Source organism: Sphingopyxis sp. LARHCG72 (assembly GCF_052871675.1).
This window is the reverse complement of record NZ_JBIXJU010000003.1, coordinates 272,496-330,166: the sequence shown is the minus strand read 5'-3', so window position 1 is coordinate 330,166 and position 57,671 is coordinate 272,496. Positions and strand designations below refer to the sequence as shown.

Below are 57,671 nucleotides of genomic sequence, written 5' to 3'. Positions count from 1 at the left end.
TTGGCCCGTCTGCCGATCGACGCCGTTCCCGACATCACCAATAATCAGGTCCAGATCACCGCACGCGCGCCCGCGCTGTCGCCCGAGCAGGTCGAACGGCAGGTCGCCTTCCCGATCGAAACCGCGCTGGCGGGGATTCCCGGGCTCGAAAGCACGCGCTCGCTCAGCCGCAACGGCTTTGGACAGGTCACCGCGGTCTTCACCGATGCGACCGATATCTATTTCGCGCGCGCGCAGGTCGCCGAGCGGCTGCGCGATGCCGAACGCGCGCTGCCCGAAGGCGTCGACCCCGAAATGGGGCCGATCGCGACAGGGCTGGGCGAGGTCTTCATGTGGACGGTCCACATGGAACACCGGAAGGACGACAAGCACAAGCCGGGCGAGCCCGGGATGCAGCCCGACGGGAGCTATATTACCCCCGAGGGTGACCGGCTGGTCACCGACGCCGAAAAGGCGACCTATTTGCGCACCGCGCAGGACTGGATCGTCACCCCGCTGCTGAAGCCGATCCCGGGCCTTGCCGGCGTCGACACGATCGGCGGCTATGTGAAGCAATATCAGGTCGTCCCCGACACGCAGCGGCTCGCCGCGCTCGGCCTCAGCCTTGGCGATCTGGCAACCGCGCTCGAGGCGAACAATCGCGCGATCGGTGCGGGGGTCGTCGACCGCAACGGCGAAGGGCTCGCGGTGCGCTCCGACGCGCGCATCGGCGGGGCCGAACAACTGGCGCAGACCGTGATCGCGACGCGCGGCGGGGTGCCGATCCGGCTCGACCAGGTCGCAAGCGTGCGCACGGGGCAGGCGATCCGTATGGGTTCGGCGTCCGAAAACGGCCGCGAGGTCGTCGTCGGCACCGCGATCATGCGGATCGGCGAGAACAGCCGGAACATCGCGGGGCTCGTCGCCGGGCGGCTCGACGAGATCAATGCGTCGCTGCCGACCGACATCGTCATCCAGCCGGTGCTCGACCGCACCGGACTCGTCAACGCGACGATCCAGACGGTGGCGAAGAATCTGACCGAGGGCGCGCTGCTCGTCATCGTCATCCTCTTCCTGCTGCTCGGCAATTTCCGCGCGGCGCTGATCGCGGCGCTCGTCATCCCGATCACGATGCTGCTGACCAGCTTCGGGATGCTGAAGGGCGGGGTGTCGGCGAATCTGATGAGCCTAGGCGCGCTCGATTTCGGGCTGATCGTCGATGGCGCCGTCATCATCGTCGAAAATGCGCTGCGGCGTATCGGCGAACGGCAGCATCAGCTCGGCCGCACCCTCGACCGCGACGAGCGTCTGGGTGTCGTCGCCGCGGCCGCACGCGAGATGATCCGGCCGTCGGTGTACGGGCAGGCGATCATCATCCTCGTCTATGTCCCGCTGCTGACGCTCACAGGCGTCGAAGGGAAGACCTTCACTCCGATGGCTATGACGGTGATCGTCGCGCTCGCCGCGGCGTTCGTGCTGTCGCTGACTTTCGTTCCCGCGATGCTGGCGATCTGGCTGTCGAAGCCGGTCGATGAAAAGGAAGGACGGATCATGCGCTGGCTTGGCGCGCGTTACGAGCCCGGGCTCGACCGCGCGATGGGCCGGCCGCGAAAGACGATGCTCGCGGCGGTCGCCGCGCTGTTCGTTGGCGCGGGTGCCTATGTCACGCTGGGGCAGGAATTCCTGCCGCAGCTCGACGAGGGCGACCTCACCGCGCAATTGCTCCGCGTTCCCGGCACCTCGGTCGACCAGAGTCAGGCGATGCAGCTTCGCGCCGAACGCGCGCTTGCCGCGCTGCCCGAGGTGAAGTTCGTCTTTTCGAAGACCGGCACCGCCGAACTCGCGTCGGACCCGATGCCGCCGAACATCTCCGACACCTTCATCATCATGAAAAGCCGCAAGGATTGGCCTGATCCGCGGCTGACGAAAGCCGAACTGACGGCGAAGGTCGAAAAGACGCTCGCCGGTCTGCCCGGCAATGCGTTCGAGATCAGCCAGCCGATCCAGATGCGCTTCAACGAACTGATCGCCGGGGTGCGCGGCGACGTCGCGGTCAAGGTTTTCGGCGACGACAGCGACGCGATGGCGGCGACCGCGAACCGCATCGCGGCGGTGCTGCGTCAGACCGAAGGCGCGACCGACGTTCGCGTCGAACAGACCGAAGGGCTGCCGATGCTCGATATAAGGCCGAAGCGCGACGCGATGGCGGGCCTCGGCATCACCGCGGCGGCGCTGCAGGAAACCGTCGCCGCGGCGGTCGGCGGACGCGATGCCGGGGTGATCTTCGAGGGCGACCGGCGCTTTGCCGTCACCATCCGGCTCTCCGATGCCGCGCGCGCCGATTTCGCGGCGCTGGGACAGGTGCCGGTGCCGACCCCGGCAGGCGGCTTCGTCCCGCTCGAAAGCGTTGCCGAACTCGCGGTCGTTGACGGGCCGAACCAGATCAGCCGCGAAAATGGCAAAAGGCGGATCGTCGTGCAGGCGAATGTCCGCGGCCGCGACATCGCAAGCGTGGTCGAGGATGCGCAGGGCGCGATCCGCGAACAGGTCCGCCTGCCCGCGGGGCAATATGTCGAATGGGGCGGGCAGTTCGAAAATCTCGCCTCGGCGCGCGACCGGCTCGCGCTCGTCGTCCCCGCGTGCTTCGCGCTGATCCTGCTGCTGCTTTACGGCGCGCTGGGTAGCGTACGCGATGCGGCGATCGTCTTCACCGGCGTGCCGCTCGCGCTCGTCGGCGGGACGCTCGCGCTGGCGCTGCGCGGCATGCCCTTCTCGATCTCGGCGGCGGTGGGCTTCATCGCGCTGTCGGGGATCGCGGTGCTCAACGGGCTGGTGATGGTGACATCGATCCAGCAATTGATCGCCGAGGGCAAGGCGCGTGCCGAAGCCGCGAAGGCGGGCGCGCTCGCAAGGCTGCGGCCGGTCGTGATGACCGCGCTCGTCGCCTCGCTCGGCTTCGTGCCGATGGCGCTCGCGACCGGCGCGGGGGCGGAGGTGCAGAAGCCGCTCGCAACGGTGGTGATCGGCGGGCTGATTTCGGCGACTTTGCTCACCCTGTTCGTGCTGCCGACGCTCTATGCTCGCTACGGGCGTCCGCGCGCCCGTAGCGCTGACATCGAAACCGCGCCGGCGGGCGGCGTGGCGGAAGGAGCCTGACGATGGGACAGGATCACAGCCACGACCATGTCGCGGGCGCCAATGCCCGGATGCTCGGCTGGGCGTTGGCCATAACGGCGACCTTCCTTGTCGTCGAAGTGGCGGGCGGGCTGTATTTCAACAGCCTCGCCCTCCTGTCCGACGCCGGTCACATGCTGACCGACGTTGCGGCGCTCGCCATCGCGTTGCTCGCGATCCGGCTTGGCGCGAAACCGCCCGACGAAAAGCGAAGCTTCGGCTATCGCCGGTCCGAGATACTGGCCGCAGCATTCAACGCGCTGATGCTGTTCGCCATCGCCATCTATATCTTCGTCGAGGCGATCGACCGGTTCCGCGATCCGCAGCCGGTCCAGTCGTGGGGAATGATGGCGGTCGCCGCCGTCGGCCTTGTCGTCAACCTCGTTGCCATGCGGATGCTCGTCGCGGGCAAGGAGGCGAGCTTCAACGTCAAGGGCGCCTATCTGGAGGTCTGGGCCGACATGATCGGGTCGGTCGGTGTGATCGTCGGTGCGGTCCTGATCCGCTTCACCGGCTGGACATGGATCGACCCCGTGGTCGCGGTGCTGATCGGGCTGTGGGTGCTGCCGCGGACATGGATATTGCTACGCGGGACGGTGAATATCCTGCTCGAAGGCGTTCCCGACGACGTCGATCTTCGCGAGGTCCGCGACACGGTGAAGCGCGTGCCCGGCGTGGTGAAGCTGCGGCAATTGCACGTCTGGTCGATCAGCAACGGCATGAACCGCGCGACGGTTCATGCCGTTGCGTCGCCGGAAAGCGACATCGGCGGATTGCAACGCGATATCGCCAAATTGCTCCACGACCAATTCGATATCGCGGACTCGACCATTCAGGTCGAACCGGCCGTCAGGGCATGAGCCGGCCTTCGTCGCGCCGCGGCATCGGCGCGACGAAGCGCAGGAGTATCGCCGTCAGGACAAGCCATCCGGTCGAGATGAAGAGCGCCGCCGGCAACGACGACAGGTCGGCGATCAGGCCGAGCGTGTAGGCGCCGAGCGCCATCGCGCCGAAGGTGACCGCCTGATAGATCGACAGGCAACGGCCAAGGATTTCCTCGGGCGAGCGGAGCTGCATCGCGACGTTGAGCGTCGTCAGCATCGACACCCACGCCCCGCCGGCGACAAAGGCGGCAACGACGGCCCATGCAAGGCTTGCCGTCAGCGCCACCGGCAGCATCGCGGCAGCAAAGATCAGCGACGCGGCGGTGACGACCCGGTCGCTGCCCCAGCGGTGGCGCGCCGAACTCACCAACAGTGCACCGAAGATCGACCCTGCGCCGAAAGCCGCGAGGCACAGGCCATAGGTGATTTCGGTCCCATGCAGCCGGTCGCGGACGAGCGAGGGCAGCAGCGCCTGGAACCCCGCCGCGCCGAAACCGAAGGCAAAGCCGCGAATGAGTACGCGGCGTACCGGGTCCGAATGCGCGCAGAAACGGATTCCGACTGCAATCGCGGTGAGCATCGACGTGCGGCGGCGGGGTGTGGTTTCGGGATGCCAGCGCAGCAGCACGACGATCAGCACGATATAGCTGATCGCGTTGAGGCCAAAGGCGGCCGCGGTGCCGACAATCGAGATCAGCAGTCCGCCAAGCGCCGGGCCGACGCTGCGCGCGAGATTATAGGCGATGGTGTTGAGCGCGATTGCTTGTGGCAGGTCGCGCGGCCCGACCTGCAGCCGCACGGACGCTTGCCAGGCGGGGCCGTTGAGCGCGGTGCCGCACCCGACGGCGAGGGTGAAGAAGAGCAGCGACAGCGGCGTGATCGCGTCGAGATAGGTCGTCAGCGTCAGCGCCGCCGAGACCAGCAGCATACCTGTCTGTGCGGCAAGCATCACACGCCGCCGGTCGAAATTGTCGGCGATCGCCCCCGCGAATATGCCGAGCAGCAGGATCGGGATCGTCGCGCCCGCCTGCACCAGCGCGATCAGCAGGTGCGATTGGGTGAGTTCGGTCATCAGCCACGCCGCGGCGACCGACTGGATCATCGACCCCATGTTCGACGCGAGGTTCGCGATCCAGATCGCGCGGAACGCCGGGTAGCGGAACGGCGCGAGCGCGGAGGGCGGGGCGGGCGTGTCGGGACTCACCTGTCTGCGCCTAACCCCGCCCGCCAGCCGCGGCAAGGCCGGCCTATTCGGTCAGCTCGAATGCGGCTTCGGGCCCCTCGGCCGACGACGGCCCGACCCATAGCTTGAACTGGCCGGGTTCGCTGCCCCAGCTCATGTCCTGCCGCGTGAACGCCAGGTCGGCGTCGGTCAGCGTGAAGCGGATTGTGCGTTTCTCGCCCTTTTTGAGCATCACCTTCTCGAAACCCTTGAGCTCTTTCACGGGGCGTGTCACCGACCCGACGAGGTCGCGGACATAGAGCTGTACGACTTCTTCGCCATCGCGCGCGCCGCTGTTGGTGACGGTGACGGTCGCGGTCAGTTTCTCGCCCGGACGGATCTTCGCCTTGTCGAGCGTCACCGGCGAATAGGCGAAGCTGGTATAGCTGAGCCCATAACCGAACGGATAAAGCGGGGTGTTCGGCGTATCGAGGTAGCGCGAGACATATTTGGCGCCCGGCGCGCCGAGTTCGATCGGGCGCCCGGTGTTCTTCATGTCGTAATGGATCGGCACCTGCCCGACATTGCGCGGGAAGGTGACGGGCAATTTGGCCGACGGATTGTAATCGCCGTACAATATGTCGGCGATCGCGTGGCCGCCCATCGTGCCCGGATACCAGGCCTCGAGGATCGCATCGGCATTGGCGTCGGCCCAGCCGATGCTGTTCGGACGCCCGCTCATCAGCACGACGATGATCGGCTTGCCGGTTTTCTTGAGTTCCTCGAGCAGCGCCTGCTGGTTGCCGGGCAGGTCGAGCGAGGTGCGGCTCGCCGCCTCGCCGGTCATATTCCAATGCTCGCCCACCGCGGCGATGATGACTTCCGATTTCTGTGCGAGCGCGATTGCTTCGGCGAAGCCGTCGGTCTTGCCCTCCGCGGCGAAATCATAGCTCGCGCCCTTGGCAAAGGCGACGCTTGTTCCCTTCGGCGCGCGCGCCTGCATGCCTTCGAGCAACGTAACGGGCCGCGTCTTGCGGTCGCCTGCTGCCGACCAGCTGCCGATCATGTCCTCCTTGCTGTTGCCGAGCGGGCCGATCACCGCGATCGACTTCGCCGAGGCGGCGAGGGGGAGGGCGTTGTCCTTGTTCTTGAGGAGCACGATCGACTTGCGCGCGACATCGCGCGCGGCCTCGAGGAACTCGGGTTTGTAGATCGTGGCCTTTTCGCGGGCCTCGTCGGCGTAGCGATAGGGATCCTCGAACAGGCCGAGGCGATATTTCATCTCGAGGATCGCCTTCACCGCAGCGTCGATGCGCTTGATGTCGACCTTGCCCTCGGTCACCGATTTCGCGAGATTCTCCATATAGACAGCGCCTTGCATGTCCATGTCGACCCCGGCGTTGATCGCCTGCTCGCCCGCCTGTTTCAGATCCTTCGAATAGCCGTGCGGGACCATTTCGTTGATCGACGTGTAATCGGTTACGACGAAACCCTTGAAGCCCCATTTGTCGCGCAGCACGTCGGTCAGCAGGTAGCGATTACCCGATGCGGGGACGCCGTCATATTCGTTGAACGACGTCATGAAGGTGGCGGCGCCTGCATCGGCGGCGGCCTTGAACGGCGGCAGGTAGACGTCGCGCAGCGTGCGCTCCGAAATGTCGACGGTATGATAGTCGCGCCCGGCCTGCGCCGCGCCATAGGCGGCGAAATGCTTGGCGGTCGCGAGGATCGTGTCGGGGCGCGACAGGTCGTCGCCCTGATATCCGCGCACGCGCGCCTTGGCGATCAGGCTGCCGAGATAGACATCCTCGCCCGAGCCTTCCGAAATGCGGCCCCAACGCGCGTCGCGCGCGATGTCGACCATGGGCGAGAAGGTCCAGTGGATGCCCTCGGCAGAGGCCTCGATTGCCGAAATTCGAGCAGCCTTTTCAATAGCTTGTAAATCCCAACTCGCGGCTTCGCCGAGCGAGATGGGAAAGATTGTGCGGTGGCCGTGGATCACATCATAGCCGAAGATCAGGGGGATTTTGAGCCGCGTCCCTTCGACTGCAAGCGCCTGTAACTCGCGCGTATATTTGGCGGTATAGGCGTTGAAGATCGCGCCGACGCGGCCCGCGCGGACGTCTTCCTTATAACTGTCGCGCATCGTCGGGCCGGTCGATTCCCAATTGCTGGTGAGCAGGTTCAGCTGGCCGACTTTCTCGTCGAGCGTCATCTTCGCCATCAGGTCGGCGATGAAACGATCCATCTTTGGATCGGGACGCATCCAGCCGGCCGAATCGACGGGCGCCTTCTGGCTCGCGCTGGCCGCGGGCTTCGCGAGCAGCGGGGCGGGGGAGAGGGTTGCCCCCACCATCAGGGTGGCCAGCGTCAGGCATGTGAGGTTGCGCGTCATCGGCGGCATGATTCGTCCTTCCCGGTCGGGTTTGCTTATACATTGTCACGAGGATTGGCCGAAATCGGCCGAAAACCGGCTGGCCCCCGATTGCATCCCTCTGTGTCGCTTCCCCCTATACAGTGATCGTGAAACCGGTTACAAACTAAAAAAACAACGACGCGATTTCCCGCGACTCGTTGCTGCACCGGAGGCAAGGCCGGCCAGCGAAGAAGCGACCGCGGGGAATGTCGGGGGCCAAAAAGGGAGGATGCCGTGAAGTTTCCACATGATTTTCAGACCGTTTCCGCGCGCCGGTCGCGCGCTCGCACGCTCGCTGCCGCGCTGGCATGGAGCAGCGCCGGTGCCGCGCTCGCCATTGGGGTGGCGACGCCGGTGCAGGCGCAGGTCGGCGGTGCCTCGCTGCGCGGTACGGTGAAGGCCGAAGGCGGTGTGTCGCAGGTCACCGCGATCAACGTGAATACCGGCCTTACGCGTACCGCCACGGTCGGCGCGAACGGCAGCTATAATATCGCGTCGCTCCCCGTCGGCACCTATCGCCTCGAACTCACCACGCCGGGTGGCGTGCGCCGCACCGACGAATTCACCCTTTCGGTCGGCCAGAGCGCCGTGCTCGATTTCGACTTTTCGCAGCCTGACATCGCCGAGGGCGCGGATGATGCGATCATTGTCACCGGTAGCCGCATCCGCTCGATGGAGGGCGGCGAAGTCGGCACGAACATCACCCAGCGATTGATCGAGCAACTGCCGCAGAACAATCGTAACTTCCTGGCCTTTGCCGACCTTGCTCCGGGCGTGCAGTTTGTCACCAACGGCACCGACCAGTCACGTCTTCAGGGCGGGGCGCAGGGAAGCAATTCGGTGAATATCTTCATCGATGGCATCGGGCAGAAGGATTATGTCCTGAAGAACGGCGTCACGGGCCAGGATTCGACGCAAGGCAATCCGTTCCCGCAGCTCGCTGTCGGTGAATATCGGGTCATTTCGTCGAACTATAAGGCCGAATTCGACCAGGTCAGCTCGGTCGCCGTCACCGCGGTGACCAAGTCGGGCACCAATGAATTCCATGGCGAAGCCTTTATAGACTTCACCAACCAGAGCCTGCGTGATCGCCGGCCGAGCGAGAATTTTCCGACCTACCTACCGAAGACGCGCACCAAGGATCTTCAGTTTGGCGGTGCGCTCGGCGGACCGATCATCAAGGACGTCTTGCACTTCTTCGTGACCTATGAAGGCAAGCGCCGCATCAATCCGCGCGACGTGACCCCGGGCCTCGAGCTGCCGATCAGCTATTTCCCCGAGAAATATCGCTCGGTGTTCGGGCCGCGGAACGAAACCTTCGACGAGAATCTCTATTTCGGGAAGATCAACTTTACCCCGACGAACAACGACCTGTTCGAATTCTCGGTCAAGTATCGCGACGAAAGCGGCGAACAGTTCAACAGCGGCTTTGCGGCATTTGAAACGCGGACGATCGCGAAGGTCGAGGAATGGCGCGGTCTCGCGCGCTGGGAGCATACCGCCGACACCTGGGTCAACGACTTCAAGGTCGCTTATGAAGACGTGACCTGGGGGCCGCGCCCGCTCAATTTCGGCAATGTATCGATCTTCAACGCCGTCGTGCCCAACGCGCCGCCGGCAACCGGAACGCGCCGCGGCGATATCCTGCGCGTCGGGGCGGGAAGCAACTTCCAGGACAAGGGCCAGAGCGGCTGGCAGGTCTCGAACGATTTCACCTACACCGGGCTTGAAGGTCACACCTTCAAGGTGGGCGTGAAGGCGAAATGGGTAAAGCTCAACACCAACACGCAGAACGGCGTGAATCCGGTCTTCACCTATAATGTGAACTACAATCCCGCTGGCGGGACGTTCAACGACACTATCCCCTATCGCATGACGTTCAGCGCGCCGGTGGCCGGGGGCGATCCGAACATCACGTCGAAGAATTTCCAGTTCGGCATTTATGCCCAGGACGATTGGGAAATCGACGACCGCCTGACGCTCAACCTCGGCTTGCGCTGGGATTATGAGCGGACACCGGCGTTCCTCAACTATGAACATGACCCCGCGATCGCCGAATTCGTCGCCGGCCGGGCGCCGTACACGGCGGCGAACGGCACCGTCACGCCGCCCTATCTGAACCTGCGCAACGCCAATTACGATATCAACGACTATATCTCGACGGGCAGCGAGCGAAAGGCGTTCAAGGGGGCCTGGCAGCCGCGCCTCGGCTTCACCTATGCGCTCGACGACGAGAAGCGCTTTGCGATCTTCGGCGGCTATGGCCGGTCCTATGACCGTACGCAGTTCGACTTCATCCAGCAGGAACTGGCACAGGGCCTGTTCGCGGGGCGGACGTTCAACTTCAACAACCCCGGCGAACTGCTTAATCCATGCACGCCGAGCGCAACCTGTATCGCGTGGAATCCCGCTTATCTGACCCCTGAAGGCCGCGACGCGCTGATTGCGGGTCTGCCGGTCGGTGCCGGACGCGAACTGCGCTTCATCAAGAATGATCTCAAGACGCCCTATTCCGACCAGTTCAGCCTGGGCGTTCGCGGACGGTTCAACCTGCTCGACCTCGAAGTCGGCTACAGCTATGTCGAGAGCAAGGACGGCTTTGCCTATGTCCTCGGCAACCGCCGGCCGGATGGCAGCTTCTTCCCGGCAACGGGGCGTCCCGATGCGCCGTTCAACCAGCCGCCGGCGCCGTTCGGCAGCATCATTCTCGGCACCAACGGGATCGAAACGCGCGCGAACACCGCCTATTTCAAGCTGACCAAGCGCTACACCGAATTCTCGCCGTGGAGCCTCGACGCGACCTACACCTTCATCGATGCCGAAGAAAACCGGCAGTTCGGCGAAACCTTCTCGCTCGATTTCCCGGGCATCGAAAACTATCCCTTCATCTCGGCTACGGGCGTGCGCAAGCATCGCTTCGTGATGGCGGGGACGGTCGATATCCCGCTCGGGATCACCCTGTCGGGCAAGTTCCAGATCGCCTCGCCGAAACGCCTCGCGGCGCTGCTCGACACGGCGGGTACGCCGCCGAGCCGTACGGTCACCTCGATCGAGACGAAGGGCAATGGCGATCGCTGGGGATACCGCCAGATGGACCTCTCGCTCACCAAATATGTTCCGCTCGGCTTCCTCAGCGACGAGGCCCGGCTGCGCTTCCGCCTCGACATCATCAACCTGTTCAACGACCGGAACTACGGCGGTTTCAGCGCGGTGACGGGGCTGCGCAATCCGAACGATCTCGGCCTTGATGGTCCGCCGCGAACGATTAAGCTATCAGCCGGCTTCCAATTCTGACCGGCTGACAAGGCGCCCGGCCCGCACCCCCCTCCCGCGGGCCGGGCGCCCAATTTTTGGAGTATCGAATGTCGTTCCGGATCGGGGCGCTCGCCCTGCCGCTTGTCGCGCTGACCGCCGCCTGCACTGCCAGCCCCGCACGGTCACCCGCCGCCCCGGCGGCGACGGTCCAGCCCCCCGAATCGCTGGCGCCGATGAGCGAGGCCGCCTTTTCGGAAGAGCTGACCGAGCGCACCTTCCGCTATTTCTGGGACACCACCGACACGCAGCGCTGCCTCGCGCCCGATCGCTGGCCGAGCAATCCCTTCTCGTCGATCGCCGCGACGGGTTTTGCGCTGACGGCGTACGGGATCGGCGCCGAGCGCGGTTATGTGACGCGCGCCGAAGCGGCGCTGCGCACGCGCGATTGCCTGCGTTTCTACTGGACCGCGCCACAGGGGCCGGAAGCCGCGGGCAAGACCGGTTACAAGGGCTTCTTCTATCATTTCCTGCGAAATGACGACGGTACCCGCTTCAAGACCAACGAACTGTCGACCGTCGACACCAGCCTGTTCCTCGGCGGCGCGCTGTTCGCGCAAAGCTATTACGACCGGGACGATCCGGTCGAGGCCGAGATCCGCGAGCTTGCGGAAAAGATCTACACGCGCGTCGACTGGACCTTCGTCCAGCGCACGAGGACGGGGACGCAGGCGGCGAACCTGGCGAATTCGCACGGGATCACGATGGGCTGGAAGCCCGAGAAGGGTTTCGAAACGCACGATTGGGTCGGCTATAACGAGGGGATGCTCGTCTATGTGCTGGCGCTCGGTTCGCCGACGCACCCCGTCGGCAAGGACGCGTGGGACAAGGGCTGGGCGGCCGACCTCGAAAAGGACTGGGGCAGCTATTACGGGCAGCAGCATCTGCAGTTCGAACCGATGTTCGGACACCAGTACAGCCATGTCTGGGTCGATTTTCGGGGCATTCGCGACGATTTCATGCGCGGCAAGGGCATCGACTACTTCGAGAACAGTCGCCGCGCGACGCTGGCGCAGCGGGCCTATGGCGCCGACAATCCGAACAAATGGACGGGCTACAGCGCGGACATCTGGGGCTGGACCGCGTCCGACGGGCCCGGATATTCGAAGGACAAATATCGTGTCGGCGAAACCCCGCGCTTCTTCAACGGCTATATGGCGCGCGGCGTCAGCGCGATCCGCGTCGTCGACGACGGCACGATCGTCCCGACCGCAGCGGGCGGCTCGGTGCCGTTCGCACCCGAAGTGACGATCCCGGCGCTGATGGCGATGCGCAAGCAATATGGCGCGCGGCTATACACGCGCTACGGCTTCAAGGACGCGTTCAACCCCAGCTTCACCTTCGCCGATCCGGATATGCGCAGCGGCACGGTCGATCCGGTGCATGGCTGGGTCGCGAACGACTATCTCGGCATCGACCAGGGGCCGATCCTCGCGATGATGGAAAATCATCGCAGCGGTTTCGTGTGGAAGGTGATGCGCAAAAACCCGCATATCGTGCGCGGGCTGAAGCGCATCGGGTTCGAAGGCGGCTGGCTCGATCAGGCAAAGGCCGAGTAACGTCGTGCTCCGGCTTTCGCCGGGGCACGCGGAATCAGCAGCCTCTGCCGATGCAAAGGTCCGCCAGCACCGGATAATGATCCGACGGCAGCTTGCCGCCCGTCTGCTGCGTCAGCGTCGCGTGGCGCAGCACGCTCACGCCCTCGCTGACGAAGATATGGTCGATCGGGCTCGCCTCATCCTGTTCGATTTTGAACGCGTTGAATGTACCGGCGGGGCCGAAATGCGGCGTCCGGCTGATCGTCAGCGTATCGCGCAACGCGCCGGCACCCGGCTCGGTGATCGCGGCATAGGCGGGGCTGGCCGTCGGGCTGTTGAAATCGCCCATCAGCACCACGGCCTCGCCCGGCTTGCGATGCGCGCCGATCCAGCGGCGGATCTGCCGCGCGCCTTCGAGCCGCGCGGTGGTCCCGACATGGTCCATATGCGTGTTGACGACGAGCAGGACATGCTTCGATGCCTTGTCGCTGAGCCGCGCCCACGTCGCGACGCGCGGATAGGCGGCGTCCCAGCCCTTGCCCGGCACGTCGGGTGTGGGCGAGAGCCAGAAGGTGCCCGAGGCCACGAGTGCGAAGCGGTCACGGCGATAGCCGAGCGGCGAAAATTCGCCCTTGTCCTTCCCGTCGTCGCGCGCGGCGCCGACAAAGATATAGGCGGGCAGGTCAGCCTCGAGATTCTGCTTCTGGCGCAGCAGCACCTCCTGCATCCCGACGATGTCGGGGGCGTAATAGGCGACGACGCCCGCGAGCGCCTTGCGCCGGTGCGGCCACGCATTGTCGCCGTCCGACGCAAGGTCGAGCCGGATATTATAGCTCATCGCCGCAACATGGTCGGCGCGCGCCTTCGCCGCGACGGGCTGCGCGAGCAGCGCCGCGGCGGCGAGGGCAAGCAGCCAGCGCCTCATCCGAGGTTCCCGCCGTTCGCCGCGATCACGCTGCTGTAGAAACGCGCGCTGCGCTTCGGCGTGCGGACCTGCGTCTCGTAATCGACATGGACGATGCCGAAGCGCTTGGAAAAGCCGAGCGACCATTCGAGATTGTCGAGCAGCGACCACGCCATATAGCCGCGCACATCGACGCCCTTCTTGATCGCGTCGCCTATCGCCGAGATATGCGTGCGAAGGTAATCGCAGCGCAGCGGGTCGTCGATGCCGTCGGGACCGGCCTTCGGCGGGTCATAGAAGGCGGCGCCATTTTCGGTGATATAGACGGGAATATCGCCATAGGTGTCGCGGAACCAGACGAGCATGTCGGTCAGCGCGGGCGGATAAACCTCCCAGTCGGTCGTCGTGTGCGTCGCATTCTGCCGCACCGGCGACGCGCCGACGGGCCACTGGGCCGGATCGGCCTTCACGACGTTGCGCGTGTAATAGTTGATCCCGATGAAATCGACCGGCTGGCAGATCGCCTTCAAATCCTCGGCGGACCATTCGGGCCACGCCTCGCCGAATATCTCGGCGAGTTCGGCGGGGTAGCTGCCCTTCAGTGCCGGATCGAGATATTGGCGGTTCATGTAGGCGTGGGCGCGCGCGGTCGCGGCGATATCCTCGGCGCTGTCGCTGGCGGGATATTTGGGCTCGATATTGACGACGAGGCCGATTTCGTGCGCGCCTTCGCTGCGATAGGCGGCAACCGCGGCGCCGTGCGCGCGCATCAGATTGTGGCTCGCGATCGGGGTCTCGAACAGGTTGCGATGTCCGGGTGCGAGCGCGCCGTGCAGGTAACCGCCGTCGGTGATCACCCATGGTTCGTTCAGCGTCACCCACTTCTTCACCCGCCCGTCGAGGCGGCGGTACATCACCGAGCCATAGTCGGCGAACCAGTCGGCGCTGTCGCGGTTCAGCCAGCCGCCCTTGTCGTCGAGCGCCGCGGGCAGGTCCCAGTGATGGAGCGTCAGCAGCGGCTCGATGTCGTTCTTCAGAAGTTCGTCGACGAGCCGCTCGTAGAAGTCGAGCCCCGGCTCGTTCACGCGCCCGATGCCTTCGGGCAGCACGCGGCCCCAGTTGACGCTGAATCGATAGGCCTTCAGCCCCAGCTCCTTCATCAGCGCGACGTCGGCGGGCATGCGGTTATAATGGTCGCATGCAACGTCGCCGGTATCGCCCTTCACCGCCATCAGGCGCGGGTCGTGGCTGAAGCGTTGCCAGATGCTCGCCCCCGCGCCGTCGGCAAGCGGCGATCCTTCGATCTGATAGGCGGCGGTCGCCGCGCCCCAAAGGAAGTCGTCGGGGAATACGGTCTGCGTCATTTCTTGTCCTTGGTTATGTTCTGTGAAGAGGGAAGTTTCTGTTCGAGCAGCCAGGCGTAGAGCGCCGGGTCGTCGTAGGCGGGATCCCAGGCGTTGTGGCCGAGGTCGGGATAGATGGTCAGGCGGACCTTGCGGCCGCCGCAGGCGCGGATCGCGCGCGCCATGTTGAAGCTGCCTTCGGGGACGACGACATCGTCGCGGTCGCCGTGGAAGGCCCAGACGGGCAGGTCCATCAACCGGCACGCTTCGCCGGGATTGCCGCGTCCGGCGACCGCGGCGACCGCGGCAAAACGCTTCGGTTCGGCGATTGCCCAGCGCCAGCTCGCATGCCCGCCGCGGCTGAGGCCGGTGAGATACACGCGCGCCGGATCGACGCGATATGTCTTCGCGATATGGTCGACCAGCCGGTCGAGCTTGTCGATGTCCCAATCCTGATCGGTGCCGAGCAGGGGCGAAACGGTGAGGAAGGGGAACGCCGGGTCGCGGTCGGCGATCTTCGGCGGGCCGTGGACTTTGACTTTCGCGACATCGTCGCCGCGCTCACCCGACCCGTGGAGGAAGATCAGCAGCGGATAGGGTGTCGCGCTGTCGGCCAGATAGCCTTTGGGCACGAACAATTGGTACGGGTAATTGCCCGCCTCGATCGGAGGTTGCGGGGCCTGCCCCTCGACAACGGTGGGCGCCTTCGTCCTGGCGGTGGCGGGCGAGGCTGCGAGCGCGAGGCCCAGCAGCGCCGCGGTCCAATATGTCATCATTCGATCCTTGTTTGCACGGGTCATCCCTTGACGCTCCCGGTCAACAGGCCGCTCAGGTAAAAACGCTGGAGCGCGAGGAAGAGGATGAGCACGGGGAGGGTGGTGACGACGGCGCCCGCCATCATCAGCTCGTTATCCTGCACATGTTCGCGGCTCATCGCGGCGAGCGCGACGGGGAGGGTATAGAGATCCTGGTCGGCGAGGACGATCAGCGGCCACATGAAGTCATTCCAGCTGCCGAGGAACACGAACAGCGCGAGCGTGACGATGATCGGCGTCAGGATCGGCAGCACGACGCGGCGCAATATCTGCCCCTCGCTCGCACCGTCGATCCGCGCCGCCTCGAGCATCTCGTCGGGGATCGACAGGCAATATTGGCGGACGAGGAAGATGCCGAAAATGCCCGCGAGCCAAGGGATCAGCGCGCCGGCGTAGCTGTTGACGAGCCCCATCGCCTTCAGTTCGAGAAACAAGGGCAGCATCCCGATCTGTCCCGGCACGACGAGCGCGGCGACGAGCAGGCGGAAGGTCGCATCGCGCCCCTTGAAGCGCAGCTTGGCAAAGGCGTAGCCTGCCGGGATGGTGAAGAGCAGCGCGAGGATGGTCGCGAGCGTCGAGACGAGCAAGCTGTTGGCGAGGAAGCGCCCGATGCCGAAGGTGCCGAACAAGGTGCGGTAATTTTCGAGGCTGGGCGTTTCGGGAAGCAGCGGCGGCGGGAATTGCGCCGCCTCGCCCGGCGCCATGAAGCTGACCGAGACCATCCACAGCAGGGGCGCGACGGTGAGCAGCGTGACGAACGCGGCGAGCAGGGTGACCGACCAGCGACGCACGCTCATATCGCACCCCCGCGTTTCGCGAGCTTGAGCTGCACCAGCGTCACCGCAAGAATGCAGAGGAAGAGCAGGAAGGCGACCGCTGCGCCCGACCCGAGGTTCCACCATTTGAACCCTTCCTCATACATGAAATAGAGGATGGTGACGGTCGACTGGGCGGGGCCGCCTTGTGTCATCACATAGGGTTCGGCGAAGAGCTGGAACATGCCCGCGACGGTGAGCACCGATACGAGCAGCACCGTCGGCGCGATCGCGGGCAGGGTGACGTGGCGCAGCCGCGTGAACCAGCCGGCGCCGTCGATCCGCGCCGCTTCGTCGAGTTCGCGCGGCACTGTCTGGAGCGCGGCGAGGAAGATGATCATGTTGTAGCCGAACGTCTTCCACCCGACGAAGATCAGGATCGCGGGCAGCGATGCGTTCGGGCTCCCCAGCCAGTCGATCGGCGCAATGCCGAACAGCGACAGCAGATAATTCACGAGGCCGTAGCGCGTGTGGAGCAGGTAGCGCCACACGACCGCGGTCGCGACGAGCGTCGTCACATAGGGCGCAAACAGCGCGACGCGCCACACCGGGCGCCATTTGAGCCAGCGCGAATTGACGAGCATCGCCGTGAACAGCGACAGGGTGACGATGAAGGGCACGCCGAGGACGACGAACCACAGCGTGTTGCCCATCGCTTTCCAGAACAGCGGGTTTTCGATCAGCCGTTCGTAATTCTGGAGCCCGACGAAGCGCAGATTGCCTGAATCGGCGAGGGCATAGATGTCGAAGTCGGTGAAGCTCAGGAACAGCGATGCGATCGCCGGAACGACGAAAAAGGCCGCGATCGCGGCGAGCGCGGGCGCGCTCATCGTCCAGCCGGCGCGCGCTTCGCGCCTGTGGCCGACCGCGCTCACAGCGCCTTCCCCTTTTCGAGCATCCAGCGCCGCTTTTCGAGCAACCGGTCGGCGCGGCGGTCGATTTCCTTCGCCGCCGCGTCGACGCTCAATTGCCCGCGCACCATACGTTCGGCGACGACCTGCATCTCGGTGACGATGCGTTCCCATTCGGGCACCTTGGGCAGCGCGGTTGCATGGTCGAGCTGGGTGGCAAAGGGCGCGACGGCTGCGTCGCTCGCCAGTCCTGCTTGGCGCCATACCGAGCGCCGCGCGGGCAGGCTGCCCGTCAATTCGTGGAAGTCGAGCTGCGCGGCGGGCGACAGCAGGCGCGTGAGTACCTCCCACGCGGCGCCCGGATTTTCGGTGCCCGCAAAAACGACGAGGCTCGATCCGCCGGGTGCCGCCGACCCGATGCCGTTCGGGCCGGGATTCGGCGCGGTGCCCCATTTGCCCCGCATCGTGGCGGGCAGGCGGCTCTTCATGTCGCCGATCGTCCACGGCCCCGACAGGAAGACGCTGAAATAGCCGCGCGCGAACTCGTTCCACACATTGGAAATCTGCGCCGACGACGCCAGCGGCGCGAGCCCTTCGTCGAACAGCGATTTGTAGAAGGCGAGCGCCGCCTTGAATTCGGGATCCGAAAAGGCCCCGCGCGCGCCATTGTCGCGCAGCATCCGCGCGCCCGCCGATAGCGCGAGCGTCGTGAGCTGCTCATATTCGTTGAGCGGGTAGAGCAGGGCATAATTGCCGTTGCCGGCAAGCTGCTTCACCCGGTGCAGTGCCGCCTTCCAGCTCGCCCAGTCGGCGGGCGGTGCGGCATGACCGGCGCGCGCGAACAGATCCTTGCGGTAAAATTGCAGCCGTGTGTCGACATACCAGGGAACCGCCCAGGTCCGGCCCGCGATACGGTTGGTGTCGACCACCGCGGCGAACTGGTCGGCGAGGATCGGTTCGGCCGACGCGGGGACCGGGGTAATCGCACCGATCGCCGCCATCTCGGCGATCCAGCTGTTGCCGACCTGTCCGATCGCGGGCAGCGATCCGCCGGCAAAGCCCGTGAGCAATTTCTCGTGCGCCGCGGTCCAGGGCAGCGGCTGCACCTCAATCGGCGGCATGGCAGCGGGCAAAGAGAGCGTCTTCAGCAATGCGGGCAGGTTCGCGCCCTCGTTGCCCATCGCCCAGATCGTCAGCGCCCCATCGCGCCGCGCGCCGCATGCACCGAGCATCGGGAACAGGGGCAGCGCGGCGAGCGCACCCGTCAACTGGCGCCGCGTCACCTGCATCGGGCGCCACGACAGGTCATGCGCGTGCGTCGGCCGCCGTCACCGGCTGCGCGGTCGCATTGTTCGCCGCGCCGCCGGTCGTCCCGCGCGCGATCAGTTCGGGGGTCAGGATCGTCGCGCTCGCCGCGCCCAGCGTCTCGCCGCGCAGGATACGCAGCAGCATCATCATCGCGGTCGATCCCAGCCGGTCGATATGGACCTGCATCGTCGAAAGCGAAGGGTTGAGGTGGCGCGCGAGCGGGATATCGTCGAATCCTGCCACCATGACGTCACCGGGCACCGACTTGCCCGCCTCGGCGAGCCCCGCGATCAGCCCGACCGCCATCTGGTCGTTCGCGGCAAAGACCGCGTCGGCGGGAAGCTGTCCCTGCACCAGCAGCCGCGCCGCCTGGGCGCCGCTTTCTTCGGAGAAATCGCCGGGCAGGATCGCCGGATTGCGCACGCCGCCGATCTTGGCCATCGCGTCGACGAAGCCGCGCTGCCGGTCGCGCGCGTCGCGATTGTGCTTGGGCCCCGCGATATGGACGATGTGCCGCGCGCCGCGCGCGAGCAGCGCCTCGGTCATCGCATAAGCGCCCCGGTAATTGTCGACCGCGACGAAGGGCAGGTCGAGCGGCCCCGCATCATAATTGAGCAGCACCGTCGGAAGCGCGGGGTCGAGATAGTCGGCGAGCAGCTCGGGCTTGAGGTCCGGCGGCATCACGAGCAGCCCGTCGACGCGCCCGCGCATCGCAGCGATCGCGGCGGCGGTTTCGTGGGTGCTGCCGTGCATGTTGCCGAGCAGCAGGTGCATTCCCGATTCATGCGCGACAAGGTCGATGCCGCGGATGATCTCGGAGAAGAATTCGCCGAACAGGTCGGGGAGGATCACGCCGACGGTGTCGGTCTTGCGCCGTGTCAGGCTGCGCGCGCCGCTGTGCGGCACGAAATTGAGCTTCTTGACCGCCGCCATTACCGCCGCGCGTGTCGGTGCGGTGACGTTGCCGAGGCCATTGATCGCGCGCGACGCCGTGGCGACAGAAACCCCCGCTTCGCGGGCGACGTCCCTCAATGTGGCCATGCCGCTTGTCCCCTTTCCCTCCATTGGCGCCGGGCCGCCGATGCGACTCCGTCCCTTGTCTTGTTGCCGGGCGCGGAAACGTTCACACCGTAACCGGTTACATGATGCGTAGGCAAGGTCATTCGCGCGCCTCCCCATGCAGCGCGGCGCCCTCGCTATCGAAGAGGTGCAGGCGACCCGCCGGCAGCAGGACCGGCACGACATCGCCTTCGCGCAGGCTGCCGTCGTCGCGAAGCTGGCACGCCAGCGGTTCGTCGCCCGCGGCGCCGTGCAGGTGGATCGTCGCGAGCCCGCCCAGCCGTTCGATGAAGCCGATCCGGTGGGAGAGCGCGCCCGAAGCGGCTCCGATTGCGATATCCTCGGGCCGGATGCCGACGGAGAGGCGCGTTCCGGCGGGCAGCGCCTTCGCGTGCGACGGCAGAGCGACGATGCGCCCGTCGGGGAATGTCGCTTCCCCGGGACCCGAGACCGTCACCGGCACAATGTTCATGCGCGGGGTGCCAAGGAACTGCGCGACGAAGATGTTCGCCGGGCGCTCGTAAAGTTCGCGCGGGGTACCGACCTGTTCGATCCGCCCGTCGCGCAGCACGATGATGCGGTCGGCAAGCGTCATCGCCTCGATCTGGTCGTGCGTGACATAAAGCGTCGTCGTGCCGAGCGTGCGGTGGAGCGCCGCAAACTCGTACCGCATCCGCACCCGAAGGTCGGCGTCGAGGTTCGACAGCGGTTCGTCGAACAGGAATATCTCCGGCTGGCGGACGATCGCGCGGCCGATCGCGACGCGCTGGCGCTGCCCGCCCGACAGGGCGGCGGGCTTGCGACCGAGCAGGCCCTCGATATTCAGGATTTCCGCCGCGCGCTGGACCTGCCGTGCGATTTCATCCTTGTCCGCTTTCGCGATGCGTAGCCCGAACGCCATATTTTCATAGACGGTGAGGTGCGGGTAGAGCGCGTAGGACTGGAACACCATCGCGATGCCGCGCGCCGACGGGGCAAGGTCGGTGACGTCGCGATCGCCGATGCGGATGCGCCCGCCGGTCAGTTCCTCGAGCCCCGCGACCGACCGCAGCAGCGTCGACTTGCCGCACCCCGACGGGCCGACGATGACGGTGAATTCGCCGTCGGCGACCTCGATCGACACGCCTTTCAGTACCTCGGTCTCGCCGAAGCTCTTGCGTGCACCCTCGATCGTCAGTCCGGCCATGGCTTCCCTATCCCCTTGTGTCTGCCGCGATCAGTGGACCGTCGCGCCCGCGGTGGCCTGACGCGCGGGCGCGCGCCCGGCGGCGACGGCGAAGATGCACAGCAGGACGTAGCAGGCGGCGGGCAACGCGAGCGCCGCCGCATAGCCGACCGCGTCGGACAAATGGCCCGCGAGATAGGGGATCGCCGCGCCGCCGACGATCGCAGTGCAGAGCAGTCCCGACGTCGCCTCGGCGCGCGCGGTCGAGCGTTCGAGCGTCAGCGTGAAGATCACCGGGAACATGATCGAGTTGAACAGGCCGATCGACAGCGCGACGAAGCCTCCGCTCACCCCGCCGACAAATACGACATAGAGGCAGAGCAGCGCGGCGATGGCGGTGAAGAGCGCGAGCAGCTTCGCCGCGGAGAAGCGCGCGAGGAGGACGGATCCGATCGCGCGGCCGACCATCGCGCCGCCCCAGTAAAGCGCAACCGCCTTGCCGGCTTCCTGAAGCGAGACGCCGGGAACGCCGTCGCTGCCCATGATCCAGCCGAACAGGCCGAACGGCGCATCCGATTGGCCCCATACGGCGTCGCTGTTGAGGAACAGCGCCATCTGCGTGCCGATCGCGACCTCTGCACCGACATAGAGGAAGATTGCGAGCCCGCCGAGCAAGGCCCAGCGCGACGAAAAGGCCTCGCGGATCAGTTCGCCCATTCCGGCGCGGCTGCCGATTGGGGCGGGGGGAACGGCTTCGTTGACGATGCGGCGGCTGACCCAGAAGAAGAGGAGCAGCGCGGCGATCAGGCCGCAGATCCAGAAATAGGCCGAATCGATCCCGGCGAGCGCCTGCGCACGCACGGCTTCGGTGACCACCGTGCCTTCCTTGACCTCGACTCCTTCGAGGAACAGGTGCGCGCCGATCAGCGGGCCGAGGAAGGTGCCGAAGCTGTTGAATGTCTGGCTGAAGGTCAGGCGGAAATGGCTGTGCTTCGGATCGCCGAGCGCCGCGGCGAGCGGGTTGGCCGCGACCTGCAGGATCGTGATGCCGCTCGCCAGAATGAACAGTCCGGCGAGCACGAGCGGATAGACCGCGAGGTTCGCCGCGGCGAGCATGACAAGGCAGCCGACGACCATCGTCGACAGCGCGGTCAGGATCGACGGCACCGAATGAAACCGCGCGATCAGCGCGGCGGCGGGGAAGGACATCAGGCCATAGGCGATGAAGAAGGCCGAGGCGGAGAGCTGCGCCTCGGCATCGCTCAGCGTGAAGATGCCCTTCACCGCGGCGACGAGCGGGTCGATCAGCGAGGTGATGAAGCCCCAGGCGAAGAAAAGCACGGTCACTGCGGCAAAAGCCGCGACGGCGTTCGACCGTCCGCCACTGTTGGCGGACGCCTGGCTGGGCATGTCCATGCAGATATCCTCTTCGCCGAAACTATGTTATGTCATCGGTCTAACGGGACGCCGGAGCCAATGCAACCGGTTACATTGCGCTGTGCGACATGCGTGAAATCCCGGCTCCGACCCATCGTCCGGACCTGCCGCGAAATATTCGTTCGCCCCACTGGCGCGCTTGGGCTCGACTGGTTACATGGGCCGCCACCAAACGAATCGCGTGCGCGGCTCCGGAAATGCGGGGCAGGCGCCGCCCGCACCAGAAAGTGGCACCCATGGAAATCATCACCGGCCTGACCTTCGACGATGTTCTGTTGGTGCCCGGCGCGTCGGATATCCTGCCGTCGGATGCCAATCTCTCGACGCAGCTGACCAGCGAAATCAACCTCAACATCCCGATCCTGTCGTCGGCGATGGACACGGTGACCGAGGCCGACATGGCGATCCTGATGGCGCAGATCGGCGGCATCGGCGTCCTCCACCGCAATCTGACGATCGAGGAACAGGCCGCGGCGGTGCGGCAGGTCAAGCGCTTCGAAAGCGGCATGATCGTCAACCCGATCACGATCACCCCCGACGCACCGCTCTCCTATGCGACCGCGCTGATGGACCAGCACCGGATTTCGGGCATCCCGGTGGTCGAAACGGGCGGCAAACTCGTCGGCATCCTCACCAACCGCGACGTCCGCTTCGCCGACAATCCGGGCCAGCCGGTGCGCGAGTTGATGACCGCCGACAATCTGGCGACCGTGCGCCCCGGCGTCGGGCAGGACGAGGCGCGCAAGCTGCTGCACCAGCGCCGCATCGAAAAATTGCTCGTCGTCGACGACGATTATCGCTGCATCGGCCTGATCACGGTCAAGGACATGGAAAAAGCGGTCAACTATCCCGAAGCGACCAAGGACGGCACCGGCCGGCTGCGCGTCGCGGCGGCGACCAACACCGGCGACAGCGGCATCGAGCGCGCGGAGGCGCTGCTCGACGCCGAATGCGACCTGATCGTCGTCGACACCGCGCACGGCCATAGCAAAGGCGTCGGTGCGACCGTCGAACGCATCAAGAAATTGTCGAACCGTGTGCAGGTGCTCGCGGGCAATGTCGCGACGGGCGATGCGACGAAGGCGCTGATCGACGCGGGCGCCGACGGGGTGAAGGTCGGTATCGGCCCCGGCTCGATCTGCACGACGCGCGTCGTCGCGGGTGTCGGCGTGCCGCAGCTCACCGCGATCCTCGACAGCGTCGAAGCGGCGTCGAAACTGGGCGTGCCCGTCATCGCCGACGGCGGCCTCCGCACCTCGGGCGACATTGCGAAGGCGCTGGCGGCGGGCGCATCGAGCGTGATGGTCGGCTCGCTGCTCGCGGGCACCGCCGAAGCGCCGGGCGAGACCTTCCTGTTCCAAGGCCGCACCTACAAAAGCTATCGCGGCATGGGCAGCGTCGGCGCGATGGCGCGCGGCTCGGCCGACCGCTATTTCCAGCAGGACATCAAGGACCAGATGAAGCTGGTTCCCGAAGGCATCGAAGGACAGGTGCCGTTCAAGGGCCCCGCGAAGGACGTGATCCACCAGCTCGTCGGCGGCGTGAAGGCGGCGATGGGCTATACCGGCAGCCGCACGCTCAAGGACTTGCGCGAGCGCGCAAAGTTCGTGCGCATCACCAATGCGGGTCTGCGCGAAAGCCATGTCCACGACGTCGCGATCACTCGCGAGGCGCCGAATTATCCGGTCGGCTGAGGCCGGTCGATGACGCCCGCAGCGCGAATTCAGGCGGCGATCGAAATCCTCGACGCCATCGCCGCCGCCGCGCGCGAGGGCGGTGCGCCCGCCGACGCGATCTTTGCCGAAGCGATGCGCGCGCGCCGTTATGCGGGGTCTAAGGACCGCCGCGCGATCCGCGCCCATGTCTATGACGCGATCCGTGTCGTGCGCTCGCCGCCCGCGTCGGGTCGCGCCGCGATGCTCGCGCTCGTCGATACGCAGCCCGAACTGGCGGAGCTGTTCGACGGTTCGTCATACGGGCCGGCCCCGATCGCCGCCGACGAACCGCGCGGCGAAGCCGGGCTCGCCGCGCAGGCGCTGATCGACCTGTTCGACCCGCTCGTCGGCGAAGACGAAGGCGCGGCGATGCTCGCCCGCGCGCCGCTCGACCTGCGCGCCAACCGCATCAGGGCGACCGTTGCCGATCTCGCGGCGCTTTTCCCCGAAGGCGAAGCGATCGAGGGGGCACCCGACGGCTGGCGCCTGCCGCCCGAAACCGCCGCGGTCCAGCATCCAGCCTATGCCGAAGGGCAATTCGAGGTCCAGGACGCCGCGAGCCAATATGCCTCCGCCGTGCTGGGCGCCGCGCCGGGGCACGCGATCGTCGACCTGTGTGCGGGCGGCGGCGGCAAGACGCTCGCAATCGCATCGCTCACCGGAAACGACGCCGACATCCTTGCCTGCGACACGAATCGTGCCCGGCTCCAGCAATTGCCGCCGCGCGCCGAACGCGCCGGGGCGACGCGCATCGAAACGCGGCTGCTCAACCCCGGACAGGAACCCGCGATGCTCGCCGACTGGCAGGGCAAGGCGACGCATGTCTTTGTCGACGCGCCCTGCTCGGGCAGCGGGACCTGGCGGCGTAGCCCCGAACTGCGCTGGCGCCTCACCCCCGCGCGGCTCGAACGCCACCTCGCCGATCAGGCCAAACTGATTGATATCGGCGCCGATCTTGTGGCGCCCGGCGGCAAACTCCTTTATGCTGTCTGCTCGATCATCACGCGCGAGGGGCGGGCACAGGTGGACGATTTTCTGAACCGGCATCCGGGCTGGACGGCCGACGCCGGCTATCTGCCGGACGGCATCGGCCGCACCGCGGGACATGGTTTCCTGTTCACGCCGGGGCGTGACGGTTGCGACGGATTTTTTCTCGCACGACTGACGGCACCATGTTAGCATCCCCTGTATTGAAGCGATGGGAGAATGCGATGCGTGTCGGTTTTCTGGCTCTTTCGGCGGGATTGATCCTCGCCAGCCTGCCCACAGCATCCGACGCGCAGCGCGCCGACAACGACATCTTCCCCCGCTCGATCGCGCTCCAGCAAGAAGGACATAAGGCGCAGGACGCGGGCGATCTCGACCTGGCGATCGACCTCTATGAATCGGCGCTCGCCGCCGATCCGCGCAACCGGTCGGCGATCATCGCGCTCGCGCAGGTCGCGCGTGCGCAGGGGCTGCCGGGCAAGGCGATCGGCCTCTACCGCGAAGCGCTGGTGCTCGAGCCCAATGACGTTGTCGCGCTGACCGGGCAGGGCGAAGCGCTCGCCGACAAGGGTGCGCTCGAACTCGCGCGCGAAAAGCTCGCCGAGGCACAGCGGATCTGCGACAGTAAATGCCCGCAGGTCGCGGCGCTGGAAAAGACGATCGCGTCGAGCGCGTCGAAGCGCGTCGTCGCCGCCGAAGTGCTTGTGCCCAAGCCGGTCGTCGCGACCGTCGGCACCCACAAGCAGAACTGATTTCGGTCAGGCGCCGAGCGCGCGCGCCAGTTCGACCCATTCGGCGACGCTGACCGTCTCCGCGCGCCGGGTCGGATCGATCCCCAGCGTTTCGGCGACCGCGACGGCCCCCTCGACACCCTTCAGGCTCTGCCGCAGCATCTTGCGTCGCTGGCCGAACCCCTTTTCGGTCAGCTTCGACAGCAATTTCGGCGCGACGCCTTCGGGCTGATCGGCTGGCGTGACATGGACGATCGCCGACATCACCTTGGGTGGCGGGGTGAAGGCCGAGCGATGCACTTTCATCGCGATCTTCGCGGTCGACCGCCACTGCGCAAGCACCGCGAGACGGCCATAGGCATCGGTACCGACCGGCGCGACGATGCGTTCGGCGACCTCGAGCTGGAACATCAGCGTCAGCGAAAGCCAGCGCGGCGGCCACGCCGCGGGCTCCAGCCAACGCGTGAACAGCGCGGTGCCGACATTATAGGGCAGGTTGGCGACGATATGATAAGGCGCGCCGCCCGTCAGCGCATCGACGTCGACCGCCATCGCGTCATCGGCGATCACCGTCAGTTGCCCCGGAAAGGCGTCACCCAGTTCGGCGAGCAAGGGGAGGCAGCGATCGTCGCGCTCGACCGCGATCACCTTCGCGCCCGCACGCAGCAGCGCGCGCGTCAGCCCGCCGGGGCCGGGCCCGACCTCGAACACCGTGACGCCGCCCAGATCGCCGGGCATCGCCGCGATGCGGTCGAGCAATTGTTCGTCAAAAAGGAAGTTCTGCCCCAGCGCCTTGCTTGCCGACAGGCCGTGCGCGCGCACCGTCTCGCGCAGCGGCGGCAGCGGGACCTGCGGCTCGACCTTCACTTCGCGGGTGCGCAGCTGCGCTCGCGGGCCAGCGCCATCCGGGCCGCCATCGCGATCGCGGCGATCGTGGGGCCGGGGTCGGCGGTGCCGGTGCCCGCGATATTGAACGCCGTGCCATGGTCGGGCGAGGTGCGGATGATCGGCAGCCCGAGCGTCAGGTTGACGCCGTCGTGGAAATGCAGCGCCTTGAACGGGGCCAGCGCCTGGTCGTGATAGGCGCACAGCAAGGCGTCGTACCGCTCGCGGATCGCGGGCGCGAACAGCCCGTCGGCGGCGAGCGGCCCATCGACGACAAGCCCTTCGTCGGCGAGCTGTGCGACCGCGGGCGCCATGATGCGTTCTTCCTCGCTGCCCAGCTGGCCGCTTTCACCGGCGTGCGGGTTGAGCCCGGCGAGCGCGATGCGCGGCGTCTCGATCCCGAAATCGCGTCGCAGCCCGCGCGCGACGATCCGTGCCTTGGCGACGATCAACTCGGTCGTCAGCCGTTCGGATACCTCGGCGAGCGGGATGTGCACGGTGAGCGGGACGACGCGCAGGCTCGGCCCCGCGAGCATCATCACCGCATTGGTCGCGGTAACGCCGCAGCGTTCGGCGATGAATTCGGTCTGACCCGGATGCGTGTAGCCGATGCCGTGCAGCGCATATTTGGACACCGACCCGGTGACGAGCGCCGAACTCGCCTGATTGCGCGTCAGCCCGATCCCGGTTTCGAGCGTGTGGAGCGCACAGGTCGCGCCCGCGGGCGTCGGCTGCCCGGGAGTCAGCGGGCCGCTGTCTTCGAGGTGCCAGACAGGCAGGGCGTCGCCGAATGCGCGCACGACCTCGTCCATGTCGGTCACGCGCGCGACGGGACCGTCCCATACGGCGGAGATTGCGGCGGCGTCGCCGATGGCGACGAAGGGCGGCAGGCTGTTCTCGCGGCGTGCGTCCCAGGCACGGGCTGTCACCTCGGGACCGACGCCGGCCGGGTCACCCATGGTGACCGCGATCGGACGTCGATTGTTGATATCCGTCATCAGCTATATTCGATCACGGCATCCCGGCGCAGGTCGCGCAGATAGCGCTGGGCCCGCTTGTTGACCTTGTCCTCGAGAATCTTTTCCTCGATCTGGCTGCGGTCCGGCGCGGCCGCCGTCTGCGGCATGTCGCGGCCGCACAGGACGAGGACGCTGACGCCTTCGTTCGCGGCGCCGAACGGCTGTGTCGTCTGGCCGACCTGAAGGTTGGCGAGGGTGGCCTGCAGCGGGGCGGGCAGCGCGCGCATTTCGATATTGTCACGCGACACGACTGTGGCGCCCAGTCCCTGCGCCACCGCGTCGGCGGCGCCGCAACCGGCGATACCGCGCGTCTTTTCGGCGAACTTGCCGGCGAGTTCGGACGCCTTTGCCTGCGTCGTGCCCGCCGGGAAATCGAGCGAAATCTGCTTCAGGCTGAGGATCGCGTCGCGCGGATCGGCGGTCAGGACCTGACGGCGGTCGATCATCAGCATGATCGAGATGCCGCCGGGCACCTCGACCGGGCCGATGAGCTGGCCGGGCTGCATCTGCGTCGCGGCCTCGCCCATCGAAGCGGGGAGCTGGCCGGCTTTCACCCAGCCCAGATCGCCGCCGACGACGGCGGTCGATGCTTCCGAAAACTGGCGCGCATAGGCGGCGAAGCTACCGCCCGCCTGCAACGCCTGGATGATCTTCTTGGCATTCTCGCTGACCGCCGCGGCCGTCTCGGGCGTCGCCGACAGATAGATTTCGCCGAGGTGGAATTCATCCTGCCCCTTGGAATCATTGAGCTGCTTGACGACGATCTCGACCTCTTCGGGCGAAACGTTGGTCGTCGACTGGATGTTGCGCGACAACAGGCGGTCCCAGGCGAATTCGCCGCGGATCTGCTGTTTCACCGCTGCAGCCGACGAGCCTTTGGACGCCAGATAGGTCGCAAACTGGTCGGGGGTCTGCTTGAAACGCGTCGCGAGCCGCGCGAACTGGTCGTTCACGACATTTTCGTCGATCGTGATCTCGGCCGCCTTGGCTTCCTGAATCTGCAATTTCTCGTCGATCAGGTTGCTGAACACCTGACTGCGCAAACGCTGCACCTCTTCGGGCGGCAGCTCGACATTGTTGTTCGCAATGCGGATCAGCGCCATGCGCTGTTCGATGTCGGTCGCCGTGATGATCTCGCCGTTCACCGAGGCGGACGGGCGATAGACGTTCGGCTTTGCATCGCCGAAAAGCTGCACATTGCCGGGAATGTTGAGGCTGGTCGTCGGCACTTCGCTGTCGGCAACGGTCTGGGCCAGCACGGGCGTTACGCCGACGGCGGCCAGAGCGATCAGGCCGGTCATGGTCGAAAATTTGGTCATCTTTACCCTATTCGAGAAAGTCCGGACGCTCCGTATCAGCGGAAACGCCCGATGGTCCAGCGCAATCCGCGATGTGGGACGGTTTGATGCCAGCAGATAGCGTGCGGACGCTGAACCTAGGCTGAGCGGAACCGGTCAGAACCCCAGGTTGCGGAATGCGATGCGGAACGAGAAGCTGTTGCCGCGTTTCGCGTCGCCGGTGTCGGCATAGTCGCGCCGCCAGGTCAGCGCGATCGACAGGCAATCGTCGTCATAAGCGACGCCCAGGCGGTGGCGTATCGGTTCGAACCCATCGGCGCCGCTCAGCGGATCGTCGCTGCGCTGCGTCAGGTCGACGATCGCGGAGCCGAACAGCGACCAGTGTTTTGCAAAGGCGACGCGGCCGCCGGCGCGAACTTCTTCGCGGTCCTGCAAATCTTCGCCGAGCAGCAATATATCGCGGTTGAGCCGCGAATAGCCGATCACCGCATAGGTCGAGCGGCTGCCGATCGTCGCGTCGAATTCGTTGCGGCGAACCGCCAGATTATCCTTGTCGAGCCGGAAACGGTGCGTCAGGCGCAGGAAATCGCGGTATGCAATCGTCGTGCGCCCGACGATGTCCGACGTGCGGTCGGTCAGCCCGGTGCCGTCGGGGAAGAGCGCTGGCTTGTCCGACAGGCGATAGCTCTGCCCGACCATGCTGTTGATATTGAAACCGGGGCGGCTGTAGTTCCACTCGACGCCATAAGTGATGCGCGCGCCATCCTCGAACCGGTCGTGGCCGTTGAAGCGGTTGATCGCGAAGAGATTGCTGTCCTCGAGGTCGAAGGCGCGCGAATCCTCGTTCGGGATGTCGAGATTCTTGATCGGCGGCGTCGCAACCAGCTGCACGCGCGGGGTCAGCGTCTGAGTGCCGCCCGCGAATTCGCCGATGAACGGCCAGCGCATGTCGGCGGCGACCGCGGCGATGCCGCGCGCCTGCCAGCCCGATTTGCCGCGATAGCCGGGGATGGCGGTCAGCAGATTTTCGTCGCTGTGATAAACATCGCCGCGCACGAGCGCGGTCAGCGTCACTTCCTGACCTAGTCCGGTCAGACCGCGCAAATTCCATTGCGCCCCCGCAAAGGCGCGCTGCGTGTCCTGTCCGGCGGTGCGCCCGATCGCGAGCGTGTTCAATTGCAGTTCGAGCTGCCCGCCGAACAGCGGATCGGCGATACGCTGGCGATAGTCGATGATCGGCAGCGCGATCGCCTGCTGCCCCTGGACGTCGTTCGCGCGCAGCGTCTGCGTCGCCCAGCCGGCGATCGAGAGGTAGGAGTTGCCGCCGATTCGTTCGAGCTCGAAGGTCGAGCGCAGCCGGTCGTCGCGGCTGATGTCGTAACGGCGCATGAAGGTGCGGTCGGTCGCGATCCGCCCCGAATAGGTCAGGCTCCAGCGCGGGTCGAACTGGAACTTGCCCGCGCTTTCGAGGTAGCCGCGGAACCGCTTCCGGCTGTCGGGATCGTCGCCCGTCAGCGGGACGAGCGACCCATAGGTTGCATAGCCGTTGATGCGGAACGACCCGATGTCGGTCAGCGCGCGGAACTCGCCCTCCATCATCGGGGCGGCGCTGGTGTAGATGTGCGGCGTGAGCGTGATGTCGCGGTCGGGCGCGATGCGCAGATAATAGGGGACCGCGATTTCGAACCCGTTGCTGCGGTCGAGCCGGATTTCGGGAACCAAAATGCCGCTGCTCGGCTCGTTGTTGATCGAATGGCTGAGGCCGGGCAGCGGGATCAGCGGCAGGCCGAAAATCTCGACGCGCGCGCCCTTGTACCGCACCTTGTTCTTCGCCCGGTCGTACATCACCTTGACCGCGCGAATCTGCCAGCTCGGATTCTTGGGGCAGCCCGCGTCATCTTCGACCGGGCAGGGGGTATAGGCGGCATTTTCGAGTTCGATATTCCCGTTGTCGAAGCGCGTTCCCTTGATCGCGGCGAGGCGCGATCCATTGTCGAGCACGACGAGCAAATTGTCGACGACACCGTCGCGCAAGGTATCGGTCAGCTCGATCTTGTCCCCATAGGCGATATCGCCTTCGGGGTTTTTGATCATCACATTGCCCTCGGCGAACACCTGTCCCGTCTGCCGGTTCCACGTCACCTTGTCTGCGCGCATCTCGACCGCTTCGCGGTTCATCTGGACATTGCCGTCGGCAACGACGACCTCGGTATCGCTGTCGTAATTGAGGTTATCTGCTGCAAAACCGATCTGGTCCTCGGACTGGACTGCCGGGGCATCGAGGGTCGTCGGAACGACGTCGGGCGTCTGGAGGTCGGGCTCGCCCGCCGCCGCTTCCGGCTGGGCCGGATTCGCCTCTGTCTGGGCCAGCACCGGGCTCGCGACCAATGCCAGGCCGCTCGCCGTCGCCAGCCAGAACGGCCGCGCAGGCGCCGCCCGATGGAACAAAGCCCAGCTCATTTAATCCCTTTGTCCCGAACCCTATATAGACATTCGCCGGCTTGGACCGGCAGCTTTGTTTTTGCAACTCGCAAGCGAAACCCCTATCGGTCCGCCACGTTCCAATCAATCATCGCATAAGAAAGTTAAGGCATGGACATTCAGTTTGTCGCGCAAATCGATGCGTCTGCCGACGTCGTCGCTTTTCCGGTCCGCAAGGGCGAAGCGGGCGCGCTCGGCGCGCTGCTGGGCGCCGCGGCGGCGCAGGCACGCTTCGACGGTGCGGCGGGCACCGTGGCAGAGACCGCGGCGATCGACGGCGACCAGGCGAAGCGGTTGCTGCTCGTCGGCATCGGCGAGGGTGGCGAGCTCGACCTCGAGCGTGGCGGCGCCGCGCTGACGGCGAAGCTGCAGACGAGCGGCGCGACCGCGGTCCATGTCGATTTCGCGAGCACGGGGCAGAGCGATGCCGACGACGTCCTCGCCTTTGCCATGGGCGCGCTCCTTCGCAACTGGCGCCTCGATACCTATCGCACGCGCCTCGCCGACAAGGCGAAGCCGAGCCTTAAGACGGTGATCATCGCCTCGCCGCACGGCGACCTGTCGGATCGTTGGGCCGAAAATGAAGCGATTGCCGATGGCGTCGCGCTCACCCAGACGCTCGTCGCCGAACCGCCGAACATCCTCTACCCCGAAAGCTTCGTCGAACGCTGCCAGCATCTGACCGAGCTCGGCGTCGAACTCGAGGTGCTCGACGAACGCCAGATGAAGGCGCTCGGCATGGGGGCGCTGCTCGGCGTCGCGCAGGGGTCGACGCGTCCGCCGCGGCTGCTCGCGATGCGCTGGAACGGCGGCAATCCGGGCGACGCGCCCGTGGTCTTTATCGGCAAGGGCGTTACCTTCGACACCGGCGGGATCAGCCTGAAACCCGGCGCCGGCATGGACATGATGAAATGGGATATGGGCGGCGCGGGCGCCGTCGCGGGCGCGATAAAGGCGATCGCCGGCCGCAAGGCGAAGGCGAATGTCGTGGGCGTCGTCGGCCTTGTCGAGAATATGCCCGACGGCAATGCGATGCGCCCCGGCGACGTCGTGACCACCATGTCGGGCCAGACGGTCGAGGTGCTCAACACCGACGCCGAAGGGCGCCTGGTCCTCTGCGATGCGATCAGCTGGGCGCAAAGCGCCTATGATCCCAAGGTGATCGTCGATCTCGCGACGCTGACCGGTGCGATGGTGATTTCGCTGGGTCACGAATATGCCGGTATCTTCGCTAACGATGACAAGCTCGCCGCCGACCTGCTCGCCGCGGGCGAGGTCAGCAACAACAAATTGTGGCGCTTCCCGCTGTCGCCCGCTTACGACAAGCTGATCGACAGCCCGATCGCCGACATGAAGAATATCGGCCCGCGCGAAGGCGGTTCGATCACCGCGGCGCAGTTCCTGAAGCGTTATGTCGGCGAGGGCGTCGCCTGGGCGCATCTCGACATCGCGGGCATGGCGTGGGCCGACAAGGACGGCCCGGTGTGGGCGAAGGGCGCGACCGGTTATGGCGTGCGCTTGCTCGACCGCTACATCGCCGCCAACCACGAAGGCTGAACGAAGCGGGGCAGGGGAGCATGGCGCGCGTCGACTTTTACCGGCTGACCCGCGACCCGGTCGAACGGGTGCTCCCCGCGCTCGCGACGCGCATCCTCGCGAACGGCGACCGCCTGCTGGTGGTCGCCGCGTCCGCGATGCAGCGGCAGGCGATCGACGAGGCGCTGTGGACGCTGACGCCGGCGAGCTTCCTGCCGCATGGGGCTGCGGGTTCGCCCGACGAAGAGATCGAACCGATCCTGATTTCGGGCACGCTCGCGGCCTCGCCGCCGAACCGCGCCAGCCACCTAGCGCTCGCCGATGGCGAATGGCGCGAGGAGGCGCTGGGCTTCGAGCGCACCTTCCTGCTCTTCGACAACAGCCGCATCGACGACGCGCGGGCGCTCTGGCGCACGCTCGCCGCGCGCGACGATGTCGATAACCGCTTCTGGAAACAGGACGAAAACGGCCGCTGGTCCGAAGGCCCCTGACAGGGCCGGTGTGACGGGGGTCACCGACGCGCCGTGGTGCCTGTCGCATAGGCCGGGCCGCGGTCCATGTGGCCGATCCATCTTTGCACAGGAGCCTGACGATGCGCCCGAATCCGTTTCTTTCCACCGCCCTTGCCGTTTCGCTGTCGCTGCTCGCGGCGGGGTGCGGTTCGAAATCGGAGGCCGAGGTCGCGAGCGGCACCTATACCGACCCCGAAACGGGCAAGACCGCCGACTATAGCATCAGCAGCAAAGACGGCGAAAACGGGAAGGTGACGATCAGGACCGAGGAAGGCGAAGTGCAGTTCGGCGGCGAGGCGAAACTGCCCGCGGGCATCACGCCCTATCCGAGATCGAAGATGACCGGCGGCTTCGCGGGGTCGGGCAAGGACGGGAAGGGCGGTCTTGCGAGTTTCGAGGTGAAGGGCAATGCGGCCGACGTCGTCGCGCACTACCGACGCCAGATCGAGGCCGCTGGCCTCAAGGTGAAGTCCGAAATGAACGCCGAGGACACGATCATCATCAGCGCCGAAAAGCCGGACGATGCGAAAACCTCGATCCAGATCACCGCGACCCAGAATGGCGACATGGTCGAAGGCGCGGTAACCTATGGTTCGGGCGGCTGATCGCCGCGCCGTGCTCGGTCCTTGCAGTGCAGCAAAAGCGCCGCTAGAGGCGCGCGCATCGCAGACAATAACAACACAGGAGCTTCCCCCATGGCGGTCACTCGCACTTTCTCGATCATCAAGCCCGACGCCACGCGCCGTAACATCACCGGCGCCGTCACCAAGATGCTCGAAGACGCCGGCCTGCGCGTCGTCGCGTCGAAGCGTATCCACATGAGCCGCGAACAGGCCGAAGGCTTCTACGCGGTCCACAAGGAACGCCCCTTCTTCGGCGAACTCGTCGACTTCATGATCAGCGGCCCCGTCGTCGTCCAGGTCCTCGAAGGCGAAAATGCCATGCAGGCGAACCGCGACATCATGGGCGCGACCAACCCCAAGGACGCCGCGCCCGGCACGATCCGCAAGGAGCTCGCCGAAAGCATCGAAGCGAACACGGTTCACGGTTCGGACAGCGACGAAAATGCCGCGATCGAAATCGCGTATTTCTTCAAGCCCGAAGAAATCGTCGGCTAAGCCGATCGGCATTTTCCGAAACGAAGAGGCCGCCGGAGCGATCCGGCGGCCTTTTTCGTCGATGCGCCAAGAGGGGCGGCGGTTGCGGTTCCGCCCTGCTTGGCATCCGGTTTGTCGAGTTTCTAAAGCCTGTACTTCCCGCCGTTCTTGCGGGCCTTCTCCTTGAGCTGCTCCTGTTCTTTGGTGACATGCGCTTTGCGCCGGCGTTCTTCCTCCGCCGCAGCTTCGGCCCCCCTTGCGCGATCTACCGCCTCGGCCTTCTGTTTTTCTTCTTCGGCATTCGCGGCGGCTCGGGCGGCCTCGTCTTCGATCCGCTGCAATCCCCGCACGGCGCTTCGGATCATGCTTCCGCCCGAATAGACGGAATAAAGCCCGCAAATTCCCATTATGACAGTTGGATCTCCGGCGAGCTTTCCGATGTCGGCCACGATCTTGATCGTGCCGTGGACCCCTTTCAGGACCAGATCCAGCTTCCTCCGTCCAGGCGTCGGCCCCGACCGACAGACAAATGCCCGCAGCGCGTCGATATCTGCACAAATCTGCGCCAGCGCGCGGTCGGTCAGTTCGACGCGCCTCGTCGTTGCGAGTTTTCTGCGTAACTCTTCGAGCAGCTTGCCCGTCCAGCGACTTCCGATATTCAGTTCGGCCAGCGCCTCGCGCTCTACCGCCAATATTCTTTCGTGGAGCGACCGCCGCTCATCTTCGTCGAACTGGCGCAGATCGGCCCTGACCAACCGCGACCAACGCCCGAAGCGCTTCAGCAGGCCCTCCTTTTCCTGTTCGGCATCGCCGGTCAGAATGGCATGGATATCGGTTAGTTGGCCGCACAGGCGGTCGAGGTGTGCGCGTATCTCGATCGCGTCGCCTGCGTGTCCTTGCCGGGCTTCCAGCGCTTCGGCATCCTGTGCCGCAGCCTTGGCGATCTCTTTTATGCGATCGATTGCTTCGCCAAAGTCCGAATCCATCAAAGCGCCCCTCTTTGCCTAGAAGTCTTCCGCAACTCCCATCAGCCCTGCCAGCTTCTTCGGCGCGATCGCGAGCCAGCTCTTGCGCAGCCATTCGCCGATTGCATCCCAGTCGGTGTCGCCAAGGTCGAGGCGGATGCCGACCCAGCCGTCGCCGAAATAGGCGGGGCGGTAATAGCGGTCTTCGTCGAGTTCGATCAGCATCGCCTGCTCCTCGGCGCCGCTGATCTTCACCAGCAGCGCGATCTTGCCGTCGCCGTGATGATCCTCGGTGAAATAGGCGAATTTCTTGCCCTTCACGATCCCGAAGCAGGGCATGCCGTGCGAGGTGACCTCGTCGGCCTCGGGCAGCGCCATCGCGAGTTCGCGCACGCGGGCGCGCAGATAGTCGGGCGAGCGCTCGCGCGTCACGAACGCGGCGAGGGTGGCGGGATAGAGCTGGTGCTCGGCGAATTGCACCCGCCGCGCGAGCGTTTCGACGGTATCGCCGGGCAGGATCGCGACCGGCGTCTGCGCGAGCACCGGGCCTTCGTCGACGCCCGGCGTCACGACGTGCACGCTGCATCCGCCGAATTTGTCGCCCGCCTCGATCGCCTGCTGGTGCGTGTTCAACCCCTTGTAGAGCGGCAGCAGGCTTGGGTGGATGTTGATCATCCGGCCCGCCCAGCGCGCCACGAACGCGTCGGACAGGATGCGCATATAGCCCGCGAGCGCGACGAACTCGGCGCCGACGCCGCGCAATTGTTCGTCGACCAGTGCGTCGAACGCGTCGCGGTTCATGCCCTTGTGCGACAGGCCCCATGTCGCGATGTCTTCGGCCTCGGCGATCGCCAGCCCCGGGGCATCGGGATCGTTGCTGCCGACAAGCACCAGCTCATAAGGGCAGCTTTCGGCCTTCGCCGCGTAAAGCAGCGCCGCCATATTGGTGCCGGCGCCCGAAATCAGGACGGCGACACGCGCCTTAGCCATTATGCGTCGCGCTCCACGGCGCGCGTGCGCTCCACGTTTCGGCGCCGCCCGTCACGGTGCAGCCCTTTTCGCCCTCGGCGATGTGGCCGACGCGGAACACTGTCTCGCCCGCGGCTTCGAGCGCAGCGGTAACAGTGTCAACATCGCTCGCGGCGACGACGACCGCCATGCCGATGCCGCAGTTGAAGGTACGCGCCATTTCCTCGGGCTCGATATTTCCCTGCGCCTGCAGGAACGCCATCAGCCGCGGCTGCGCCCACGCATCGGCGTCGATGTGCGCGTGCAGCGTCTTGGGCAGGATGCGCGGGATATTCTCGAGCAGGCCGCCGCCGGTGATATGCGCGAGTGCGTGGATCTGGCCGGTCTTCACGAGTGGCAGCAGGCTCTTCACATAGATGCGCGTCGGCGCCATCAGCGCGTCGATCAGCAGGATGGTCTGGTCGAACAGGGCCGGGCGATCGAGTTTCCACCCCTTGTCGGCCGCAAGTCGGCGCACGAGCGAGAAGCCGTTCGAATGCACCCCCGACGAGGCGAGGCCGAGGATCACGTCGCCGGCCGCGACCTTGTCGGCGGTCAGCACCTGGTCGCGCTCGACCGCGCCGACGCAGAAGCCCGCGAGGTCGTAATCGCCGTCTGAATACATGCCCGGCATCTCGGCGGTTTCGCCGCCGATCAGCGCGCATCCCGCCTGCTTGCACCCTTCGGCGATGCTCGCGACGACTTCGGTCGCGACATCATTGTCGAGCTTGCCCGTGGCGTAATAATCGAGGAAAAACAGCGGCTCGGCGCCCTGAACGATCAAATCGTTCGCGCACATCGCGACGAGGTCGATGCCGACGCCGTCATGCTTGCCCGATTCGATCGCGAGCTTGAGCTTGGTGCCGACGCCGTCGTTCGCCGCGACGAGCAAAGGATCGTTGAACCCCGCCGCCTTCAGGTCGAAAAAGCCGCCGAAGCCGCCAAGGTCGGCGTCGGCGCCGGGGCGGCGCGTCGCACGGGCGAGCGGGGCGATGGCACGGACCAGCGCGTTGCCGGTTTCGATCGAGACGCCGGCCTGCGCATAAGTGTAGGAGGCGGGTGGGTTGTGCTTGGAATCCATGGCCAGCGCGACTAACGACTCTGGCCACGAAATGCCATGATTTCCTTGTCCGGGGCCACGCTTTTGGGCAAAGCATAGAGAAGATATGATTTCGGCCGCTTTCCCCCGCTTCGCACCTCGCTTTTCCTTCGACGCGGTTCGCCCGCGCGATTGGCGATGGGCCGCGCTTTTCGGCTTGTTCGCTGCGATTCTTCTCGCCGGAATCGTTGATGGGCAGATCACCCGCGGCGACCGCGGCATCACCCCGATCAACAGCAGCGGCGATTTCCTCGCGAGCGGCATCCTCGTCGATGTGACCGGCGATAACGCCGACGACGCGCGCTCGAAGGGCTGGCGCGAGGCGCAGCGCAAGGGCTGGGCGCAGCTTTATCGCAAGCTGAACGGCAGCGACGGTCCCGCACTCGGCGATTCGGTGCTCGACGGCATCGTCACCGCGGTTGTCGTCGAGGAGGAGCAGATCGGACCGCGCCGTTATGTCGCGCGGCTCGGCGTCCAGTTCGACCGCGTCCGCGCCGGTCAGATTCTCGGCGTCAGCGGGCGGACGCTGCGCTCGCCGCCGCTGCTCGTGATTCCCGTCTATTCGATCGACGGCATTCCGCAGGTGTTCGAACAGCGTAGCGCATGGCAGCGCGCGTGGGCCGAATATAATACGGGGCAAAGCGCGATCGACTATGTCCGCACCGCGGGCACCGGCGCCGACACGCTGCTGATCAACGCGGGGCAGACCGGCCGTCGTGGCCGCGTCTGGTGGCGCGTGATCCTCGACCAATATGGCGCCGCCGACGTGCTGACGCCGATCGCACGCGTCGAATATTCCTATCCCGGCGGACCGATCAAAGGCTATTTTACTGCCCGCTTCGGTCCCGACAGCAAGCTGATTTCCAGCTTCACGATGACCGGACCCAGCCCCGCCGCACTGCCCGACATGATGGAAAAGGCGGTCGCGCGGATGGACCGCATCTATATCGACGCACTGGCCGCTGGCGTGCTGCGCACCGACACCTATCTCGTCCTCGAAAAGCCGGTCGAAAAGGCCGACCTGCCCGAAGAGGTCGCGACCGATGAAGAGGCGCTGCCTACCGAAACCGATGCAAGCGTGCCGACCACGGCCGCCGTCGGGGTGCAGAGCTTCACCGTGCAATATAGCTCGCCCGACGTCGATTCGGTCACCGCGACCGAACGCGCGGTGGGCGGCATAGCGGGCGTCCAGTCCGCCTCGACCACCAGCCTCGCACTTGGCGGCACCTCGGTCATGCGCGTGACCTTCCGCGGCGATATCGCGGCGCTGAAGACCGCGCTCACGGCGCGCGGCTACAAGGTGCAGGAGGGCGGCAGCACGCTGCGGATCAGCCGCTGATGGCGCGCGCCGCTCCCGGCCAGATCGCCTTGCCGCTCGACTGGAGCGCCGGCGGTAGCAACGATGGTCCGCTGATCGTCGGCACCAGTAACGCCGATGCCGTGCGCTATCTGCGCCACGTCGCGACCTGGCCCGTCCGCACCGCGGTGCTCACCGGGCCGCGCGGGTCGGGCCGCAGCCTGATCGGCCGCCTCTTTGCCAGCGACACCGGCGGCCGCGTCATCGACGGTCATGACAGCGTTTCGGAAGAAGAGATTTTCCACGCGTGGAACGCCGCGCAGGCGAGCGATGCGCCGCTGCTGGTCATCGCCGATACGCCGCCTTCGGAATGGAATGTCGCGCTGCCCGACCTGCGCTCGCGCCTCGCCGCGGTGCCGGTGCTGACGATCGGCGATCCCGACGACTGCCTCGCGCGCGACCTGATCGAGGCGCTGTTCGCGCAGCGCGGCATGGCGCTCGCACCCGGCGTCGCCTCCTATATCGTCCCGCGAATGGAGCGCAGCTACGCCGCGATCCACCGCATCGTCGCGGCGCTCGACGCGGCCTCGCTTGAAAAAGGGCGGGGCGTTAGCGTTCGTCTTACTCGTGAAACATTACTGTCACAGGGGCTCATCGATCCCGATTTGCTCGAAAGACAGGATGAAGCGACATGTCGATAGCCGGCGGCCCCCTACGCGCAGACAATGATGCCGCCACCGCGGCGACACCGCCCACTTTCGGCCCCGAACGCTTCTTCAACCGCGAACTCAGCTGGCTGGCCTTCAACCGGCGGGTGATGGAAGAGGCGCGCAATCCCGCGCATCCCTTGCTCGAACGCCTGCGCTTCCTGTCGATTTCGGGCAGCAACCTCGACGAATTCTTCATGGTCCGCGTCGCGGGGCTTAAGGGGCAGCAGCTCCAGGGGATCGATGATCCGTCGGCCGACGGCCGTTCGCCGGGACAGCAGCTGGCCGAAATCGAGGCCGAGGTGAACCGGCTCGTCGACCAGCAGCAGAGCGAATGGCAATTGCTCCACAAGCTGCTCGGCGAACAGGGCATCGTCGTCCACGGCACGGGATCGGACAAGGACGTGCTGCGCGCGGCGCTCCGCCAATATTTCATCGACCAGATTTTCCCGATCCTCACCCCGCAGGTGCTCGATCCGGCGCATCCCTTTCCCTTCATCCCCAACCGCGGCCTCGGCGTCATCTTCGATCTTCAGCGCAAGGCGACCGGCGAGACGATCCGCGAACTGGTGATGATTCCCGCCTCGCTGGCGCGTTTCGTGCCCGTGCCGGGGCAGCCGGGGGCGTTCGTCCCGATCGAATATCTGATCGAGATTTTCGGCGACCTGCTGTTCCCCGGTTTCACGATCCGGTCGCTCGGCGTGTTCCGCATCATTCGCGACAGCGATATCGAGCTCGAGGAAGAGGCAGAGGATCTTGTCCGCCTGTTCCGTACCGCGATCCGCCGCCGTCGCCGCGGGCGCGTGATCCTGCTCGAACTCGAAGCCGACATGCCCGGCGAAATCGCCGAGGTGCTAGGCGCCGATATCCAGGGGCATGAAGCGATCGTCGCCAAGATCGGCGGATTTATCGGGCTCGCGGCGCTGTCCGCGCTCGTCGACGTCGACCGGCCCGACCTCAAATTCCCCGCCTATTCGGCGCGTTTTCCCGAACGCATCCGCGAACATGGCGGCGATTGTTTCGCCGCGATCCGCTCGAAGGACATCGTCGTCCACCACCCGTACGAGAGCTTCGACGTCGTGCTCTCCTTCCTCCGTCAGGCCGCGGCCGATCCCGACGTCGTCGCGATCAAGCAGACGCTCTATCGCGCCGGCAACCAGTCGCCGGTCATCCGCGCGCTGATCGAGGCGGCGGAGGCGGGCAAGTCGGTCACTGCGGTCGTCGAACTCAAGGCGCGTTTCGACGAGGAACAGAATCTCCTCTGGGCAAACCAGCTCGAACGCGCCGGGGTGCAGGTCGTCTACGGTTTCATCGAGTGGAAGACGCACGCCAAGATTTCGATGGTCGTGCGCCGCGAAGGGCAGGGGTATCGCACCTATTGCCACTTCGGCACCGGCAATTACCACCCGGTGACCGCGCGCATCTATACCGATCTCAGCTTCTTCACTGCCGACCCGCGCGCCGGGCGCGATGCGGCGCAGCTGTTCAATTACATCACCGGCTATGTCGAACCCGAACGGCTCGACCTGATCACCATGTCGCCGCTCAACATGCGCGCGCATCTGTCCGAACTGATCGACGCCGAAACCGCGGCGGCAAAGGCGGGGCAGCCGTCGGGCGTGTGGGCCAAGATGAACAGCCTCGTCGACCCCGACATCATCGACAAACTTTACGAGGCGAGCGCCGCAGGCGTGCCGATCGAACTGATCGTGCGCGGGATCTGCTGCCTGCGCCCGGGGGTGCCGGGCCTGTCGGAGACGATCCGCGTCAAATCGGTCGTCGGGCGCTTCCTCGAACATAGCCGCGTCTGGGCCTTTGCGAACGGCGCCCCGCTGCCGCACCGTGCGGCAAAGCTGTATATCAGCAGCGCCGACTGGATGCCGCGCAACTTCGATCGCCGCGTCGAATATATGATCCCGATCGAAAACCCGACGGTGCACGACCAGATATTGGACCAGGTGCTCGTCGCCAACCTGATCGACAATGAACAAAGCTGGATCCTCCAGTCCGACGGCACTTCGGTACGTGTGGCTCCGGGAGACAAGCCATTTAACTTGCATCATTATTTCATGAACAACCCGTCGCTGTCGGGGCGCGGCACCGCGCTTCACAAGCGTCAGGATGTTCCCACGCTCGCTTTCGACACACGTGAAGACTGAAACGGAATCCTGTTTGCTGCGCCCTCCGAAACAGACGGTCCACCGCTCGGCGGTCATCGACATCGGCTCGAACTCGGTGCGTATCGTCGTTTATGAAGGACCCGCGCGCGCGCCGGCGGTGATCTTCAACGAAAAGGTCGCCGCGGGGCTCGGTCGCGGCCTCGCGGTCGACGGCCGGATCGCGCCGCAGGACGCCGAGCGCGGCCTCGTCGCGCTCCGCCGTTACGCGCTGCTCGCGAAGCATATGGATGTGCAGGACGTGCAGTGCGTCGCGACCGCCGCGGTGCGCGACGCCGCGAATGGCCCCGACTTCATCGCCGCGGCAGCCGAGGCGGGGCTGAACATCCGCCTGCTGTCGGGCGAGGAGGAAGCCGAAGCGGCCGGACACGGGGTGCTTGCGGCGATTCCCGACGCGCACGGTATCGCGGTCGATCTCGGCGGCGGCAGCCTCGAACTCGCCGAAGTGTCGGATGGCCGGGTCGGCCGCCGCGCATCCTTCCCGCTCGGCGTGCTGCGCCTGCCTGCGCTGCGCAAAGACGGCGAACAGGCGTTCGAGCGCGCGGTGCGCAAGATGCTCCGGGCTGCGGGCTGGCCCGGCGAAGGCCTCACCGGCTTGCCGCTCTATCTTGTCGGCGGTTCGTGGCGTGCGCTCTCGCGCCTCGATCTCGAACTGACGAAGGACCCGCTCGCGGTGCTCGACCAGCACAGCCTGCCGCGCACCGCGCTACGTCGCCTGACCCGTGCGACCAAGCGGCTGAGTTTCGAGGAATTGCGGGCGATTCCCGGCATGGCGTCGAACCGCGCCGCGGCCTTGCCCGATGCGGCGGCGCTGCTCGCGACGCTCGTCAACATCCTCGACGTGCCCGAAATGACCGTGTCGTCGTCGGGGCTTCGCGAGGGTTTGCTCTACCAGGCGCTCGATGCCGAAACGCGCGCGCAGGATCCGCTGATCGTCGCCGCCGAATTCGAGGGTCGCCGCCTCGCGCGGTTCGCGCCGCACGGCCGCGCGATCGCCGAATGGATCGCGCCGCTGTTCGCCGACGAGGCGCCCGTCGACAGCCGTGTCCGTCTCGCCGCCAGCCTGCTCAGCGATGTCGCCTGGTCGGCGAACCCCGATTTCCGCGCCGAGCGCGGCACCGAAATCGGCCTGCACGGCAACTGGCGCAGCATCGATATTCCGGGCCGCATCCTCCTCGCGCGCGCTCTTTACGCGGGCTTTGGCGGTGCCGATGCCGAATTCCCGGCGATGGGTGGCCTCGTGTCGCCCGAACGGCTGGCGCGGGCGCGGCAATGGGGGCTGGCGATCCGCCTCGCACAGCGCCTGACGGGCGGCATCCAGGCGCCGCTCGGCGGTAGCTCGATCGCGCTCGCCGATGGCAAGCTGCGGCTATCGGTTGCGCCCGAATGGCGCCACCTGATGGGCGAAGCGGTCGACCGGCGCCTGCGCGCATTGGGGAACGCGCTCGACGCCGAACCGGTGATCGATTTGCTGGGTGGCGGCGCGGCCTAGTTCGCGGCCGGAGCCGCGGCGGCGGCCGTGCAAGTGGTCCCCGCGGCCGATGCGATATCCTCGCCGGGCTTCAGCGGCGCGAGCATCCCGTCGGTCATGCCTTTCGTCCACCATTGCCAGCCGTCGCCGACATAGCGCGCTCCGCTCGCGGATTGCGCGACCTTCATGTCGACGGTCTTGCCCTTGTAGACGATCTGCGCCGTATCGGGGGTCGGATAGCGCGCTTCGACGGTCGATCCGTCGGCGCAGCTATAGCGCGTGAGTTCGGCGGCGGGTGCGGCCGCCGCGTCAGCCTTGGGCGCGGTCGATTCCGCCGTTTCCGTGGTGGGGCTTTCGGTCTTTGTCGGAGACGCGTTGCAGCCCGCAAGGCCGATGGCGACGAGGGCGATAGCGACAGGATAACGCATGGTTTGCTCCTTCATTTTCGCAGGAAATTCTATCCGGCTGATTATGGTGCAACACCGGTCGTCACGCAAATGATAAGGCGCTCGGGGCTCAGGCGGCGCTGTCGATCTCGCTCATCACCAGCTTGCCATTCTTGACCGCAAAGCCCATCCGGCCTTCGACCAGGTCGAGCGCGGCGTGGCCGAACACGTCGTAACGCCAGCCCTCCATCATCGCGATGCCTTCGCGCCCGCCCGCGGCCAGTGCTTCGAGGTCGTCGCTGCGTGCAATCAGCCGTGCTGCGACGTTGAGTTCGCGGGCGCGAATCTTGAGCAGCAGCTTGAGCAGGTCGGCGACGAGCACGCCTTCCTTACCGAGCCCGGGTCCGCGCGGTGCACGATCGGGCATATCGTCCTTTGCCATCGGCTTTGCATTGGTCAGCGCGTCCATCAGCCGCGCGCCGATATCGTTCGATTTCCAAGTCGCCGATAGCCCGCGAACGCGCCCGAGCCCGTCCTGATCCTTCGGCGGATGCGCGGCGAGGTCGGCGAGTGTCTCGTCCTTGACGATGCGGCCGCGTGGCAGGTTTTTGGAGCGCGCCTCGCGCTCGCGCCATGCGGCGAGCGATTGCAGGCGGCCGAGCACGTCGGGCTTGCGCGAAGGGATCTTGATCCGCTGCCACGCCTTGTCGGGATCGACGCTGTAATTGGCGGGGTCGGCGAGCTTTTCCATTTCCTCGTCGAGCCAGTGGCCGCGGCCGGTCTTGATCAGCTTGTCGAGCATCATCGGGAAAATCTTCGCGAGATGCGTGACGTCGCCGACCGCATAATCGATCTGGCGCTTGTCGAGCGGGCGGCGGCTCCAGTCGGTGAAGCGTGCGCCCTTGTCGAGTTGCAGCCCGATCCACGCTTCGACGAGATTCGAATAACCGACCTGTTCGGCCTGACCGATCGCCATCTGGCCGATCTGCGTGTCGAAGATCGGGTGCGGGGTCTTGCCGGTCAGGTTGAAGATGATTTCGACATCCTGCCCGCCCGCATGAAAGACTTTCAGCATGTCCTCATTGGCGACGAGCAGGTCGAGCAGCGGCTTCAAATCGATGCCGGGCGCCATCGGATCGATCGCCGCCGCATGGTCGCGGTCGGCGACCTGGATCAGGCAAAGCTCTGGCCAGAAAGTATTTTCCCGCATGAATTCGGTGTCGACGGCGATGAAATCGCTGTCCCGAATGAGGTCGCAAAATTCGACGAGCGCGGCGCTGGTTTCGATCAACGGATGGACTTGCATAGCGCGCCTATACAGCTAGTTGGAAGTAACGGGCAGGAAAAATTGTCCGTGCTCTTCGGGTCGCGGAGCCGGAACACCGGCTGGGGAAAAAGACGAAGGGAATTGGGGCATGATGTGGCTCGGTTGGGCGCTTGCCGCGCTCGGTTTTGCGTTGCTTTTCGGGCAATATGCCGCGGGGCAGGCCGATGTTTTCGTATCGATCGCCAACCCGCGGCCGCTCGACGAGGAATCGATGGTCGTGACGCTGAAGGGTTGGGGCTTTGCGGCGCAGGCCGCGCAGCCCTTCGTGACGCCCGAATCCGATCACGGCCTGTGCGACGCCCGCGTCTTTGCGACGCGGCGCCAGATGCTCGTGGCCATCGCGACCTTCGGCTTTCTTCGCCCGGTAACCGTTGCCTGGCGCGCGCACGCCGGCATCCAGCCGCTGGGAGACGCGTGATGCCCATCGTAAAGCTCGGCGACGAAGGGCGCTGGACCAATTATCATGGCACGGGCACGTGCGAGGCGGCGACGCGCTTTGCGCTGCGTAGCGGCGACGCGCCGCGCGGGCGCGACGAGATCGCGATCGCGGCGAAATCGGTGCAGGACTGGCTGGCGCAGGCGGCCACGGCGAAACGTCGCGTCCGACCGCTCGGCGCGGGCTGGTCGCCGTCGAACGTCAACATCAGCTCGCAAAGCTGGCTGCTCCATACGCGCCGCTTCAATCGCTGTTTTCGTATCGGTGCCGACGACGTTCGCCCCGGCATCGATGCGGGCGCGCTGATGCTCGTCGAGGCGGGGGCGCTCGTCGACGAGGTGTCGGACAAGTTCGAGGAACAGGGGCGTTCGCTGTGGACGAGCGGTGCGGGCAATGGCCAGACGTTCGCGGGTGCCGCGGCGACGGGCACCCACGGATCGATGATCGCGCGCGGGGGTATCCAGGATCACATCCGCGCGGTGCAGGTCGTCACGCCCGCCGGTATCCACTGGATCGAACCCGAAACGGGCGTGATGAGCGATGCCTTTATCGCCGCCACCGGCTCGACGGTGCTGCGCGACGATGCGATGTTTGCCGCGGCGCAGCTTCCGGTGGGGTCGCTCGGTATCGTCACCGCGCTCGTTGTCGACAGCGTCCCGAAATTCCTCGTTCGCCCGATCCAGAATCTGCGCAAGGTCGATGCGGCGGCGCTAGGCTGGCTCGCATTGGGAGATTTTCGGCGCTTCTCGGCCGCCTATGCGCTCGATCAGGATCCCGATTTCGTCCAGATGATCGTCAATCCGTACAAGCCGTTCAAGCGGCCGGCGATGCTGCGTTTCCTCTACCGCGAGCCGTGGCGCGACGACTATCCCCGCGCAACGCCGGGTCAGCTCGGTGCGGGTTATGACGCGCTCAGCCTGCTCGGCCGGTTCCTCAACGATTATCCTTGGGCGCGCGGGGCGCTGCTGCAATTCGCTATGAAGCAGGGCTATGCGAGCGGCCCCGATGTCGACGCGCCGCCGGTTTATGGCAGCTGGGGAGAGGGGCTCGATACGCACCGGCCGCTCGCCGATCTGTTCAACGCCTCGGTGACCATCGACCGCTCCGATCTCGCGCATGTCTTCGAACTGGTTTGCGCGGTCTATGCGCGGCATGGCGGCTCGACCGTCGTCACCGTCCGCTTCATGGAGCGTGCGCAGGGATTGCTGGCGCCTGCGCGCTTCCCGCATAACGCGGTGATCGACTTCGACGGTCCGCGCAGCCAGCGTACTGCCGATGCCTATGCGCGTGTCGTCGAACGCCTCGATGCCGAGGGCATTGCCTTCACGCGCCACTGGGCGAAAAGCTGCCGGCTCGACGCGGCGCGCGTTGCCGCCGATTATGGCGAGGATTTCCGCCGCTGGCGCGCCGCGCGCGACCGGTTGCTTCCGGATCCGGAGCACCGTGCGCTGTTCGGCAGCGAGGTGCTCGATAGCCTCGGATTGACCTGCTGATTTGGCCGTCAACCCTTGACAAATGGCGCGCCGACCTGCCTTAGGCGCGGCCATGTCGGCGCGGCGTTCGCCCGCGCTTCCCCGGATTTTGAAAGACGAAAAAATGCACGCCTATCGTACTCACACATGCGCCGATCTTCGCGCCGCCAACGTCGGTGAGGAAGTCCGTCTTTCGGGTTGGGTGCATCGTACGCGCGAACATGCGAATGTCCTCTTCGTCGATCTTCGCGACCATTATGGCATCACCCAGATCGTGGTGGAAACCGGTTCGGATCTCTATCCCACGGTCAATGCCCTCGGCCCCGAGTCCGTCCTGACCTTCACCGGCAAGGTCGCCGCGCGATCGCCCGAGACGCTCAATCCGAAGCTCGCGACCGGCGAGATCGAAATCTACCCGAGCGCGGTGACCGTGCAGTCGGCCGCCGATCGCCTGCCGCTGCCGGTGTTCGGCGAGACCGAATATCCCGAGGAAATCCGCCTCACCAACCGTTTTCTCGATCTCCGCCGCGAGCGCCTGCACAAGAATATCGTGCTGCGTTCGAACGTGATTTCGTCGCTGCGCCGCCGGATGATCGATCAGGGGTTCACCGAATTCCAGACGCCGATCCTGACCGCGAGCAGCCCCGAAGGCGCGCGCGACTATCTGGTCCCCAGCCGCGTCCATCCCGGCAAATTCTATGCGCTGCCGCAGGCGCCGCAGATGTTCAAGCAGCTGCTGATGGTCGCGGGCTTCGACCGCTATTTCCAGATCGCGCCCTGCTTCCGCGACGAGGACGCACGCGCCGACCGCTCGCCCGGCGAATTCTACCAGCTCGATTTCGAGATGAGCTTCGTCACGCAGGACGACGTCTTCAGCGCGATCGAACCGGTGCTGCACGGCGTGTTCGAGGAATTCGCCGATTTCGACGGCAAGGGTCGCACCGTGTCGCCGCTGCCGTTCAAGCGCATTCCGTACCGCGAATCGATGCTGAAATATGGCAGCGACAAGCCCGACCTGCGCAACCCGCTGCTCGTCCATGACGTGGGCGATTTCTTCAAGGGATCCGGCTTCGGCCGCTTCGCGACGATGGTTGACGAAGGACAGGTCGTCCGCGCTGTCGCCGCCCCCGAAACGCACGAGAAGAGCCGCAAATTCTTCGACGAGATGAACAGCTGGGCGCAGTCGGAAGGTTTTCCGGGCCTTGGCTATGCAACGCAGAAGGACGGGGTGTTCGGGGGGCCGATCGCCAACAACCACGGCCAGGAAGGCATGAAGGCGATCGCCGACGCGATGGGACTCGGCCCGAACGACGGCATCTTCTTCGCCGCGGGCGTCGAAGCGAAGGCTGCGAAGCTCGCGGGCCTCGCGCGCACGCGCGTCGCCGATCAGCTCGACCTGATCGACAAGAGCCGTTTCGAATTCTGCTGGATCGTCGACTTCCCGATGTTCGAGGCCGACGAAGACACCGGCAAGATCGATTTCAGCCACAATCCCTTCTCGATGCCGCAGGGCGAGATGGACGCGCTGACGGGCAAGGATCCGCTCGATATCCTCGCGTACCAGTACGATATCGTCTGCAACGGCGTCGAACTGTCGTCGGGCGCGATCCGGAACCATCGCCCCGATATCATGTACAAGGCATTCGAGATCGCGGGCTATAGCCAGGCCGACGTCGATGCGAATTTCAGCGGCATGATCAACGCCTTCAAGTTCGGCGCGCCGCCGCACGGCGGGTCGGCGCCGGGCGTCGACCGCATCGTGATGCTGCTCGCCGACGAACCCAATATCCGCGAGGTGATCGTCTTCCCGATGACCCAGAAGGCCGAGGATTTGATGATGGGCGCGCCGGCGCCGGTCAGCGACAAGCAGCTCAAGGAACTCAGCATCCGCCTCGTCGACGGTCCGAAGAGCTAAGGTGTGAGCGAGCCGCGGGAGCACCGGCTGGAAACGCCGGAAGGCGACATCTGCTGGTTCGAATGGGGTGAGCGGGGGCATGGGCCTTCGCTGCTCCTGCTCCACGCGACGGGTTTTCACGCGCGGCTATGGGATCAGGTCGTCGCGGCGCTGCCGCCGGGCACCCACGTTATCGCGCCCGACCATCGCGGCCACGGACGCAGCTACCGTCCTGCGACGCTCGCCAACTGGGCGGCGACCTCCGACGCGCTGCTGCCGCTGCTCGACGGGCTCGGCGGCCACCCGCTCGTCGGGTGCGGCCACAGCATGGGCGCCTATGTGCTCACGCGGCTCGCATCGCAGCGGCCGGCCGCCTTCGCTCATCTCGTGCTGATTGATCCGGTAATCATGGACCCCGCCCTATACGCGGGCGACGCCGGCCCGATCCCCGATCCGGCCGATCATCCGGTGGCGCGCCGCCGCAACGCATGGACAAGCGCCGAAGAGATGCGTGCTCGCTTTGCTGACCGGCCGCCCTATGCGAACTGGGATCCGCGCGTTTTTGCCGACTATTGCACCCATGGCCTGCTCCCCGTCGCAGATGGAGAGGGGCTGGAGCTGGCCTGTCCCCCGGCGCTCGAAGCCTCGGTCTACCAGAATGCGCTGCGCACCAGCCCGCACGAATGGCTGCATTATCTGTCGGTGCCCTCGACATTGATCCGCGCCCCGACCGGCGAACGCGGCGGTGCGCTCGATTTCTCGCTGAGCCCGACCTGGACCGGACTCGGCCCCGTGATCGGCGCCGAGCGCGACGAACTGTGGGCCGACCACACCCACTTCATCCCGATGGAAAACCCGGCGCGCGTCGCTGCTCTGCTCGCGGAGTTGCTCTGATCCGCGGCGCGTAACGAACACCGCGCGCGCTGTACCAGAAAATGACATCGGCCGATCGCGCGCTTGGTCGGAAGGCCGGCTCGCGCTAGGGTGGCCGGATGAGCATCTCCCTTTCCGACTTTGAAGCCGGCGCCAAATATGATGGCGACTATTCCGACACTCTCGCGGCGCTCGAAGACCGGCTCGAACGGCTTCAGGCGGCGCATATCATCCACGGCCAGCGCAGCATCATCATGTTCGAAGGCTGGGACGCGGCGGGGAAGGGCGGGATCATCCAGCGGCTGACCGCGTCGCTCGATCCGCGCTATTTCGAAGTGTGGCCGATCGCCGCGCCGAATGACGAGGAAAAGGCGCGCCATTTCCTCTGGCGTTTCTGGAAACGCCTGCCGGGCAACCGCGAAATCTCGATCTTCGACCGCAGCTGGTACGGCCGCGTGCTTGTCGAGCGCGTCGAGGGCTTCGCGAGCGAGGCCGAATGGCGCAAGGGCTATGACGAGATCAACGAGTTCGAGGCGCAGCTCACCGGCAGCCGCACGAACCTCGTCAAACTCTTCGTCCACATCACGCAGGACGAACAGGACAAGCGCTTCGCCGATCGCCTCGACGATCCGTGGAAGCGTTGGAAAACCGGCACCGAAGACTATCGCAACCGCTCGAAGCGCAAGGACTATCTCGCCGCGATGGAAGAGATGTTCGCGCAGACGAACACGCGCTGGGCACCGTGGAAGGTGATCGACGGCAACAACAAGAAGGCGGCCCGCATCGCGGCGCTGACGCATATCGTCGAAACGCTGGAAGCGGCGGTGCCGATGACCCCGTCCGATCGCGACCCGGCGGTGGTGAAGCTCGCGGCGAAGGCGTTCGGTTACAAGCCGAAAGACTAGGTTTTCGGCCTCCTTGGCCTAGCAATCGCCCGCGCCAGCCGCTACATGGGAAAGATGAGCCGCGCCAAGAGATCCGATGATTGGGGTTTTCCCCGCTGGCGCCCCTATGGCTCGTCGCGCGAGGCGCAGAAGGTCCGCCTGTGCGACCGCCATGGCTGTACCGAACCCGGAAACTGCCCTGCGCCGAAGTCGCCGAACAGCCCCGAACGCTGGTATTTCTGCGAGACGCACGCCGCTGAATATAATCGCGGCTGGGACTATTTCGAAGGGCTGAGCGCCGAGGATGCCGCGGCGCGCGCGGCCGAAGAGGCGCGTGGCGCGAACAGCTATGCGCGCGCGCAACATTATGCGTGGGGCGGATCGGGCGATGGCAGCCGCAGCGCGGACGAAATGCGCGCGCTCGAAATCCTCGACCTCGAACCCGACGCCGATTTCGAGGCGACGAAAAAGGCATGGCGAAACCTCGCGAAGGAATGTCACCCCGACGTTAAGCCGGGCGATGCCGAGGCCGCGAAGCGTTTCGCTGCGGGACAGGCGGCGTTCGAGGTGCTCAAGCAGGCCGAAGAGCGAAAGAGCTGGAAGCCGGCGTAACCCGCCCCCTTTCCCCGAAGCAACCACACTCCCGACCGGGCGTTCCTTGTTCAAACTTAACAAGGAGATGTCGCATGACCACGACCAGGACCTTAACTGCACTCGTCTCGGGGGCGTTGATCCTCGTTCCGGGTGCCGCGCTGGCGCAGAGCGGTTCCACCGAGCAGTCGACGACGCAGGAAGACCGGGTGGGCGCGATTCTCGGAACCCTTTTCGGCGACCGGCTCGGTGCGTCGACCTCGATCGAACGGCAATGGGCGGCGGGCCGCAAGCCGCTGGCGACCCAGCGCACCCAGTTCACCACCCGCATCGATACTGATGTCCGATCGGGCAGGTTGACCGCGCGCAACGGAACCCGCGTCAAGGCCGAGTATGATGAACTGGTCGCGCTTGAAGCCCGCTATGGTGCCGACGGCCGGTTTACAACGCAGGAACGTACCGAACTCGGCGACCGCTATGGGGCGCTGACACAGGCGCTGACCGAGGGCGGCTATGCCGATGACGAGGGCTCGACCACCTTGTCGGTTGCGGAGGGGCGTGCCGAATTTGACCGGCGCGTGGATGCAAGAGTCGCTGCCCGCGGTCTGAGCCGTACGCAGGCAACGAGCCTCAAGCGCGATTATGCCGCCTTGATCCAGACCGAGGCCACCTATGCCCGCGACGGGATCAGCGATCGCGAACGGGAAGATCTCGATGCGCGCCTCGATGCGCTCGACGCCCGCGTCGGCGATACCGCCTATGGCGGCGGCCCGGCCGTGCTCGACAACCGCACACGGCTGGCGAACATCGACGCCGCCTTGCGGGCCAGCGGCCTGACCGCCGCTGCGCAGGCACAGGTCCGCGTCGAAGCCGGCGACTTGATGCGTCTCGACGCCGCTTATGCACGCGCGACGCCGAGCAGCGATGACCGGAATTATCTCGAGCGCCGCATCGTGGACCTCGAAACGCGGGCGCGTGTCCGGCGCTAGGCTGGCACGGGCGCGCTATTTATAGACGCAGCTGTCCAGCCCGTCGCGCTTTACCACACCGATGCGCGCGCGGATCGTATTCCCGTAGCGGCGGGTGAAGCCAGACGGGCTGACGGCCTCGCGTTTCTTGGGTAGCGGCAGGATCGCAGCGATGCGTCCCGCCTCTGCGGGCGTCAACTTGCTGGCGCCATGATTGAAATAGCGCTGCGCGCCCGCCTCGACGCCATAAGTGCCGATCCCCGTCTCGGCGACATTCAGATAGACCTCCATGATCCGCCGCTTGCCCCAGATTTTCTCGATCAGGAAGGTGAACCACACCTCGGGCACCTTGCGGACATAACGCGTCCAGCCGCTGCCCTGCCACAGGAAGACATTCTTCGCGGTCTGCTGGCTGACCGTCGATCCGCCGCGCATCCTCTTGCCCTTGGCGTTGCGTTCGATCGCCTGTTCGATCGCGTCGCGGTCGAAGCCGTCGTGCGAACAGAATTTCCCGTCCTCTGCGGCGATCACCGCACGCACCATGTTGCGGTCGATGTTCGACAGGCTCTCCCAATCCTTGGTGATCCCGTTGCTGTCGAGCAGCATCGTCAGCGTCACCGGTGGCGGCACGACGGCATAGACGAGCACCCATGCGACCGAGATCGCGATGAACCACAGCAGCCATTTGAACGGTCGCAGATACCAGGGAAGCTTGCGCGTCTTTGCGCGGGAAGAAGTTGCCATGCGGGCAAATTAACCGGTTGCCGTCCCGAGGCAAGCGGGCTTGATCGATCGCGCGAATTTCGGAAAAGAAGACGGATGAACAAAAACCCGATGCCGCTTCGATCGATATTGCTGCTCGCCGCGCTGACCTGTGCCGCGCCGGCTCTGGGGCAGGAGGATCGCCGCGATCTTTGCCCCGACCGGCCGGGGCTCGGTACCCCCGCCTGCACCGTCGATGCCGGGGCGGTCATGCTGGAGGTCGGCATCGCCGACTGGACGCTCGACCGCAATGCCGCCAGCCGCACCGACGTCTTCGCGTTCGGCGACACGTTGCTTCGCGCGGGGCTCACGCCCTCGCTCGAGGTACAGGTCGGCTGGACGATGCTGGGGCAGGTGCGCGAACGCGACCGGGCGAGCGGCGATGTGACGCGCCGGACGCGGACGGGCGACGTCACCCTCGCTCTGCGCCAGAATTTGAAGAACCCGGATGGTTCGGGCACCTCGATCGCGCTGATGCCCTATGCGACGCTGCCCGTCGGCGGCGAGGGCTTCGGTGCGGGAGACTGGGGGGCGGGGTTGATCGTGCCGGTCAGCTTCGAACTCGGCGCGGTGTCGCTCGGCTTCACGCCGCACGTCGATGCGGCGGTCGACGGCGATGGCGACGGCCGCCATCTCGCCTATGGATCGGTCGTCGGCCTCGGTTTCGGGGTCTCCGACGATATCTCGATGGCGGCCGAAGTGTCGCTGACCCGCGACCGCGATCCCGGCGGACGCTCGACCGAGGCGTTGGCCGGGCTTTCGGCCGGCTGGCAGCCCGATGCCGACAGCCAGTGGGACATCGGCGCCAATGTCGGCCTCAATCGTGACAGCCCCGACGTCGAACTTTATTTCGGTTTTACCCGCCGGTTTTGAGGCTCGCACCTCAGGAATTCGGCGGCGTCCTTCGCATCCGCGCGTTTTAACCGCGGACGCAAAGGAGAGCGCCGATCAGGCGGTGACCAGCCGGCGGTCGCCCGCGAGCTTCAGCATCGCCTTCTGCAGCTTCTCGAACGCGCGCACCTCGATCTGGCGCACGCGTTCACGGCTGACGTCATAGACCTGGCTCAGGTCTTCCAGCGTCTTCGGATCGTCGGTCAGGCGGCGCTCGGTCAGGATGTGACGCTCGCGCTCGTTCAACGTTTCGAGCGCTTCGTTGAGCAGCGAATGACGCACGTCGCGCTCCTGCGCCTCTGCGACGCGTTCGTCCTGCAACGGGCCTTCGTCGCCCAGCAAATCCTGCCACTGGCTGTCGCCGTCCTCGCCCATCGGGACGTTCAGCGAGGTGTCGCCGCCCATCGCCATGCGGCGGTTCATGCTGGTGACTTCTTCCTCGGTGACGCCGAGGTCGGTCGCGATCTTGGTCAGATGCTCGGGCGACAGGTCGCCATCCTCGAACGCCGCGAGGTTGTTCTTCATCCGGCGGAGGTTGAAGAACAGCTTCTTCTGCGCCGCGGTGGTGCCCATCTTGACGAGGCTCCACGAGCGCAGGATGAATTCCTGGATCGACGCGCGGATCCACCACATCGCATAGGTGGCGAGGCGGAAGCCGCGTTCGGGGTCGAACTTCTTCACGCCCTGCATCAGGCCGATATTGCCTTCGCTGATCAGCTCGCTGACCGGCAGGCCATAGCCGCGGTAGCCCATCGCGATCTTCGCGACGAGGCGGAGGTGCGAGGTGACGAGCTGCGCCGCAGCTTCATTGTCGCCATGCTCCTGGAATCGCTTCGCGAGCATATATTCCTGCTCGGGGGTCAGCAGGGGGAATTTGCGGATTTCGGCCAGATAGCGGTTCAGGCTCGCCTCACCGCCGAGCGCGGGCACCGTTGCCGGAACATTGCTTTTGTTAGCCATGGGTAGAGACTTCCCTTATTTTCAGAGGAGAAATATGCCGCGGTTGGCTCCGGCGGTCAAAATAGATTTTCATTCGAAACCTAAACGCGCAATTCATCGATCAGTTCCCGCATGTCCGCTGGGAGTTCGCTGTCGAGCGCGATCCTGTTACCGGTCACCGGATGAATAAAGCCCAAATGGGCCGCGTGCAATGCCTGCCGCGCGAAATTCCGCGCTTTCAGCACCTCCGACAGCGGCTTTTTGGCGCGTCCATAGACCGGATCGCCGACCAGCGGGTGGCCGATGTGCATCATGTGGACGCGCACCTGATGCGTGCGTCCGGTTTCCAGCCGGCATTCGACCAACGTCGCATTCTTCAGCGGTTCGATCGTGCGATAATGGGTGATCGCATGCTTGCCGCGCCCTTCGGCGACGACCGCCATCTTCTTGCGGTTCGTCGTCGACCGCCCGAGCGCGGCGTCGATCGTGCCGTTCGCGGGCATCGGCCGTCCCGTCGCGAGCGCAAGGTAGCGGCGGTCGATGCTGTGCGCGGCGAATTGCTTTGCGAGGCCCTCGTGCGCCTTGTCGTGCTTGGCCGCAACGATCAGTCCGCTCGTTTCCTTGTCGATGCGGTGAACGATCCCGGGACGCGCGACGCCGCCGATCCCCGAGAGCTGTCCCGCGCAATGGTGGAGCAATGCGTTGACCATCGTACCGTCGAGATTGCCCGCGGCGGGGTGGACGACCATCCCCGCGGGCTTGTCGACGACGATCAGATGCTCGTCCTCGTAGGCGATGACCAGATCCATATCCTGCGCAACATTATGCGCGGGCAGGGCGGCGGGCAGGCGGACCTCGATCGTGGCGGGTGCCGCGGCCTTCGCCGATGGATCCCACAGGATGTTGCCGCCCGCGTCGACCACGCGGCCGCCCTTGATCAGGCTTTTCAGGCGTTCGCGCGACAGGCTTGGCAGCGCTTCGGCAAGGGCCCGGTCGAGCCGCAGCCCGGCCGCGCTATCCGCCAGCGCCACGGTCAAAATGTCGTCATCCCCCTGCATTGATCCGAATGTGGTTTTGGGACGCCGAAATTCAAGGGCCACGGCCCACCGTATCGCGCTTGCTCTGAATGGGTCCCGTGCCGTAGGAGCGGCGCACGCCGGAAACGTCCGGACACTGCGCTGGGGAGCCCGTTCATCCATGACCGACGATCGCGTCGATTTCGCCTCGATGCTGGCCTCGCGCCTGTGTCACGACCTCTTGAGCCCCGTCGGGGCCTTTGCCAACGGCCTCGAGCTGCTCGCCGACGAAAAAGACCCGGCGATGCGCGAGCGCTGTTTCGAGCTGCTCGAACAAAGCGCACGCACCTCGGCGAACAAGCTCAAATTCTTCCGCCTCGCGTTCGGGTCGGCGGGCGGTTTCGGCGAGCTGGTTCCGGCGGACGAAGCCAGATCGGCGATCCAGGGCATCATCGGCGATCGCGCGATCGAGCTCAACTGGATGATCGGAACCGACCCGCTGCCCAAGCCCGCGGTGAAGATCATCCTCAACCTGTCGCTGTTGCTGGTCGATGCACTGGTGCGCGGCGGGCGGCTCGACATCGGCTGCGAAAAGCAGGGCGAAGGCAGCATCGAGATCGCGCTGCATGTCGAGGCCGAGCGCATCTTCCTCGACGGCGATGTCGAACGCATCCTCGCCGAGGGCGAGGGCGCGAGCCCGATGACCTCGCGCACTGCGCCCGCGGTGCTGGTGCAGGCAGTGGCGCGCCAGAATGGCGGCACGGTCATGCTCGCGCGCGAAACCCCGACATCGCTGCTGGTCGGCGCGGTGCTCAGGGGACGTTGAACGGGTTTCGGCGGGATACCCCGCCGGAAAGCCGATCGCAAAAGGGCCTCACAAGCGGCGAGGCCCTTTCATCCTCTGCGGTCCTGACCAAAGGAAGCCCCATCGGCTTTCGGGGTCGCACGAAAGCCTCTGCCTGCGCACCCTAGGCTTATTTGACCGAGAGTCGACATCATATCGCGCCGGCGAGAGCGTGGGCGGCGTTCCGCCTCTTTCGCGGCTATTGGGCGGACCCCGGCGTCTATATGTAAAACCCTCCTTAACCATTGTCCGCCATGGTGCAGCCTCAGTTTTTGGGGCGCACCGGGACGGCAATGGACGATCTGCTGAACGACTTTTTGGCCGAAACGGCGGAAATCCTCGCCGAAGCGGGCGGGGCTATCGTTGCATGGGAAGCCGACCCGGCCGACCGCGCGCAGCTCGACGCAATTTTTCGCCTCGTTCACACGATCAAGGGCAGTTCGGGCTTCCTCGCGCTGCCACGCGTCACCGCGCTGTCGCACGCCGCCGAGGATGCGCTCGATCAGGTTCGCCGCGGCAACCGTCAGGCGAACGCCGCGCTCGTCTCGGGCGTGCTCGGAATAATCGACCGCCTGAACGACCTGTGCACGGCGCTGGGCCAGAACGGGACCGAGCCTGCGGGCGACGACCGCGATGTCATCGGCGCGCTCGCAGAAGGGGCGACGCTCGACGCGCCGTTCGAGGTCGCCGGCGTCCCGCTCCGCCGCGACGATGATTTCAGCGCCGAACTCCAAAGCTGGCGTTCGATCCGCGTACCGCTGCCGCTGCTCGACAGCGTGATGACCGGTGTCACCGACATCGTCCTGGCGCGCAACGAATTCGCGCGGATGCTCCGCGAATCCGGGGCCGACCTGTCGGTCATCGCCTCGTTCGACCGCCTGTCCGATTCGATTGCGGGGATGCGCCAGTCGGTCAGCCAGATGCGGATGCAGCGCATAGACAAGCTGTTCGCCCCGCTGCCGCGCATCGTCCGCGACCTTGCGCAGGACATGGGCAAGAAGATCGCTTTCCAGACGAGCGGCGGCGAGGTCGAACTCGATCGCGAGATGATGGAGAATATCCGCGATCCGCTGATCCACATTGTTCGCAACGCGATCGACCATGGCATCGAGGCGCTCGAGGATCGCGTCGCGGCGGGCAAGGACATCACCGCGACCATCTCGGTCTCCGCCCGCCAGTCGGGCAACCAGATCGAAATCGCGATCCGGGACGACGGGCGCGGCCTGTCACCCGATGCGCTC

48 protein-coding genes (2 of these 48 cut by a window edge) are annotated in these 57,671 nt (G+C 65.8%); 25 read left to right on the top strand and 23 right to left on the bottom strand.

Features of this window, described 5'->3' with window-relative positions:
- A protein-coding gene (locus ACIPPQ_RS09285) for an efflux RND transporter permease subunit (protein ID WP_446543825.1) crosses the window boundary here: on the top strand, positions 1-3,135 show its 3' portion. It extends 90 nt beyond the left edge of the window; only the last 3,135 of its 3,225 coding nucleotides appear in the window; its start codon lies beyond the left edge, outside the window; its stop codon occupies positions 3,133-3,135.
- A gap of 2 nt (positions 3,136-3,137) precedes the next feature.
- The gene (locus ACIPPQ_RS09280; RefSeq protein ID WP_446543824.1) at positions 3,138-4,013 is read left to right on the top strand and encodes a cation diffusion facilitator family transporter; all 876 of its coding nucleotides are present in this window, start codon (positions 3,138-3,140) and stop codon (positions 4,011-4,013) included.
- Here ACIPPQ_RS09280 and ACIPPQ_RS09275 read toward each other — a convergent pair.
- Positions 4,003-5,241, bottom strand: a complete 1,239-nt coding sequence (locus ACIPPQ_RS09275) for an MFS transporter (protein WP_446543823.1) — start codon at positions 5,239-5,241, stop codon at positions 4,003-4,005. The two genes, ACIPPQ_RS09280 and ACIPPQ_RS09275, sit on opposite strands and share 11 nt — an antisense overlap.
- 43 nt (positions 5,242-5,284) lie before the next feature.
- The gene (gene bglX, locus ACIPPQ_RS09270) at positions 5,285-7,603 is read right to left on the bottom strand and encodes a beta-glucosidase BglX (protein WP_446543822.1); all 2,319 of its coding nucleotides are present in this window, start codon (positions 7,601-7,603) and stop codon (positions 5,285-5,287) included.
- 246 nt (positions 7,604-7,849) lie between these two features.
- Here bglX and ACIPPQ_RS09265 point away from each other — a divergent pair, with 246 nt between their 5' ends.
- Both ACIPPQ_RS09265 and ACIPPQ_RS09260 read left to right on the top strand, forming a co-directional pair.
- Positions 7,850-10,909 carry a TonB-dependent receptor domain-containing protein gene (locus tag ACIPPQ_RS09265; RefSeq protein WP_446543821.1) on the top strand — a complete coding sequence of 1,020 codons (3,060 nt, stop codon included), beginning with the start codon at positions 7,850-7,852 and terminating at the stop codon, positions 10,907-10,909.
- Between the two features lie 68 nt (positions 10,910-10,977).
- Positions 10,978-12,486, top strand: coding sequence for a glucoamylase family protein (locus tag ACIPPQ_RS09260; protein ID WP_446543820.1), 1,509 nt, complete (start codon positions 10,978-10,980; stop codon positions 12,484-12,486).
- A 34-nt stretch (positions 12,487-12,520) separates the two neighbouring features.
- Here the strand turns inward: ACIPPQ_RS09260 and ACIPPQ_RS09255 are convergent, their stop codons facing one another.
- The 9 genes from ACIPPQ_RS09255 to ACIPPQ_RS09215 all read right to left on the bottom strand — a co-directional run bounded on the left by ACIPPQ_RS09255 (position 12,521) and on the right by ACIPPQ_RS09215 (position 22,141).
- A complete protein-coding gene (locus ACIPPQ_RS09255) occupies positions 12,521-13,390 on the bottom strand; it encodes an endonuclease/exonuclease/phosphatase family protein (RefSeq protein WP_446543819.1) in 870 nt (289 codons plus the stop codon).
- A complete protein-coding gene (locus ACIPPQ_RS09250) occupies positions 13,387-14,733 on the bottom strand; it encodes a GH1 family beta-glucosidase (RefSeq protein WP_446543818.1) in 1,347 nt (448 codons plus the stop codon). The genes ACIPPQ_RS09255 and ACIPPQ_RS09250 overlap by 4 nt, the downstream gene beginning before the upstream one ends.
- Positions 14,730-15,485, bottom strand: coding sequence for a carboxylesterase family protein (locus ACIPPQ_RS09245; protein ID WP_446543817.1), 756 nt, complete (start codon positions 15,483-15,485; stop codon positions 14,730-14,732). The genes ACIPPQ_RS09250 and ACIPPQ_RS09245 overlap by 4 nt, the downstream gene beginning before the upstream one ends.
- Positions 15,486-15,508: 23 nt before the next feature.
- The gene (locus ACIPPQ_RS09240; RefSeq protein ID WP_446543816.1) at positions 15,509-16,324 is read right to left on the bottom strand and encodes a carbohydrate ABC transporter permease; all 816 of its coding nucleotides are present in this window, start codon (positions 16,322-16,324) and stop codon (positions 15,509-15,511) included.
- Positions 16,321-17,217, bottom strand: a complete 897-nt coding sequence (locus tag ACIPPQ_RS09235) for a carbohydrate ABC transporter permease (RefSeq protein ID WP_446543815.1) — start codon at positions 17,215-17,217, stop codon at positions 16,321-16,323. The genes ACIPPQ_RS09240 and ACIPPQ_RS09235 overlap by 4 nt, the downstream gene beginning before the upstream one ends.
- Positions 17,214-18,482, bottom strand: coding sequence for an extracellular solute-binding protein (locus ACIPPQ_RS09230; RefSeq protein ID WP_446543814.1), 1,269 nt, complete (start codon positions 18,480-18,482; stop codon positions 17,214-17,216). Before ACIPPQ_RS09230 ends, ACIPPQ_RS09235 begins: the two co-directional genes overlap by 4 nt.
- 16 nt (positions 18,483-18,498) lie before the next feature.
- Positions 18,499-19,542, bottom strand: coding sequence for a LacI family DNA-binding transcriptional regulator (locus ACIPPQ_RS09225; protein WP_446543813.1), 1,044 nt, complete (start codon positions 19,540-19,542; stop codon positions 18,499-18,501).
- 118 nt (positions 19,543-19,660) lie between these two features.
- Positions 19,661-20,746, bottom strand: coding sequence for an ABC transporter ATP-binding protein (locus ACIPPQ_RS09220; protein WP_446543812.1), 1,086 nt, complete (start codon positions 20,744-20,746; stop codon positions 19,661-19,663).
- A 30-nt stretch (positions 20,747-20,776) separates the two neighbouring features.
- On the bottom strand, positions 20,777-22,141 hold the full coding sequence (locus ACIPPQ_RS09215; RefSeq protein ID WP_446543811.1) for an MFS transporter: 1,365 nt from the start codon (positions 22,139-22,141) through the stop codon (positions 20,777-20,779).
- Between the two features lie 257 nt (positions 22,142-22,398).
- Between ACIPPQ_RS09215 and guaB the strand changes: the two genes are divergently transcribed.
- The 3 genes from guaB to ACIPPQ_RS09200 are packed head-to-tail and all read left to right on the top strand — an operon-like array spanning position 22,399 to position 25,616.
- A complete protein-coding gene (guaB, locus tag ACIPPQ_RS09210) occupies positions 22,399-23,856 on the top strand; it encodes an IMP dehydrogenase (protein ID WP_446543810.1) in 1,458 nt (485 codons plus the stop codon).
- Positions 23,857-23,865: 9 nt separating this feature from the next.
- On the top strand, positions 23,866-25,056 hold the full coding sequence (locus ACIPPQ_RS09205) for an RsmB/NOP family class I SAM-dependent RNA methyltransferase (RefSeq protein WP_446543809.1): 1,191 nt from the start codon (positions 23,866-23,868) through the stop codon (positions 25,054-25,056).
- Positions 25,057-25,088: 32 nt separating this feature from the next.
- Positions 25,089-25,616, top strand: coding sequence for a tetratricopeptide repeat protein (locus ACIPPQ_RS09200; protein ID WP_446543808.1), 528 nt, complete (start codon positions 25,089-25,091; stop codon positions 25,614-25,616).
- 6 nt (positions 25,617-25,622) lie between these two features.
- Here the strand turns inward: ACIPPQ_RS09200 and rsmA are convergent, their stop codons facing one another.
- The 4 genes from rsmA to ACIPPQ_RS09180 form a co-directional block, all read right to left on the bottom strand.
- Positions 25,623-26,438, bottom strand: coding sequence for a 16S rRNA (adenine(1518)-N(6)/adenine(1519)-N(6))-dimethyltransferase RsmA (gene rsmA / locus ACIPPQ_RS09195; RefSeq protein WP_446543977.1), 816 nt, complete (start codon positions 26,436-26,438; stop codon positions 25,623-25,625).
- Positions 26,439-26,458: 20 nt separating this feature from the next.
- Entirely contained in the window at positions 26,459-27,478 is a 1,020-nt protein-coding gene (gene pdxA, locus ACIPPQ_RS09190) for a 4-hydroxythreonine-4-phosphate dehydrogenase PdxA (RefSeq protein WP_446543807.1), read from the bottom strand.
- Positions 27,478-28,818, bottom strand: coding sequence for a peptidylprolyl isomerase (locus ACIPPQ_RS09185; protein ID WP_446543806.1), 1,341 nt, complete (start codon positions 28,816-28,818; stop codon positions 27,478-27,480). The genes pdxA and ACIPPQ_RS09185 overlap by 1 nt, the downstream gene beginning before the upstream one ends.
- A 135-nt stretch (positions 28,819-28,953) precedes the next feature.
- Positions 28,954-31,257 (bottom strand): LPS-assembly protein LptD, encoded by a 2,304-nt coding sequence (locus tag ACIPPQ_RS09180; protein WP_446543805.1) that lies wholly within the window; start codon positions 31,255-31,257, stop codon positions 28,954-28,956.
- A gap of 132 nt (positions 31,258-31,389) precedes the next feature.
- On the opposite strand from ACIPPQ_RS09180, the gene ACIPPQ_RS09175 reads away from it, so the two are divergent.
- The 4 genes from ACIPPQ_RS09175 (at position 31,390) to ndk (ending at position 34,444) form a co-directional block, all read left to right on the top strand.
- A complete protein-coding gene (locus ACIPPQ_RS09175; RefSeq protein ID WP_446543804.1) occupies positions 31,390-32,835 on the top strand; it encodes a leucyl aminopeptidase in 1,446 nt (481 codons plus the stop codon).
- Between the two features lie 20 nt (positions 32,836-32,855).
- A complete protein-coding gene (locus ACIPPQ_RS09170; RefSeq protein ID WP_446543803.1) occupies positions 32,856-33,305 on the top strand; it encodes a DNA polymerase III subunit chi in 450 nt (149 codons plus the stop codon).
- A gap of 101 nt (positions 33,306-33,406) precedes the next feature.
- Positions 33,407-33,931 (top strand): hypothetical protein, encoded by a 525-nt coding sequence (locus ACIPPQ_RS09165; protein ID WP_446543802.1) that lies wholly within the window; start codon positions 33,407-33,409, stop codon positions 33,929-33,931.
- Between the two features lie 90 nt (positions 33,932-34,021).
- Entirely contained in the window at positions 34,022-34,444 is a 423-nt protein-coding gene (gene ndk, locus ACIPPQ_RS09160) for a nucleoside-diphosphate kinase (RefSeq protein WP_037518700.1), read from the top strand.
- 122 nt (positions 34,445-34,566) lie between these two features.
- On the opposite strand, the gene ACIPPQ_RS09155 is transcribed toward ndk, so the two are convergent.
- The 3 genes from ACIPPQ_RS09155 to purM are packed head-to-tail and all read right to left on the bottom strand — an operon-like array spanning position 34,567 to position 37,477.
- Positions 34,567-35,409, bottom strand: a complete 843-nt coding sequence (locus ACIPPQ_RS09155) for a hypothetical protein (protein ID WP_446543801.1) — start codon at positions 35,407-35,409, stop codon at positions 34,567-34,569.
- Between the two features lie 18 nt (positions 35,410-35,427).
- A complete protein-coding gene (gene purN / locus ACIPPQ_RS09150) occupies positions 35,428-36,378 on the bottom strand; it encodes a phosphoribosylglycinamide formyltransferase (protein ID WP_446543800.1) in 951 nt (316 codons plus the stop codon).
- Positions 36,371-37,477, bottom strand: coding sequence for a phosphoribosylformylglycinamidine cyclo-ligase (purM, locus tag ACIPPQ_RS09145; protein WP_446543799.1), 1,107 nt, complete (start codon positions 37,475-37,477; stop codon positions 36,371-36,373). Before purM ends, purN begins: the two co-directional genes overlap by 8 nt.
- Positions 37,478-37,562: 85 nt before the next feature.
- On the opposite strand from purM, the gene ACIPPQ_RS09140 reads away from it, so the two are divergent.
- The 4 genes from ACIPPQ_RS09140 to ACIPPQ_RS09125 are packed head-to-tail and all read left to right on the top strand — an operon-like array spanning position 37,563 to position 43,168.
- On the top strand, positions 37,563-38,834 hold the full coding sequence (locus ACIPPQ_RS09140; protein WP_446543798.1) for a heavy-metal-associated domain-containing protein: 1,272 nt from the start codon (positions 37,563-37,565) through the stop codon (positions 38,832-38,834).
- Complete coding sequence (locus ACIPPQ_RS09135; RefSeq protein WP_446543797.1) at positions 38,834-39,493, top strand: HdaA/DnaA family protein; 660 nt, start codon at positions 38,834-38,836, stop codon at positions 39,491-39,493. The genes ACIPPQ_RS09140 and ACIPPQ_RS09135 overlap by 1 nt, the downstream gene beginning before the upstream one ends.
- Positions 39,484-41,658 (top strand): RNA degradosome polyphosphate kinase, encoded by a 2,175-nt coding sequence (locus ACIPPQ_RS09130; protein ID WP_446543796.1) that lies wholly within the window; start codon positions 39,484-39,486, stop codon positions 41,656-41,658. The genes ACIPPQ_RS09135 and ACIPPQ_RS09130 overlap by 10 nt, the downstream gene beginning before the upstream one ends.
- Entirely contained in the window at positions 41,621-43,168 is a 1,548-nt protein-coding gene (locus tag ACIPPQ_RS09125; RefSeq protein ID WP_446543795.1) for a Ppx/GppA family phosphatase, read from the top strand. The genes ACIPPQ_RS09130 and ACIPPQ_RS09125 overlap by 38 nt, the downstream gene beginning before the upstream one ends.
- Here the strand turns inward: ACIPPQ_RS09125 and ACIPPQ_RS09120 are convergent.
- Positions 43,165-43,575: an MliC family protein gene (locus ACIPPQ_RS09120; RefSeq protein WP_446543794.1), complete on the bottom strand. Its 411-nt coding sequence runs from the start codon at positions 43,573-43,575 to the stop codon at positions 43,165-43,167. The two genes, ACIPPQ_RS09125 and ACIPPQ_RS09120, sit on opposite strands and share 4 nt — an antisense overlap.
- Before the next feature lie 88 nt (positions 43,576-43,663).
- Positions 43,664-44,839 (bottom strand): ribonuclease D, encoded by a 1,176-nt coding sequence (gene rnd, locus ACIPPQ_RS09115; protein ID WP_446543793.1) that lies wholly within the window; start codon positions 44,837-44,839, stop codon positions 43,664-43,666.
- A 109-nt stretch (positions 44,840-44,948) separates the two neighbouring features.
- On the opposite strand from rnd, the gene ACIPPQ_RS09110 reads away from it, so the two are divergent.
- The 7 genes from ACIPPQ_RS09110 to ACIPPQ_RS09080 all read left to right on the top strand — a co-directional run bounded on the left by ACIPPQ_RS09110 (position 44,949) and on the right by ACIPPQ_RS09080 (position 51,999).
- Complete coding sequence (locus tag ACIPPQ_RS09110; RefSeq protein ID WP_446543792.1) at positions 44,949-45,278, top strand: hypothetical protein; 330 nt, start codon at positions 44,949-44,951, stop codon at positions 45,276-45,278.
- Entirely contained in the window at positions 45,278-46,789 is a 1,512-nt protein-coding gene (locus tag ACIPPQ_RS09105; protein WP_446543791.1) for an FAD-binding protein, read from the top strand. Before ACIPPQ_RS09110 ends, ACIPPQ_RS09105 begins: the two co-directional genes overlap by 1 nt.
- A 103-nt stretch (positions 46,790-46,892) precedes the next feature.
- Entirely contained in the window at positions 46,893-48,683 is a 1,791-nt protein-coding gene (aspS, locus tag ACIPPQ_RS09100; protein WP_446543790.1) for an aspartate--tRNA ligase, read from the top strand.
- Between the two features lie 3 nt (positions 48,684-48,686).
- A complete protein-coding gene (locus ACIPPQ_RS09095) occupies positions 48,687-49,556 on the top strand; it encodes an alpha/beta fold hydrolase (protein WP_446543789.1) in 870 nt (289 codons plus the stop codon).
- A gap of 98 nt (positions 49,557-49,654) precedes the next feature.
- A complete protein-coding gene (locus ACIPPQ_RS09090; protein ID WP_446543788.1) occupies positions 49,655-50,440 on the top strand; it encodes a polyphosphate kinase 2 family protein in 786 nt (261 codons plus the stop codon).
- A gap of 54 nt (positions 50,441-50,494) precedes the next feature.
- A complete protein-coding gene (locus tag ACIPPQ_RS09085) occupies positions 50,495-51,031 on the top strand; it encodes a J domain-containing protein (protein ID WP_327457240.1) in 537 nt (178 codons plus the stop codon).
- Positions 51,032-51,105: 74 nt separating this feature from the next.
- On the top strand, positions 51,106-51,999 hold the full coding sequence (locus ACIPPQ_RS09080; protein WP_446543787.1) for a hypothetical protein: 894 nt from the start codon (positions 51,106-51,108) through the stop codon (positions 51,997-51,999).
- A gap of 15 nt (positions 52,000-52,014) precedes the next feature.
- On the opposite strand, the gene mtgA is transcribed toward ACIPPQ_RS09080, so the two are convergent.
- On the bottom strand, positions 52,015-52,722 hold the full coding sequence (gene mtgA, locus ACIPPQ_RS09075; RefSeq protein ID WP_446543786.1) for a monofunctional biosynthetic peptidoglycan transglycosylase: 708 nt from the start codon (positions 52,720-52,722) through the stop codon (positions 52,015-52,017).
- Positions 52,723-52,797: 75 nt separating this feature from the next.
- Between mtgA and ACIPPQ_RS09070 the strand changes: the two genes are divergently transcribed.
- Positions 52,798-53,613 carry a transporter gene (locus ACIPPQ_RS09070; RefSeq protein ID WP_446543785.1) on the top strand — a complete coding sequence of 272 codons (816 nt, stop codon included), beginning with the start codon at positions 52,798-52,800 and terminating at the stop codon, positions 53,611-53,613.
- 75 nt (positions 53,614-53,688) lie between these two features.
- On the opposite strand, the gene rpoH is transcribed toward ACIPPQ_RS09070, so the two are convergent.
- Positions 53,689-54,591: an RNA polymerase sigma factor RpoH gene (gene rpoH, locus ACIPPQ_RS09065; RefSeq protein WP_293648630.1), complete on the bottom strand. Its 903-nt coding sequence runs from the start codon at positions 54,589-54,591 to the stop codon at positions 53,689-53,691.
- A gap of 80 nt (positions 54,592-54,671) precedes the next feature.
- Positions 54,672-55,628 (bottom strand): RluA family pseudouridine synthase, encoded by a 957-nt coding sequence (locus ACIPPQ_RS09060; RefSeq protein ID WP_446543784.1) that lies wholly within the window; start codon positions 55,626-55,628, stop codon positions 54,672-54,674.
- Positions 55,629-55,767: 139 nt separating this feature from the next.
- Here ACIPPQ_RS09060 and ACIPPQ_RS09055 point away from each other — a divergent pair, with 139 nt between their 5' ends.
- Both ACIPPQ_RS09055 and ACIPPQ_RS09050 read left to right on the top strand, forming a co-directional pair.
- Positions 55,768-56,412 (top strand): histidine phosphotransferase family protein, encoded by a 645-nt coding sequence (locus ACIPPQ_RS09055; RefSeq protein ID WP_446543783.1) that lies wholly within the window; start codon positions 55,768-55,770, stop codon positions 56,410-56,412.
- A 311-nt stretch (positions 56,413-56,723) separates the two neighbouring features.
- Positions 56,724-57,671, top strand: partial view of a chemotaxis protein CheA gene (locus ACIPPQ_RS09050; RefSeq protein ID WP_446543782.1) — the 5' portion only. 1,440 nt of this gene lie beyond the right edge of the window; only the first 948 of its 2,388 coding nucleotides appear in the window; its start codon is at positions 56,724-56,726; the stop codon falls past the right edge of the window.

Excerpts from the sequence above, each read along its gene's own strand:
- ACIPPQ_RS09155 (WP_446543801.1), bottom strand. The coding sequence starts at position 35,409 with ATGGATTCGGACTTTGGCGAAGCAATCGATCGCATAAAAGAGATCGCC.
- mtgA (WP_446543786.1), bottom strand. The coding sequence starts at position 52,722 with ATGGCAACTTCTTCCCGCGCAAAGACGCGCAAGCTTCCCTGGTATCTG.
- ACIPPQ_RS09240 (WP_446543816.1), bottom strand. The coding sequence starts at position 16,324 with ATGAGCGTGCGTCGCTGGTCGGTCACCCTGCTCGCCGCGTTCGTCACG.
- ACIPPQ_RS09165 (WP_446543802.1), top strand. The coding sequence starts at position 33,407 with ATGCGCCCGAATCCGTTTCTTTCCACCGCCCTTGCCGTTTCGCTGTCG.
- rnd (WP_446543793.1), bottom strand. The coding sequence starts at position 44,839 with ATGCAAGTCCATCCGTTGATCGAAACCAGCGCCGCGCTCGTCGAATTT.
- ACIPPQ_RS09070 (WP_446543785.1), top strand. The coding sequence starts at position 52,798 with ATGAACAAAAACCCGATGCCGCTTCGATCGATATTGCTGCTCGCCGCG.
- rpoH (WP_293648630.1), bottom strand. The coding sequence starts at position 54,591 with ATGGCTAACAAAAGCAATGTTCCGGCAACGGTGCCCGCGCTCGGCGGT.
- purM (WP_446543799.1), bottom strand. The coding sequence starts at position 37,477 with ATGGATTCCAAGCACAACCCACCCGCCTCCTACACTTATGCGCAGGCC.
- ACIPPQ_RS09185 (WP_446543806.1), bottom strand. The coding sequence starts at position 28,818 with ATGACCAAATTTTCGACCATGACCGGCCTGATCGCTCTGGCCGCCGTC.
- pdxA (WP_446543807.1), bottom strand. The coding sequence starts at position 27,478 with ATGACGGATATCAACAATCGACGTCCGATCGCGGTCACCATGGGTGAC.
- ACIPPQ_RS09130 (WP_446543796.1), top strand. The coding sequence starts at position 39,484 with ATGTCGATAGCCGGCGGCCCCCTACGCGCAGACAATGATGCCGCCACC.
- ACIPPQ_RS09205 (WP_446543809.1), top strand. The coding sequence starts at position 23,866 with ATGACGCCCGCAGCGCGAATTCAGGCGGCGATCGAAATCCTCGACGCC.
- ndk (WP_037518700.1), top strand. The coding sequence starts at position 34,022 with ATGGCGGTCACTCGCACTTTCTCGATCATCAAGCCCGACGCCACGCGC.
- ACIPPQ_RS09175 (WP_446543804.1), top strand. The coding sequence starts at position 31,390 with ATGGACATTCAGTTTGTCGCGCAAATCGATGCGTCTGCCGACGTCGTC.
- ACIPPQ_RS09135 (WP_446543797.1), top strand. The coding sequence starts at position 38,834 with ATGGCGCGCGCCGCTCCCGGCCAGATCGCCTTGCCGCTCGACTGGAGC.
- ACIPPQ_RS09260 (WP_446543820.1), top strand. The coding sequence starts at position 10,978 with ATGTCGTTCCGGATCGGGGCGCTCGCCCTGCCGCTTGTCGCGCTGACC.
- ACIPPQ_RS09230 (WP_446543814.1), bottom strand. The coding sequence starts at position 18,482 with ATGCAGGTGACGCGGCGCCAGTTGACGGGTGCGCTCGCCGCGCTGCCC.
- ACIPPQ_RS09110 (WP_446543792.1), top strand. The coding sequence starts at position 44,949 with ATGATGTGGCTCGGTTGGGCGCTTGCCGCGCTCGGTTTTGCGTTGCTT.
- guaB (WP_446543810.1), top strand. The coding sequence starts at position 22,399 with ATGGAAATCATCACCGGCCTGACCTTCGACGATGTTCTGTTGGTGCCC.
- ACIPPQ_RS09120 (WP_446543794.1), bottom strand. The coding sequence starts at position 43,575 with ATGCGTTATCCTGTCGCTATCGCCCTCGTCGCCATCGGCCTTGCGGGC.
- ACIPPQ_RS09170 (WP_446543803.1), top strand. The coding sequence starts at position 32,856 with ATGGCGCGCGTCGACTTTTACCGGCTGACCCGCGACCCGGTCGAACGG.
- ACIPPQ_RS09280 (WP_446543824.1), top strand. The coding sequence starts at position 3,138 with ATGGGACAGGATCACAGCCACGACCATGTCGCGGGCGCCAATGCCCGG.
- ACIPPQ_RS09060 (WP_446543784.1), bottom strand. The coding sequence starts at position 55,628 with ATGCAGGGGGATGACGACATTTTGACCGTGGCGCTGGCGGATAGCGCG.
- ACIPPQ_RS09245 (WP_446543817.1), bottom strand. The coding sequence starts at position 15,485 with ATGACATATTGGACCGCGGCGCTGCTGGGCCTCGCGCTCGCAGCCTCG.
- ACIPPQ_RS09180 (WP_446543805.1), bottom strand. The coding sequence starts at position 31,257 with ATGAGCTGGGCTTTGTTCCATCGGGCGGCGCCTGCGCGGCCGTTCTGG.
- ACIPPQ_RS09140 (WP_446543798.1), top strand. The coding sequence starts at position 37,563 with ATGATTTCGGCCGCTTTCCCCCGCTTCGCACCTCGCTTTTCCTTCGAC.
- ACIPPQ_RS09250 (WP_446543818.1), bottom strand. The coding sequence starts at position 14,733 with ATGACGCAGACCGTATTCCCCGACGACTTCCTTTGGGGCGCGGCGACC.
- ACIPPQ_RS09215 (WP_446543811.1), bottom strand. The coding sequence starts at position 22,141 with ATGGACATGCCCAGCCAGGCGTCCGCCAACAGTGGCGGACGGTCGAAC.
- ACIPPQ_RS09220 (WP_446543812.1), bottom strand. The coding sequence starts at position 20,746 with ATGGCCGGACTGACGATCGAGGGTGCACGCAAGAGCTTCGGCGAGACC.
- ACIPPQ_RS09085 (WP_327457240.1), top strand. The coding sequence starts at position 50,495 with ATGAGCCGCGCCAAGAGATCCGATGATTGGGGTTTTCCCCGCTGGCGC.
- ACIPPQ_RS09090 (WP_446543788.1), top strand. The coding sequence starts at position 49,655 with ATGAGCATCTCCCTTTCCGACTTTGAAGCCGGCGCCAAATATGATGGC.
- ACIPPQ_RS09225 (WP_446543813.1), bottom strand. The coding sequence starts at position 19,542 with ATGGCCACATTGAGGGACGTCGCCCGCGAAGCGGGGGTTTCTGTCGCC.
- ACIPPQ_RS09105 (WP_446543791.1), top strand. The coding sequence starts at position 45,278 with ATGCCCATCGTAAAGCTCGGCGACGAAGGGCGCTGGACCAATTATCAT.
- ACIPPQ_RS09080 (WP_446543787.1), top strand. The coding sequence starts at position 51,106 with ATGACCACGACCAGGACCTTAACTGCACTCGTCTCGGGGGCGTTGATC.
- ACIPPQ_RS09200 (WP_446543808.1), top strand. The coding sequence starts at position 25,089 with ATGCGTGTCGGTTTTCTGGCTCTTTCGGCGGGATTGATCCTCGCCAGC.
- purN (WP_446543800.1), bottom strand. The coding sequence starts at position 36,378 with ATGGCTAAGGCGCGTGTCGCCGTCCTGATTTCGGGCGCCGGCACCAAT.
- ACIPPQ_RS09255 (WP_446543819.1), bottom strand. The coding sequence starts at position 13,390 with ATGAGGCGCTGGCTGCTTGCCCTCGCCGCCGCGGCGCTGCTCGCGCAG.
- aspS (WP_446543790.1), top strand. The coding sequence starts at position 46,893 with ATGCACGCCTATCGTACTCACACATGCGCCGATCTTCGCGCCGCCAAC.
- ACIPPQ_RS09125 (WP_446543795.1), top strand. The coding sequence starts at position 41,621 with ATGTTCCCACGCTCGCTTTCGACACACGTGAAGACTGAAACGGAATCC.
- ACIPPQ_RS09055 (WP_446543783.1), top strand. The coding sequence starts at position 55,768 with ATGACCGACGATCGCGTCGATTTCGCCTCGATGCTGGCCTCGCGCCTG.
- bglX (WP_446543822.1), bottom strand. The coding sequence starts at position 7,603 with ATGCCGCCGATGACGCGCAACCTCACATGCCTGACGCTGGCCACCCTG.